Genomic DNA, 57671 nt, shown 5'->3' on the forward strand with positions numbered 1-57671 from the left:
GTTCTAATCAACGTATAAATTATAAAAATAATAACTTTTAATAATTTACATTTAACTACTAATAAAAAATAGTTTTAACAATTTTACAAATTAATATCATTCAACATTTCTCATAAATAGTTTTAAATAAAATATTATTTTTTAAAAAGAATTTCCTAATGATTTCACGAGATGAGCTAAAGAAAATTGCCGTTGATTTTAGAAATGCCTTAGATCAAGTAACAAGCGGATTTATCGTGGGAAATTTTAGTAAATTTCCAAAAGAATGTGGAGCTGATGCCTGTGATCTATTACAACATTATCTTTGGTATAATTATGAGATCAAAACAGAATATCGTACAGGAAAAGTTCAGGTATCTAGTCGCTCTTTAGAGACTTTACATTGCTATCTTGTCGCAAATGGTATCATCATTGATATCACAGCTGATCAATTTAATAAGGAGCAATTCCAAAAAGTAATTGCTTGTGAAAGTAATACCTATCCTCTATTACCTTATTTTAAATATGTGCGCACTAAAGGTGATGAACAATTAGGTCAATTGAACAGTTATCAAGAATCTATATATAAAAAGGTATTAGAATGTTTAAATAAATAAATTTTGGTAATCAAAAGCTTTATATGAGAGTGTGTTTTAGTACAAATCATTGACTGCTCCAATGATATGAGTCAGGTATATAAAGTATCAACCACCCTTTCATAGATAGTTATCAAAGTTAATCGTTTCGCTCTAAAATATATATCTTTTTAAAATAAATAAAAAAGCCTTTAAGTATTAAACTTAAAGGCTTTTCTATGTTTCATCGGATTACTCCGAATCGAATTTTGGTGGAGGTGGCGGGAGTTGAACCCGCGTCCGCCAGCACTACACTCGAGAATACTACATGCTTAGATATCGTCTATTGTTTTAACACCAAGTGACCCGACGAACAGGGTACGAAGTGCGATCCTCTAAGTTTGGTATAAAGCCCCGAGGCTTGACTCTATACGGACTTGTGTGCGTGCGCTTCAGTCGGGTTCCCAGACCACAAGTATTCTAGGAAGCGGACAAGCGGCCCTTAGGCAGCTAGAGCGTAAGTTTCGTCGTTTGCGACTATTTAAATGCAAATTTTATTTACGAGAGAAAATGCGCTCTCGGCATGCATCTATGAGTTTCATCACCAGCGTCGAAGCCAGAGACACCCCCAAAGTACAGCGCAATCATAGCATAGATCTATAGAATTAATATCTTAATTTCTAACCAATCAGCTAAATATGCGCTTATGTTCTTATATAGTTCCTCAACTTATTTTTTCAAGGTCTATATATAAAAAAGCCACCACAACGGCAGCTTTTTTTAAAATATCGGCTATAACGCGCCATTCCCCAAAACAATGCCTTCACGACGTGGATCGACTCCACCTGCATATTTGCTCTGATTATACATATTCACTTTCATAATCGTCGCAATGCCGCTAGTTTGTGCGGTATTAGACACCCCGTGCCCCTTTGCTTTTAAACCTTCAATCAACTGATTTAACTGTAAATTCAACCATGTTGATTTATAAAAGTATATTTCAATCCAATATTTATACGGTTAGTACTTGACCTTCCTATAATGGTAAGGTCTATGCTTTAAGCAATCAAAGAATATTTATAGGTAAATCCCATGGGAACCGACATAAATCAAAGATTAAGCTTACAAATTGAAGGTATGACTTGTGCAAGCTGTGTAAGTCGTGTTGAAAATGCTATTAAAAAAGTTGATAGTGTGCGATCAGCCTCAGTAAATTTAGCCACTGAGCGTGCAGACATTACACTTAATAAGCCTTTAGATCGTCAATTATTAATTCATGCAATTGAACAAGCAGGCTATGATGTTCCCCAAGACAGAATTGAATTATCTATAAAAGGTATGACCTGTGCCTCATGTGTTGGTCGTGTCGAGAAAGCACTCAAAGCCGTCTCTGGTGTCACTGAAGCGAATGTCAATCTTGCAACTGAACGAGCAACAGTAAGTGGTTCGGCAAGTGTAGAGGCATTGATCGCAGCAATAGATAAAGCTGGATATGATGCTGTAGAAATTCAAGCTTCGATTGCCGATCCATCTGAGCAGCTTCAGAAAAAAGATCAAGAACGCGCTGAACTTAAACGGGATTTAATTCTTGCCACGCTTTTTGCTTTGCCTGTGTTTATTCTTGAAATGGGCTCTCATCTAATTCCAAGCTTTCATCATCTGATTGCTCAAACCATTGGGATGCAAAATAGTTGGTACATACAATTCGTACTGACTACCCTTGTTTTAACGATTTCAGGTAGAAGATTTTATTTAAAAGGCATCCCCGCTTTAGTTCGTCTAGCACCAGATATGAATTCTTTGGTAGCCGTTGGAACATTAGCTGCATATCTATTTTCTATAGTGGCTACCTTCTTTCCAAACACACTCCCTTCGGGAACAGTCAATGTTTATTATGAAGCTGCTGCGGTTATTGTTGCTTTAATCTTACTTGGTCGTTTTCTTGAAGCAAAAGCAAAAGGACGTACTTCAGAAGCGATTCAACGTTTAGTCAGTTTACAAGCTAAAACAGCTCATGTTCACCGTGATGGAAAAATGCTTGAGATTGCAATTGATCAAGTTATTGCTGGTGACACGGTGATTGTAAAACCTGGCGAAAGAATACCTGTTGATGGAAAAGTGACTGATGGAAATAGTTTTGTCGATGAATCCATGATTACAGGTGAACCGATACCTGTTGAGAAAGTGATTGGTAGCTATGTGGTAGGTGGTACGATTAATCAAAATGGAACACTCACTTTTACAGCATTAGCCGTTGGTGGTGAAACCATGCTGGCGCAAATAATTCGCTTAGTTGAGCAAGCACAAGGCTCTAAAATGCCGATTCAAGCGGTAGTCGATAAAATTACCTTATGGTTCGTACCAGCAGTAATGTTTTCAGCAGTGCTGACATTCTTAGTTTGGTTAATTTTCGGCCCATCTCCTGCCCTAACTTTTGCCTTAGTAAATGCAGTCGCAGTACTGATTATCGCTTGTCCATGTGCTATGGGTTTGGCAACACCTACATCGATCATGGTGGGTACAGGTCGTGGTGCAGAATTAGGCGTGTTGTTCCGTAAAGGCGAAGCTTTACAGCTATTAAAAGATGCAAAAATTGTAGCTGTTGATAAAACAGGTACTTTAACTGAGGGACATCCAGAATTAACTGATTTTAAAGTCACATCTCAGTTTGAACGAGATCAAGTTTTGGCTGCTGTAGCTGCTGTTGAATCCCGATCAGAACATCCTATCGCAAAAGCGATTGTTGATCAGGCCAAGCTAGAGAACTTGGTTCTTCCTAAAGTTGATCGCTTTGATTCGGTTACGGGTATGGGTGTATCTGCAGTGATCAATGATGATATTCAAATTAATATTGGTGCTGATCGTTATATGCAGCAGCTCGGTATTGAAGTACAACCCTTCGCAACAACTGCTTTACGTTTAGGTGATGAAGGTAAATCACCACTTTATGTTGCGATGAATGGTCAACTAGCAGGAATTATAGCGGTTGCTGATCCAATTAAATCCACGACTCCCGCAGCGATTCAAGCTTTACACCAATTAGGGCTGAAAGTCGCAATGATCACTGGAGATAATGCACGTACTGCTCAGGCAATTGCAAAACAATTAGGAATTGATGAGGTGATCGCTGAAGTCTTACCTGAAGGAAAAGTTAATGCAGTCAAAGAGCTAAAATCCCAATATGGTCATATTGTCTTTGTTGGTGATGGAATTAATGATGCCCCTGCATTAGCTGAAGCCGATGTAGGTGTAGCGATAGGTACAGGTACAGATGTTGCAATTGAATCGGCAGATGTCGTGCTCATGTCTGGCAATATGCAAGGTGTAACAAATGCAATCGCCTTATCCAAAGCCACAATCGGCAACATTCATCAAAACCTATTTTGGGCTTTTGCTTATAACACCATGCTAATTCCTGTTGCCGCTGGAATATTATATCCAAACTATGGAATTTTAATGTCACCCATCTTTGCTGCAGGAGCTATGGCATTATCTAGCGTCTTTGTATTAGGAAATGCACTACGTCTACGTCGTTTTCAACCACCCTCAGTACATCTAGGTTGAGGAGAATAAGATGAATATTGGTAAAGTCTCTCAAGCTTCAGGGGTCTCAACCAAAATGATTCGATACTATGAACAGATTGGTTTGATCCCGACTGCGGGGCGTAATAATGCAGGTTATCGCTCCTACTCAGCGACTGATGTTGAACGTTTAAAGTTTATCAAGCGAAGTCGAGAATTGGGATTTTCAGTTGTGGAAATCTCAGATTTGCTTGATCTGTGGAATGATCGCAATCGACAAAGTGCTGATGTAAAACGCTTAGCACTCGGACATATTGAGAAATTAGAACAACGCATAAACGACTTACAGCAAATGGCGAATACGCTGAAAGATTTAATCAATTGTTGCGCAGGTGATGATCGACCTGAATGTCCGATTCTTGAGGGTCTCAAAGAACCGAGCAATGAAAATAAGGAACAGCATCACCATAATGACCTGCTGTCAATTTCACCATTAGCGAAGAAAAAATAAGGTATTAAAAAGGGCTACGAAAATGTAGCCCTTAAACTTTGTCTAAATGATTTTAGCGCGGTGGGAAACCTGCTTCAGTCAATGCTTCAGCAACCTGCTCTTGTGTTGCTGTTGTTTCAACTGTCACTTTACGACTTGGTGGATCAGCAATCACTTTAGCATTTGCATCCAAAGCTTGAATTGCTCGAGTAACACCGCGAGCACAACCACCACACGTCATATTCTCTACATAGAATTCCATGATATCTCTCCAATAAAATAGATGGTTAATAGAATATATTCCTTCCCATCATTGTAAGGTCAAGCGATTTTTTACTTGATCCTCTTTTAGAGTTAGGTTACACCTTAGCTACAAGAAAAAACTCGGAGAACAACTCCAAGTTTAATTCAATGATTTCCATTTAAGTCATGCGATTAATGTGGTGCAGGGCCACCTACTATCGGCTTAGGTTTAGGACTTAACCAAATCAAAATACTCGCAAATACAAATACCATCGCCAAAATCATAAATACATGATTGGCTGAGATCGTAATTGCTTCTTTATCCACTAAGTTTGCAATCATGTCTAAAGTTGCATCAGAAGAAAATCCATTTTGCATCAGGGTATTTTGAACCTCTTGTGGATGCAGTGAATTGACCATTTCACTACGCGCGACTTTGGCATGATCATCCCAGATCGTGACCGCAATAGAAGCACCGATTGCCCCTGCCATCGTTCTTAAGAAATTCATTAAACCTGCCGCAGATGCCATTTCTTGCGGTAATACCGAACCCATTGCAATATTGGACAATGGAATAAAGAAGAATGGCACAGCAAAGCCCTGTAAAATCTGTGGCCAAGCCAAAGCCATAAAGTCGGCATCTGTGACCCAAAATGCGCGCATCAAAGTCACTACCCCCAGCAACGCCAGACCAAAGCTGGCCAATGCACGTGGATCATATTTGGTTGCTAGTTTTGCCACAATCGGCGACATGGTCAAACTGCCAAAGCCCATGGTTGCAGTCAGATAACCTGCCCATGTGGCGGTATAACCCAAGTTGATTTGCAGCCATTGGGGAATTAACACAATACTGCCAAAAAATGAACCAAAGCCAAAGGCTAAAGCAAGTACTGAAATACTAAAGCCACGATGTCGGAACACGTATAAATTCACAACAGGATGCTTTTCCGTCAACTCCCAAATCATAAACACGATAAAACCGATCACGGCGACTAAAGCGAGAATAATAATACTGCTACTGTTAAACCAATCTCGCTCATGTCCAAGATCAAGCATCAACTGCAATGCTCCGATCCACAGCACCAATAAACCTAAACCTATCGCATCTATCCGTAGTTTTTCAGTCTTGGTTTCAGCCACTTTTAATAAACGACTTGCAGCCAATACACAGAAAATACCAACAGGAATATTAATAAAGAAGATCCAATGCCAGGACAAATTATCGCTAATCAAGCCACCAAGGATAGGCCCCAAAATCGGTCCAACCACGGTGGTCATCGCCCAAAGTCCCATGGCTTGTGAATGTTTTTCTGGTGGGAAAATCCGCATCAACAATGTTTGGCTCAAAGGCATGAGTGGACCACCACACAGTCCCTGTCCGATACGGAAAAACACGAGCATTTCCAGTGAAGTCGCCAAACCGCAGAGGAATGAAAAGAGCGTAAAACCCACCAATCCAAACACAAAGACCCGAACTGTACCAAAACGTCCTGCCAACCAACCTGTTAAAGGCACACAAATCGCTTCAGCAACGGCATAGGACGTGATGACCCATGTTCCTTGTGAACTGGAAACAGCCAAATTCCCTGTAATATGAGGAACGGAAACATTAGCAATCGTGGTATCTAGGACCACCATAAAATTTGAAAGTGCAATGACAAAAGCAGCAAGCAGTAAGCGCCCACCACTCAGTTCAGCAAAAGGATTTTGAGTTTTCATAGCTAATTACTTCGATGCGAGGTCAATATCCGCTTGCATCGACAAACCCACCCGCAATGGATGCTCAGCCAGTTCTTTAGGATCAAGCTTAATTCGCACAGGCAGACGCTGCACCACCTTGATCCAATTACCTGTTGCATTTTGAGCTGGAATCAATGCAAAAGCTGCACCCGTACCCCCAGAAAAACCTTGCACTGTGCCGTGATAAACGACTTCACCCCCATACAGATCTGAGGTTAAAGAAACCTTTTGCCCAGCTTTTACTTTGGCGAGTTGGCTTTCTTTAAAATTGGCATCTACATATAAATCAGAAACTGGAACAACTGACATCATCACGGTGCCCGGCGCAACACGTTGTCCAATCTGAATATTACGGCGCGCGATCACTCCATTAACAGGCGCACGAATCACTGTCCGTTCTAAATCAAGTTGTGCTTGATCAACATGCGCTTTTGCCACAAGAACGTCAGGCGTTGATGCTTCATTTACCCCCTGAATCAATGCTTCATTTGCAGCAAAGGTACTTTCCGCAGCTTTACGACTTGAACTTGCTTGCGCCAATCCTGCTTGTGCTAAATCCAGACTGGCTTTGGCAGTCGAGACTGAGCTTTGTGCTTTACTCAACTCTTCTTTAGAAATTGCTCCCGTCGCAGCCAACTCATTACGGCGCTTCAGTTCTAATACTGCACGATCATAATCAGCTTGAGCTTTGGTCACTTGCGCTTGCGCACTGCTGATTTCATCATTACGCACTACCACTTGCGAATTTAAAGAACGGCTATTGGCTTGGCTTTGTTTATACTGACGCTGTGCTTTGGCTAGTTCAGCTTGAGCTTGCGCCAATTGGATTTTGGCATCACGCTCATCAATACGAACCAATACATCACCCCGTTTGACCTGTTGCGTATCTTTAACCAGCACTTCAGCCACTTGCCCGTTAACCATTGAGGTCACTTGTGCGGTTTCTGCACCAACATACGCATTATCAGTACTGACGGAATGATTAAAAAACAATGCCCAAATCGCATACAAAATGGCAGCGAGGATCAGAATAAGCATAAAAAAACCAAGAAATTTCTTACGCTTTGCTTTCATAGCATCATCTGTTGCAACATCTGCACCTATATTCTGCTGATTTGCTTGGGCATCATTCATACGTTATTCCTGAAAATTAAAACGACTTTTTTTACTGTTGGTTTAATCAGCAGATCAGCTTAATTTTGGAAACTTAACCGAATGTTAAAAATGAACTTAAAAAGGCATAAAAAAGATCTCATTATTCTGAAAAATAAAAATGCGACCTCTAAAAACTCAAACTTTTAGCACTCATATCGATATTTACTTGCGGTACAAATTTTTTAGAAATAAAAAAAGCGTCACAAGACGCTTTAGTATTTAGTTTCCGACCTAGAATGCATAAGAAGCGATGGCCGTTGCAATCGGTTTCTCTTCATCATTGACCATGGTCATACGCATCGTACACCCCTTGCGACCTAGACGTAATGTTTCTGCACGAGCAATGAAATATTTACCCCGACCAGGTGATAAGTAATCCACTCGCATATCTACTGTCGCGAGACGTGAGACCTTTTTAATCGTATCAGGTAAATCTTCAGGTGAAGCTCGGCGATAAAGCTGCTCCATCGCAACCACTCCACCAATACTATCTAACATCGTTGCAGCCACACCACCATGCAAAATTTGGAAAGCCATATTACCGATCAGTTCAGCTTGCATGTCGATATAGCCCTCGATTTGATCATCGACCACTCGCATGACCATGCCACAGTGCTTAAAAAATGGTGAAGAATTAAATGCTTTACAAAGCTGTTTTAAGACCACGCCATGATCGGCTTTAGCACCTAACTGAATATTACCTGTCCAGTTTTTCTTTACATCATTCATACGCTGTCTAAATCCAAAGGAACGATAAACATCCCATTATTTTGTACAAATCTAAAAATATGGGGCTACAATAGCTAAGTTTCTTAATTGACCTAAGCCGCTAAGCTCTCCCTAGCAAGACTTAAATAACTCAATTATTCCTATAGTGTAATACTGAACATCGAGATTGTTATGACTTATACGTTCAATCGTCCTGCTTTTCCTGCGACTCGCATGCGCCGTATCCGTAAAAATGACCAACTTCGTGCAATGGTCAGTGAAACACAACTCACTGCTAATCACTTGATTTATCCAGTATTTGTATTGCCAGGACAACAACAAACACAAGACATTCCGAGCATGCCAAATGTGCAACGCTTATCAGCTGATTTATTGCTCAAAAAAGCTGAAAGTTTATTAGAACTTGGCGTATCAAAACTGGCGCTCTTCCCAGTTACGCCGCAAGAAGATAAAAGTTTGACCGCAGAAGCTGCATGGCATGAAGATGGCTTAGTGCAAACCACTTGCCGTTTATTAAAAAAAGAACTACCAGAAATGGTGCTCATCACCGATGGCGCACTTGATCCTTATACGACCCATGGTCAAGACGGGATTATTGACGAGACAGGTTATGTCTTAAATGATGAAACGGTTGAGTGTCTGATTAAACAAGCGCTGAGCCATGCGGAAGCGGGTGCAGATGTGGTCGCTCCTAGCGACATGATGGATGGTCGAATTGGAGCCATTCGACAAGCACTGGAACAGAATGGTTTTATTTATACCAACATCATGGCCTATTCAGCAAAATATGCATCTAGCTTTTATGGCCCTTTCCGTGATGCAGTCGGTTCTGCAAGCAACCTTAAAGGTGGTAATAAATATAATTACCAAATGGATGTGGGCAACCGTGCAGAAGCGTTACATGAGATTGCTTTAGATATCCAAGAAGGTGCAGACATGGTGATTGTCAAACCTGGTATGCCTTATCTGGATATCGTCCGTGAGGTGAAAGACACCTTCGGCGTGCCGACCTTTATCTATCAGGTGAGCGGTGAATATGCCATGCTTGCAGGCGCGATTCAAAATGGCTGGTTATCTGACAGTGTGATTTTAGAGTCATTGATGTGCTGTCGTCGTGCAGGTGCAGATGGTATCTGGACATATTTTGCTGAAGAAGCAGCACGTAAACTGAAAGAGATGAAATAGAGCTCCAACTATGCATATTGCCATCATTGGTGCAGGCATTAGCGGCTTAATGACTGCACTTGAGCTTGTTGAACAAGGCTGCTCCGTCGATATTTTTGATCAACAACAAGCTGGTCAAGCCGCCTCATGGGCAGGCGGTGGCATCCTCTCTCCAATGTATCCTTGGCGATATGCACCTGAGGTTAACCAACTTGCCAAATATGGCAAATCACTCTATCAATCATGGAATGAAAAACTATACCCAATTACAGGTATAGATTTTCAAATTCACGATACAGGTATGCTGATTTTTGATAAGGGTGACTTCCAAATAGGCTTGGAATATGCTGAAAAATATCATGAGCCGATGCAACGTTGTGAATACTTAACAGGCAATGACATCCAACAGGTAAATCAGCATATCTCTACGGACTTCGAACAAGCAATCTATTTCCCAGAGCTTTCAAATGTCCGCAATCCTCGTTTACTCCAATCACTGATCAGCTATTTAAAACAACACCCATCAGTCCGTTTTTTTGAATACTGCCCGATTGAAAAACTCATTATTAAAAATAAAAAAGTGCATGGCTTACAGGCGGAAGATGGGCAACACTATTTTGCCGATCAAGTGGTACTCGCGTCTGGAGCCTGGAGTCAGCACTGGGTTGAACAAATACAACGAAACATTCCTGTACATCCCGTCCAAGGTCAGATGCTACTGTTTAAAACCCCTGAAAAATGGCTCCCCACCATGTGTATGAATCGTGTGATGTATCTGATTCCACGTCAAGATGGCCATATTGTCTGTGGATCAAGCATGTCTGAATGCGGATTTAACACAGCCGTGGATGCACAAACCCAACAAGATATTTTATCTGCTTGTTTAGAAATGGTACCGGAGTTAGCACAATTCCCGATCGTAAAACGCTGGGCTGGTTTACGTCCAAGTTCGCCACATGGTATTCCCTATATCGGCGCAATGCCTGAGATCAATCATCTTTGGGCAAATTTTGGACATTTCCGCAATGGGTTATGTATGGGTGCAGGATCAGCAAAACTGTTGGCACAACTCATGTTAGATCAGAAAACTTTTGTTGATCCGCACGCCTATTCACCTGACCGATTGGCATATGCTCAATTAGCGATCCATGAAAATCTGACTTAAAGCGTCGTGTAAATTTGGATAATTAAATCTAAAGCCATGTGCCAATAATGCTTTGGGTTGGACATACTGTCCATTCAAGATCAACTGTGACTGCTCGCCTAAAGCGGCTTCAAAAACACATTTTGGCATAAGAATAAATGGTTTACGCTTTAATAGCTTTGCCGCAGTCTGCATGAATTGCTGTTGATTTGTTGACTCAGGTGCAACCACATTATAAATTTTTTGAGCGCTATCTAAATGCATCAAGAATAAAATTGCATCTAATACATCTTGAATATGAACCCAAACGACGGGTTGTCGCCCAGTCCCGATTTTACCCACCATATTTAGTTTAATGGGCAAAAGCATTTGCGGCAAAATGCCCCCACCACGACCAAAAACAATACCTAAGCGGATAATTTTAGTATTTTGTTGTCTAAATTTGAGTGCTGTTTGTTCCCATGCCTGACACAACTCAGACATAAAAATCGCTTGTGCAGGGGTATTTTCATCACAGATTGCGGTCCATTGTTCCTGTGGATCAATCCCGTAATAACCGATCGCTGAACCTGAGATAATGCACTTCGGATAAATATTTTGACGCTCTAACCAATCATACAACCGCTGCGTCATGTTGACCCGACTTTCAATCAATTGCTGTTTACGTTTTTCAGACCAACGCTTCGCACCAATATTTTCACCCGCAAGATTAATCACAAAATCTATTTCTGAGGTGGTTATTTGTTCTAAATCATTGATCCATCTAAGTTGGGGATGTTGAGATAGTTTTTGCTTTTGTCGTGTCAGTGCAATCACATGGTATTGCTGTTCCAACAAAAAAGGTAAAAGATGAGAGCCAATAAACCCACTTGCACCTGTTACCAACACTGTCATTTTTTGCATGGCACGACCTACTCAACATAATACTTATTGCAAATAGCTATAGCAGAATATTGAGGAATTACAAGTCAGCGCAAACTAAGCAAACATTTTAGCCGCCATACGTTGCGCTTGTTTACCATAAAACCAATAGGTGATCAGAAATAATGGGATTGCGAGCATCAACCACATCACTAAAACAGTAAGTAAGAACTTGGGTTGTTGTAAGTACAATAAGAAATTTTGCCACACTTGTGGATCTCTACGGGCAAAGAGAAATAGTCCACCAAGTAGACCAATCAAGTTATATCCCCAAAAAATCAAAGAAAAAACCCATGTAAAACGTTTCTGCTCTTGAGCGGTTGGTGCACGGCGCTGTTGTCTTAAAAACTTGAATAAAACTAAAATGATCGCAATCAAATAAGGCATTGCGGTGAGGATGCCACCTATACTATTTGGTAAAAATGCTGCCAGTACACCAGTGAGCAAAGTCAAAACCAAACAAATTATGAAAAACCATAAATAATACAAACGCAATGAAATCATACAGATAACCTTATAAGGTTGGTTTCGACAAATAATTATAAGTTTTTTTCAATTTTTTTTCATTTTAATGTCAACCAAAGTCAAACTCATATCGTTATATAGGGTATAAGGTCGCAGCAACCGACAAACATTGCACGGCATCCGCAGTTTTTTCGGGGACCTTTCATTATGACTCTCCATCTTTAGCAATGGTTTTGTTAGCAGCCAGAACTTTTGATAAAGATTTTGACCGACGATTTCTCATCACTCGAATCGTCGGTTTTATTTTTTATAATACCCAAAAATAAAACGGATAAAATTATGAATAGCATTATTTATTTTGAAATTCAATCTTCTCATCCACAACGCGATACAGCTTTTTATCAATCTATTTTTGGCTGGCGTTTCGAAAAGGTCGAGGGTTTACCTATTGAATATTATCGCATTGAAACTGAGGGTATTCATGGTGGTTTACTACAACGCCCAGTTGCAACTCCACCAACAGAATGCGGTACCAATGCCTATACTTGCACCGTTGAAGTCGAAAACTTTGATGAAACCTCAGCTAAAATTCTTAGTCTAGGTGGCATTGTCGCCATGGATAAATTTGCAATCCCCAATCGTTGCTGGCAAGGCTATTTTCTCGACCTAGACAATAATGTTTTTGGTATATGTGAAATAGATGAGAATGCAATATAAATCACCTTGCCAAGTCAGCCGCTATTTCATCGCCCTTGAAACTGCGGCAGACGTCTTTCTAACATAGCTCGAACACCTTCTTGAGCATCCTCAGATTCAAATAAGGGTTTGAGGTAATCATCCATTTTCTGAAATGCATCAGTCTGTCCTAAAGTAACCCCATCCGTTGCAGAAGCCAGTAAAGCCTGTACAGCAAGCGGCGCAGCTATACAAATTTCTTTGGCAACTTCGATCGCACGCTCGAGCTGCTTCCCTTTTTCCACAATCTCAGAAACGAGATTCAATTCATTGGCTTTTTGAGTATCAAAAGTTTTGCCTGTAAGCAAATAAGGCATGGCTTTTTGCCACCCAGCGGCCTGCACGAAACGAACCGTTGCACCGCCAAAAGGCATAATCCCGCGCAGTACTTCGAGTTGACCAAATACCGTATCTTCGCTCGCGATTACCACATCTGCATTGAGCATAAGCTCCACACCTGCGGTATAGCAAATACCCTGCACAGCAACCACAACAGGCTTCGTTCTATGTCTTCCTCCCACTCCCCAAGGATTAACGTGGGCTTCCTCAAAGTTAAAAATCCCATGTGGAATTTTTGGTTGTAATTCGACGAGGTCTAAACCTGCAGTGAAATGATCCCCATGCGCGAAAATGACAACACAACGTAATTCAGGATTATTTTCATATTCTGTTAATGCTAAAGATAGATCTTCAATCATATGACTGTCAAAGGCATTGCGTTTTGCAACTCGGTCTAAACCGATCAGCATAATATGATCGATAATTTCACGGCTTACTTTTCCTAAGCTCATTTTCTATTTCCTGTTATTAAATTATTCCGATACCAAACTAGTGGATCATTTTGCAATGATCAAGCGATATCTTGTATGTAGTTTATGCTTGGCTAAGCCCTACATTTTTCTTGAATACGTGCTACCTTATTCGCATTCATTCGATTTTTTTAGATTCACTTATGACTGTGCGTTTTTTTCATACTTCTGACTGGCATCTGGGACAATTTTTTTATAACCACTCCCGCCACTATGAACATGAACAATTTCTTGCATGGTTACTTGAGCAAATCAAAATCAAACAACCGCATGCGTTATTGATTGCAGGCGATATTTTTGATGTGATCAATCCCAGTTCGCAGGCACAAAAACAGCTTTATCAATTCCTTGCTGATGCTCATGATCTTGCACCACAGATGCAAACATTGATGATTGCGGGAAATCACGATTCAGGCTATCGCATTGAACAAGTTGAACCCTTACTTGAAAAATACAATGCCAAAACAGTCGGAGTGATTCGCTGGAATGAAGATAAAAGCTTAGATTTAGATCGTTTAATTTTGCCGATTTATGATAAGCAAAAACAGATTGTCGCATGGTGCATTGCCCTGCCTTTCTTACGTTCAGCTGAAATCACAGGTTTCAATGAAAACACCACTAACAGTCAAAATGCGATTGCCTATCTGCATCAACATTTAATCGCTGAAGCAAAACGCCGTAAAACCGAGGATCAAGCTTTAATCCTGATGTCACATGCACATATGCAAGGTGGTGAAACTTCAGATTCTGAACGTCCAATTATTATTGGTAATGAAGAAGCACTTTCAACCACGTTGTTTGACGATGAGATTGACTATGTAGCTTTAGGACATCTGCATAAACCACAAAAAGTTGGACAAGATCATATTCGTTATAGTGGCTCTCCAATTCCTTTGTCATTTAGTGAAATTAATTATAAACACCAAGTGCTTGAAGTCACGATTGATCCTATTAAAACTGAAAATCAAGTTGAGTTTGAAGCAATTGCCATTCCGCGAGCGATTCAATTACACAAAATTAAAGGTGAACTCAATGACGTCATGCAGCGGCTCAAAAATCTGCCACAGGGCCTCATTGAGTGTATAGATCATCGTGAATATGTTGATATTGAATATCACACAGCAACACCTCCCCAACCAAATCTTAGACAACAATTTGAAGATGCCCTGCCTAAAGATCGTTACCGTTTAGTTCGGATTTCACGACAATATTTATCCAATCAAACCCATGCAGAAATTGAATCAAAAATTAATTTAGAACCACCGACACCCGAAAAACTGTTTCAACAAATTTGGGAGAAAAAAGGCTATAGCGCTGATGATGTGGTCACCAAAGACTTTTTAAGCTTAGTTGCTGAAGCACAGAAAAAACTTGAAGATGATCAAATAGTTTAAGGATTTGCCATGAAAATTTTATCCATTCGACTAAAAAATCTGGCATCTCTTGCAGGTGAGCATTTTATTGATTTTGAAAGTGAACCTTTAGCACATGCTGGATTGATTGCGATTATAGGAAAAACAGGCGCAGGTAAATCCACCATTTTAGATGCGATGTGTCTTGCCCTATTTAATAAAATTCCAAGACTCAAAGACAGTGATGGCAAACTAATCGATGTAGATGGATCAGAATTGCTGACAAACTCTCCTCTCACTGTATTACGTCGTGGTACTGGACACGGTTTTGCCGAGCTGTGTTTTGTCGCACAGGATCAAAAACATTATTTAGCGCGTTGGGAAATTAAACGTGCACGTGAAAATGCCAGTGGCAAACTGCAAAGTGTACAACGCTCATTGAAATGCCTCACCGATGGCGTGGTTGTCGCAGATAAAACCAAAGCCGTCGAAACTTATATTCAACAAATTACACAGCTCAGTTTTGAACAATTCACTCGTGCAGTGTTACTGGCACAATCAGAAGTAACCGCCTTTTTAAAAGCCCGTGATAATGAACGTGGTGAGCTCCTAGAGTACCTCACCAACTCCAGTATTTTTGCCAAGATTGGACAGTTGGCTTTTGAAAAAACCAAAGAAGTTCGCTTACAACGTGAAAAATTAGAAAGTGTTTTAGGACACATTGAAATTCGCTCTGATGAAGAAATCGCTGAGTTACAACAGCAATTCCAACACTTACAGCAACAAGTGCAACAACTTGAAAATGAAAAAAATCAGCTCAAACAGCAACAACAGTGGTTTGAACAACGCGATAAAATCAATAATGAAATTGGATTAAAACAGCAACAGTATGATCTGCAACTTAAAACGCAGGAAAACATTGCCAAAGATCGCCAATTACTGGGTCAATTAGAAACATTTGCTGAGATACGCCCTATCATATTTCAACAGCAACAGATCCAAAAAACGTTACAACTACTCGGTCTGCAAATTCAACAGCAGCACAGTGAATTTAATGTCGTAACGACTCAATTTGAGCAAGAAAAACAACGCTATACCCAAGCGGAACATGCTTTACAAAAATTTCAAAGCTTTGAACTACACTATCAAACTGAACTGACTCAAGTACGCAAGTTTGTGCAAGAGCGCGACTATATAGCTGAAGAATATAAGAAAACCAAAAGTCGACTGACTCAACTTGAAAGTCAGCAGCAACCACTCATCGAGCAACAAAAACAGCTTCAACATAGCATTCAAAACTTGAGTACACAACATACTGCTTGCTTAGAACAGTTAAAACAAAGCGCTCAATACGCTCCTTTGGATAAAGGTTTAAATGCGCATATTCAACAACTTAAACAATTTATTCAGCAATATCAAAAAGTAGAAAATACGCTGGGCTCTATTCAACAAGCACAAGCAAAACTCGCGCAAGATCAAAACATATTCAACAGCTTAATTACGCAATTTGGCACAACCCAACAGATTGAACAACACATTCAGCAACAGCAGAAATTAAAAGAATCCCAGCAAATTCGCATCAATCAATTAGATGCAATCCAACAAAAACTTCAGCAGTATTTTGAATTAAAAAACGAAGTCAGTTCTTTGCAAAGCAAATTTGAAACTGTACAAAAACAATCTCAACAGCTAGAACAACGCAGCAAAAAAACTGAGCAAAATTACCATGCTGCTAAAAATGAACGTGAAAAACTTCAACAGGTTTTGCAACAACAACGTCTATTGCACGCTGAAAATATTGAACATTTACGGGCTGAACTCAAGCACGGCGAAGCTTGTCTTGTCTGTGGTAGTACCGAGCATCCTTATCGTGATGACGAAAATCAAATTTCTAAAGCGTTGTATACGTTACAGCAACAACAAGAACAGCAAGCAATTCAGCAAGAACAACAGTGTTTCCAACTTTGGCAAAAAGCACAACAACACTTCACCCAAAGCCATACTGAACAAGATCAATTACGACAGCACTTACAGCAATTGAATGATAAATTGCAAACACATGATCAAGTGTTACAACAGCATCTATCACAGACCAATATTCAACTCGATTTCAATCTCACTGAGCATGATTCAACTGAAAATAGCATCAGGGCTAAGATGCAGGCATTCGTTTTAGAAGCATCACAGGCTCAACAGCAGCTCGAAAAGGAATTACAAAAACTTAATCAAGCCAATAAAGAGCAGCATGTGCTCAATCAAAATATTCAAAATACATGTCATCAACTTGAGACCATACAGCACTTACAACAACACGTGCAGCATATTGTGGACTGTCTCAATGCTGATGATAAAATTGCTTGGTCTACACAAGGCGTTTCATTCTCACAACACATATTGCAAGTGCTGCAACAGCGTAGCCAGCAACTTGAGCAGGCAGAATACCTAATCAAACAGAAAGATCATCTTGATCAGCAATTAAACGTATTAAAATCGAATTTGGCTAGCCTAACTACTCAATATGCAGAATGTTCACAGCAATTAAACGACATCGAAATCAAAGGCAAGCAAAATACGGATGCTGCTAAGCAGCTGGTTTTCACCATGACAGGCTCAACAGAACTTAAAGCCAATGAATGGTTACAACAGCATGATCAACAACGTCAACAATTACAGAATCAATATCAACAATTAAAACAAAGTTTTGAGCAAGCTCGACATAATTTTGAACAGCAGAAAAATGCGCTTGAACAACTGAAAACACGTCAGCAACAGAATCATGAGTCACTTCTGCAATGTAAAACTGAAATCAGCACATGGTTGGCTCATCATCAGAATTTTACAGAAGATCAACTCTGCGAATTACTTGCGATTTCATCAACTCAAGAACAGCAGATTCGAAATGCGATACAGCAAGCGGATCGTGCTCTAAGTGAAGCAAATTCTGCACTCAGGACCCTTCAGGAACAGTTGAATGCACATCTTCAATTAGAACCGAATATTCAGGTTGAACAACTGACTGAATTAATCAATGTAAATCAAGACATTTTACAACAGACGACAGAGCAACGAGATCAATTTAAACTTCAACTGGAAGTCCATCAGCAGAATTTAGCCAAACAAAAGCAGTTTGCGGATCAGATTCAACAGATCCAACAACAAGAACACCGATGGAATAAAATTTCTAGTCTTATTGGCGATTCAAAAGGTAAAGATTTCCGTGATTTAGCCCAACAATACAATCTCGATATTTTACTTGAATATGCTAACCAACAACTGGTGATGTTGTCTCAGCGCTATACCTTAAAACGTTTGGATAACTCACTCAGTCTTGCGATTATTGATCATGATATGGATGGTGAAACCCGTTCGGTTGCTTCTTTATCTGGTGGAGAATCCTTCCTCACTGCCCTCGCCATTTCACTAGCGATTGCCAATATGGCATCAGGTTCGATGAAAATCGAATCGCTGTTTATTGATGAGGGCTTTGGTACCTTGGATGCATCATCCTTACATATGGTGATGAATGCACTCGATCAGTTGCAGAGCCAAGGACGTAAAGTGATTTTAATCTCACACATTCAAGAAATGCATGAGCGTATTCCTGTGCAGATTCAGGTACAACCGATGGGATCAGGTTCAAGTCGGATTGAAGTGGTGGGGTGAAAATGAATATCCAATTACTACACAATGAAATGTTAAAAAAAGGAATCTGCTTTGAAGTCGGCCTCACAAATTTAGAACTTGAAGCAATAGAACATCTTTTTGCATTCCATTTTCCTCCTGATTTGAAGGATTTTTTAAAGCATGGACTGCCTGTATCGGAAAATGAATGGAAATTTCCTCATTGGAGAGAAGCACTTTATAAAGATAAAGCAAAACATATTCTTATGGAAAAACTAAATTGGCCTCACGAAGGAATTGCATTTGATATTCAAAACGGCTTTTGGTTAGATGGATGGGGAGCAGCACCAGAGGAAATCTCAGACCGTCTGACAAGATTTAAGGATTATTTTAAGACTTATCCGCAGATGATCCCAATTTATGCTCATCGTTATATTCCCACCACACCATTTGAGAGCGGAAATCCTGTATTTTCAATAATGCAAACAGATATTATTTATTATGGAACAAACCTAATAAATTACTTTTGTAATGAATTTAATCTCGATAAAAAGCTCTATGACCAAGCACAGGAAACTCCAAAACATATTAAATTCTGGAGTTATCTCACCGAATTAGATGATAATCAAGACTAAGCTGAATAATCCCTCTTCCCAAACAATGCTGTCCCGACTCTTACCATAGTTGAACCCGCAGCAATTGCTGCATCCAAATCGGCAGACATCCCCATACTCAATGTATCCCAATCTTGAGATTGTGCATGTAATGATTTCACTTGATCAAATAAAGTTTTAGCATCAGCAAACGCCGCAACATTATCAGGTGCCGGAATCACCATCAGACCACGTAGACGTAAATTTGGTAGTCGGCTGATTTGCTCTACCAGATCTGCAACTTCGTTGGGCTGACAACCATCTTTAGAGTCTTGGCCATCAATGTTGACTTGTATACATATATTTAACGGCTTTTGAGTTTCTAGACGTTGATTCGATAAACGCTCAGCAATAATGAGGCGATCTACGCCATGTACCCAGTCAAATTTCTCAGCCAAATGCTTGGTTTTATTCCGTTGAACATGACCGATAAAATGCCATTCAATTTCTAAATCTTGCAGTTCCTCAATTTTCCCCAACGTCTCTTGAAGATAATTTTCACCAAAACTACGTTGCCCAGCTAGATACAGCTCTCGCAAACTTTGACTCGGATGTGTCTTTGATACAGCCAACAATTGCACAGATTTTGGATCACGCTGAACGTGCTGGCAGGCTTGTTCTATTTGCATTAGTACGTGTTGGCGTTGCTGTTGGAGTAAATTCATTGACACAGTTCTCATTCACGACATCTTTTTTTGTATAACCACAATCAGAAGTCTTGGTAAGCTTCGGGGAAAGTCTTATATTATTCTACAAAATAATGAATTACTTTTGATTGTTTCGGGGAAATTATGGATATCACAGAATTACTCGCCTTTTCAGTAAAAAATGGTGCATCGGATTTACACCTTTCGGCGGGAATGCCACCTATGATTCGCGTAGATGGTGAGGTTCGCCGAATTAATCTACCTGCTCTAGAGCACAAAGATGTCCATCGTCTTGTTTATGACATCATGAACGATAAACAACGTCGTGATTTTGAGGAAGATCTTGAAACTGACTTCTCCTTTGAAGTACCCAATATCGCACGTTTCCGTGTCAACGCATTCAACCAAAACCGCGGTGCGGGTGCCGTATTCCGTACCATTCCATCCAAAGTTTTGACCATGGAAGACTTGGGTTTAGGAACAATTTTCAAAGAAATTTGTGATTATCCGCGTGGAATCGTATTGGTTACTGGTCCTACAGGTTCTGGTAAATCGACAACTCTCGCAGCAATGATTGATTACATCAATGAAAATCGTTATGACCACATCCTAACAGTGGAAGATCCAATCGAATTTGTACATCAATCAAAAAAATGTCTAATCAACCAACGTGAAGTCCATCGTGATACGCATGGATTTAACGAAGCATTACGTTCAGCACTTCGTGAAGATCCAGATATTATCTTAGTGGGTGAGATGCGTGACTTAGAAACGATTCGCCTTGCGCTCACCGCAGCGGAAACAGGTCACCTTGTATTTGGTACGCTGCATACCACCTCAGCGGCAAAAACCATTGACCGTGTCATCGACGTATTCCCTGCCGAAGAAAAAGACATGGTTCGTGCCATGCTATCAGAATCACTACAAGCGGTAATTTCTCAAACTTTATTGAAGAAGAATGGCGGTGGTCGTGTGGCAGCACATGAAATCATGATCGGGATTCCAGCGATCCGTAACCTTGTACGTGAAAACAAAGTTGCGCAAATGTATTCTGCGATTCAAACAGGTGCTAACTATGGCATGACCACCTTAGATCAAAGTCTGAAAAGTCTGGTATCTAAAGGTCTTATTAGTCCACAAACTGCACGTACAGTCGCAAAGCAACCTGAATCATTCCTATAAAAAATATAAAACAGATTAGAGAAAACACATGGATTTTAATGATTTACTCAATTTGATGATTCAACAAAACGCATCTGATTTATTTATCACTGCGGATGTCGAACCATCTATGAAAATTAACGGGCAAATTGTACCTGTTTCTAAAACCAAGTTATCTGCTGAAATTGTGGGGCAACTTGTCAATTCAATTATGAGTGACAAGCAACGTAAAGAATTCGCAGATACACGCGAATGTAACTTCGCCATTACTAACCATGAAAAAACAGCGCGTTTCCGTGTCAGTGCATTCCAGCAACGCGATATGCCAGGGATGATTTTACGTAAAATCGAAACCCATATTCCAAGTATGGATGATTTAAAGCTACCTGAAGTGCTTAAAGAACTTGCCATGACTAAGCGTGGCATTATTATCTTTGTGGGTGCAACAGGGACAGGTAAATCAACTTCCCTCGCCTCGATGATTGGTTATCGCAACCATAACTCTAAAGGGCATATTATCACCATCGAAGATCCGATTGAATTTGTGCATCAACATGCGGGGTGTATCGTCACGCAACGTGAAGTCGGGATTGATACTGAATCTTTTGAAGTTGCATTAAAAAATACACTTCGTCAGGCGCCAGATGTTATTTTGATTGGTGAGATTCGTTCACGCGAAACCATGGACTATGCGATCGCCTTTGCTGAAACAGGTCACTTGGTCTTGGCAACGCTTCACGCCAACAATGCCAACCAAGCCCTAGATCGTATTATTCACTTCTTCGAAGCCGATCGTCATAGTCAGTTGTATATGGATCTGTCACTTAACTTAAAGGCATTGGTCGCGCAACAATTGATTCCAACACCAGATGGTAACTCACGTCGTGCGGCGATTGAAATTTTGATCAATACTCCTTTATTGGCTGACTATATTCGTAAAGGCGAAATTCATGAGATTAAAGATCTGATGAAACGCTCTCGTGAATTAGGTATGCAAACCTTTGACCAAGCCCTATTTGACCTCTATAAAGCGGGACAAATCACTTACAAGGATGCATTGAAGCATGCAGACTCACCAAACGACTTGCGTCTCACCATTAAGCTTTCAGAAGAAGGTGCAGATCAACTCTTGAATGCAAGCCGTAACATTACCTTTGATGGTCAATAATTAAACGTAAAAAAGGAAGGTTTTTGTAACCTTCCTTTTTTTATTGTTCATGTTTAGTGAACTCATTCATTTTTAACGAAATTAAGCTTATTTTTTACGATAAGCCTCTTGGCATTCACTATCATTACAGTAGCCATAAAGATTTAAAGAATGTCCAGTGAGCGTAAACCCGTGCTGATCAGCCACCGCATGCTGCTCTCTTTCAATAATATCATTCGTAAATTCAATTACTTTATTGCAGTTCAAGCAAACTAAATGATCATGATGATCTTCTTGCATAATCTCAAAAACGGAATGATTATTTTCAAAATGGTGACGCTGAATGATGCCCGCAGCTTCAAATTGTGTTAACACTCGGTAAACCGTCGCTAAACCTACGTCTTCACCTTGTTCAAGTAAAGTTTTATAAATATCTTCTGCACTTAAATGGTGTTGTTTTGAATTTTCTAATAATTCCAAAATCTTAATACGAGGAAGGGTGACTTTAAGTCCAGCTTTGCGTAAGTCTTGATTGGAAATAGGCATGAAAAAAGGTCTCTCAACAAATCTTAAGTTGGAATAGGAAATAGAGTTTAGATGCAGTATGATCTATCCTTGGATCAAATGCATCATCATTTATCAGGATAGTGTAGCAAAATGCAAAAAATCATGCTGACGTTATTCGTCACTTCAGTACTAAGCGGTTGTTCAGTCTTTGGTGTTTATAAAGTTGACATTCCACAAGGAACGCCCTTAACCAAGGCACAAGCAGCACAAGTACAGGTCGGCATGAGCTTTCAGCAAGTCCGTTTCTTGTTAGGTAGTCCAACTGTTTCAGATCCTCTGAATCCACAGCGTTGGGACTACATCTACAACTATATTCCAGGCACTTATGCCAAAAAAGCAAAAATTCCTGCTGCGCATGGACAACATCTACAAATTTACTTTGATGCAAATGGTAATGTTGAACGTATCGAAGGTTTAGATACCATTCCAGAATCACAACCTGGTCTGCCAGCATCGAAAGAAGCGATTTTAACTGCACCTCCACTATAAACGCTTCGCCATAAAATAAAACCCCTCATCGAATCATTCATGAGGGGTTTTATTTATCAGCTTGATTGCTTGAAACGATTGCCTTTTATAAATCGTCCCACGGGATTTTGCGCTGCTCGTTTACGCCGAATATCCTTGGGATTGATGGTTAATGCTCTATAGATTTCCACTCGATCACCAGCGTGTAACGGTGCAGTTGTTTCAACCTTCACACCAAAGATGCCAAGCTGTAACGGTTCAGGTAAAGCAACCATGTGAGCAATCTCACTTTTGTCAATTGCATCCATAGCAGTCATTCCATCGCTGAAATCCACTGCAATATGAAATTGTTGTTCAGGGGTCGCATATGCAACCCAAACCTGTCTCAACTGTTCCATTATAGATTGTGTCCAATCACTGCAATCATGGCGATAATAATAGAAATCGGCAGTACTAAACGAACTGCAACTCGCCATAAGTTATAAAATAACTCATTACTAAACCCCATTGCTTTACGAAGATGACTGATCTTCATCACCCAACCAGCAAAAACAGCATAAATTAAACAAATCACAAGTCCCCATAGCATGAGTCCGAGATTGAATAATTGTTGCAACTGGGGCACAAACCAAACTGCAATCGCTGCAATAATAACTGCCCATTGAACTACTAATGCTAGTTGGCGCTGTGCCAACTGTTCCTTAGCGAGTTGTATCAACAACGCAGAAGAAACGATTGCAGCCAATACCCAGACTAAAGCAGGAATCTGTGCTTGAACTGAGAAAAAGCCAAATGCAATGACTGCTAATAATTGTGCAATCCAAATGGGCAACACTGCTGTCGTCGCAGCAGACTGTTTCTTCACCTCAGATAAACTGTTTTGCCAATACAAACCTAATCCCAGACCACTTGCGACTAAAGCAAGAACCGTGGCACTGCCCCATTCGTTGAACTCAACATTGGTCCAATACCATGCTGGAAGCTCAGTCCCCAACACATTTGCCAAGACAAATGTTGCGACCACGCTGAGCGCTGTCAATACGATCAATAATTGACGAGGAACAAAAGAAAGCGCTAATGCAATTACAGCCAGAATAGCAAAAATGATTTGACTAGAAAGCTCCATCGCAACGTGTTGATTGACCACACCAGTTGCTGTCGTTAAAACACTCCCAGCAAAGAATGGAACAAAAACAACTGCTAACCATCCGACAACGCGCCATCGTGGTGAAGCATCAGCATCACGTGTTAATGCTGAGAGTGCCTGCAATGCGGTAGTTTGCGAACGCTTTGCTAAGGCAATTTCCAGATAACCAATTGGCAAGGCTAATAAAAACATTGTCCCTAACCATAACAGCCAAAAATCCAGTTGACGATCAATCTGGATACCCACTGTTGGAGCTAATGTGGTAATCATGACAAAAGATAAGCAAAACGCCATCACTGGCGCAAACCAGCGTGACAGAGTTGTGTCCTGCATAATGCAATCCTTGAAAAATCTTTGAACTCATTGCAGTTCTTTATGGAGCTTACAATGAAATATTCAATCTATTTTGCCTTCCTCAGGCTTGAAAATCAAAACAAAAGATATCGAAAGAAAAAAGCAAATCACCCTTAAGATGATTTGCTGCGCATGATTTATTATTAGATTTAATTGGCCCCCTTATTTTCACTCATATTGGCCTTATTATTTTTCTTTCATTAAGGGGGCCTTTATTATTATCTTATTGTTATGAGAAAAACCGAGCAAACCAGTTTTTGCCTTTTTTCTTTTCATTTTCCTTAATGATTCCAAGCATATTCTCCTTTACGGCCCCAACATAATCCGCGTCATCATGGCGAATATGATTGATCAACCATTTAGACAAAGCTTCATGTAACTCAGCTTCGATCTCATGCCCCAATTCAAAACGCTCGCGATATATCTCTATCTTTTTGATAAACAAATCATGCACACGTTTATGTGGAACACGATATTTATAGTTCGCTTCTTCTTGTAAGCTTTCCTCAAAAGTAAAATGAGACTGCGTATAATCAATAATATTATTGAGAACTTCTTTAATTTTCATGCGATCATTACAATGTTTTAACTCATCGATTTGATTAATATAATCAAGGATACGACGATGTTGCTCATCAATAACTTCTATACCTGTATTATAATCAACAGACCATTTCATCCCCATAATCCCCCAAAATCAATGTTATTGATTGAATAAGAACATAATATCGGCAAAGATATAAAATAAAAACAAAGTGTTTTCGTCAGATTTCATATATTTTTCAATTAAATAAATTAACCCTTTGTTTTATATTTATTTTAATTTTTTCACCAATTAAAACACTCAAGTATTTTTTAACCAGTTGTGTTACATATCTATATAATTTTATTAAAAAAACTAACTAAATTGCTCGGTTATAACCGAGCAAAAAGTTTTATATCAGTCAAATAAATTATTTTTAATATAGATCAGCTTTGGTTATTCGTTTTAATGCTGGGTTTTTAGCTTCACGGATTAAACGTTCGACCTGCGTTAAAGCATGTCTAGTGGGCTTGCCATGCTGAAATAAAATCATTTCACCTGGCTGATAGGCGGTCCAAATTTCGTTATGGGTTAATGGTTCAGTGGTAATCACAGCGACATGATCTTCAGGCGTCGTCACCTCACTAAAGTCCACCTCAACATCTAAATCAATCAGATGTGCATTTTGAAAAGGATATTCACGCACTAACCAATGCAATTTAGTTGTTGCATAACTAAATAGTGCTTGTCCATTGGACAAACAAAAATTAAAGGTTCCATGCTCAGCAATTTGCGGGGAAATCTGTTCCAAGAGCGTAAATAAATCATCTAAACTTGGTTCGATATATCCAAATGTCTCAACCATTTGATCTAATAAATAGCAAAAAGCAAGTTCACTATCTGTATTTCCCACAGGTTCAAATCGACCACTCAACTGTGGTTTAAAGTCATGCAAATCCCCATTATGTGCAAAAATCCAATGTCTTCCCCATAGCTCGCGCAAAAAAGGATGTGAATTTTCTAATGTGATTTTGCCTTGTGTGGCTTTACGAATATGTGCAATCACATTGCGTGATTTTATTGGATAATTTCGAACCAAGTCAGCAATTGGTGACTCAACTGCCGACTGGTTGTCCACGAACAAACGACATGCTTTATCTTCAAAAAAAGCGATACCGAAACCATCACTATGATCAGACGTCACCCCAGCTCGTTGGGAAAATCCACGAAATGAAAAAGTGATATCTGTGGGTGTCGCGCAATTCATTCCTAACAGTTGGCACATATCTTTTGAACTTTATAAGGTCTACACCTATTGTGCATGAGGTAGAGATCGCTTGTAAATCTCAATATGTGCTTAATATTCGCAAAACCTGATTAACGCTGCACCATTTTATTCATCACAAAAGATGTTGCGATCTTATTTACTTCCAAAAACACAAAATAGTCGAGACATTTAAAGTCCTCGTCATAGAATGCTTGCTTTGAAAGTTTTGATTGCATCCCTAAATATGTCTGGAATAACTTTGGCATGCGTTCATCTTGCGGAAAACTAAAATCTGGACGTTCAGGCTCAAATGCTCGTTTGGAACGAATATCTATCGTTTGATGCTCTGCCAGCTGTTGAATTTGACGATGTGTATAATATGCGCGCGCGGTATTGTCTTCGAGATGAATACTTACGCAGCCCATTAAATATTTTGCACGCATCGACCAAAGCACCTTTGGCACTAAGTTTAACCACAACGTCGATAATGCTTTACCTGAACGAAACTTTGGATGGACACACGTTCGCCCAATTTCCAAGACACTTGGTAAATGTGATAAATGAGGAATAATTTCAAATTCTTGAGCACTGTAACTTTGCCCAATTTCATAGCCTTGGAATAGTTTTAATCGCGTATAGGCAACTATTTCACCCGTCCATTTTTCACGCAATACTGCATGTTCACAACCGAAATCATAAAGGTCTTGATCCAACCCATCTTCAAATGTCATTCCAAATTGATGACTAAATTGTGTTGCTCTGAATCGTTGTACTTCTTGTAATTCTTTTAAATTATCCACCCATTCAAATCGAAATTGATTTTGAGCTGGTTTTTGGCGCAATGGTAAGGTCAGTGTATGACGATATTGATTTAATTTTTCTAGCATAATGAAAGCTCCTTATGACTAGAATTACCTTAAATCGTATTAATGACATTTTAGTGAATGAAAAATGAATAGATGATGACGATCATCTCCCTGCCCCCTCGTTCAAAAGAGGGGGATGAGAAGCAAAGCTTCACAAGGGATTTGCTATCTAGTTTTTTGTAGACTCTTCTCTTAGGAAAAGGGAAGTTGTGAAGGATTCTAAAAATTAATGCTTCACGCGGTTGGTAATTAATGTTCCAACACCATGATCCGTAAAGATTTCCAAAAGGGTTGCATGCGGCACACGCCCATCAACAATATGCGCACTAACCACGCCACCTTTGACTGCATCTAATGCACAACCGACTTTAGGAATCATGCCACCATAAATCACACCTGTTTCAATCAGGCGATCAACTTCTTGTGTGGTCAGTCCCGTCAACAAGTTTTTATTTTCATCCAATACCCCTGTGATATTGGTTAATAAAATCAGCTTTTCTGCACCTAGGGCTTCTGCCACTTTACCCGCAACCAGATCTGCATTGATATTGTAGGTATTCCCCTCTTCATCCACCCCTAAAGGTGCAATCACAGGAATAAAATCACCTTGCGTAAACATCTCTAACACATCTGTTTTTACGCCAGTAACTTCCCCTACCATCCCTAAATCAATTTGAGAAGTTGAACCATCAGCTTCTTGTTTTTCCATCAATAGCTTACGGGCACGCAATAAATTACCATCTTTACCTGTTAAACCAATCGCACGACCGCCATGCTGATTAATCAAGTTCACAATCGATTTATTTACACTGCCACCTAATACCATTTCAACGACTTCCATCGTTGCTTGGTCGGTCACACGCATTCCATCAATACGATCAGATTCTTGTCCAAGACGTTTTAACAGCGAGTCAACTTGAGGTCCACCACCATGTACAACAATTGGATTTAATCCCACTGTTTTTAACAACACGATGTCACGAGCAAATGAACTTTCCAACTCAGGATCGGTCATGGCATTGCCACCATACTTAACAACCAACGTTTTACCAGAAAAGCGTTGGATATACGGCAAAGCTTCAATCAAAATTTTTGCTTTATCAATGCCGATATGCTCGTGTGGCATGAATCTCTCCTTCTTAAGACTGTGCGAGTTCTTGTGCAATTTGTGGATATTGATCCTGCAACATAGAAATAAATTTTTGGCGAATTTCGACTAACCGATCTGGATGATCTGCATCAAAACGGACGGTAAAATATTCACCTGTATTAGATGCTCGAATAATGCCAAAACCATCGTCAAAATCAAGTCTTACCCCATCAATTTTACTTAATCGTGCCGCCAAACGATGACTGATAATCTCAATATTATTTAAAACTTGCTGTGGTGAAGCATTGTGGGTGCTGATATATATATCTTCTGTACAATAACGTTCAGGGAAGGCAGCAAATAACTCAGATAAATTCGTTGCTCCAGATTGAGCAAAATATTCCATCACTCGCAAAGCTGCATATAAACCATCGTCATAGCCAAAACCACGCCCATCATTAAATACATAATGACCTGCGTATTCGCCACCAAATACCGCGTTGCCATTTGATTGTGACAAATACGAGCGCAGGAAACTGCTTCCCGTACGAATCATTTTAGCTTGTCCATTAAGCTGCTCCACGGTATCGGCTACCATCCGCGAACACTTTACATCAAAGACAATTTCTTTGTGTGGATGTTGTTGCAAACACATCTGGGCAAATAACGATAATAAGCGATCGGGACTAATAATGCGTGCTTGTTCATCGAGTAACACCACACGATCCCCATCACCATCCAACGCGATTCCCATATCTGCTTTTTCAGAGAGAATTGCCTGTTGTAATTGCTGTAAATGTTCAGCATGTGAAGGATCTGGCGCATGGTCAGGAAAGTGTCCATTTGCCTCGCAACGTAATGCAATGACATCACACCCTAACTTCTCTAACACAGACTTTGCACAACGACCAGCAGAGCCATGTAGACCATCCAGAACGATTTTCAACGGCTGGGATAGGTGAATATCACCCAGTAAGGCTTGTTGATATTGTAAGCAATATTGAGGAATGATTTTATGGAGTTGATCCAAACTTTGGATTTCGATCATCTCATCCGAAAAACCTTCAGCGTATAAACCAACTTGCTGTATCGCTTCTGGGCTTGGCGGCTCGCCTTTTAAAATCCATTTAATTCCATTATCAGATTTAGGATTGTGGCTCGCTGTCACCATAATGCCATTGCCAGCGTAATCCCGTGCAATATAGTACATCATCGGCGTTGAACAGCAGCCGATGTTAATTACTTCTAACCCATGACGCTCCAATGTCTGTTGAATGATATTGGCATAAGTTGGACTGGTTAAGCGTGCATCGTACCCTATTACGATTTGTTTTTGGCCTGCCTCGGTATACTGTGCTGCCAAAGCTACAGCAATTGAATGAATAATCGTAGGTGTGAGATTCGTCAATTTTCCACGGATATCATAAGCACGAAAAATATTCAGAGGAAATCTATGTTTTATGTTCACAGTAAGTCCCTATTTTTATATATCAAAATTATTACAGAAACAAAATACTATTAAGAAATTCGCTAACCCTTGTTGAGAAAAATTAAAATAGTTGGTCAGCTGCTTTGTAATACAAATCAAAAGAACAATCAATATAAGAAATGCAACGTCCCATCACAGAACATTGCATTCAAAAGTTGAACAAATATTCAAATTATTGTTGGCCAGTATGCCCAAAACCACCTGCGCCTCGTTCGGTCGCAACAAATTCATTCACTTGTTCAAATTCTGCTTGAACAACAGGCACCAGTACGTATTGTGCTAAACGTTCACCTGGTTCTAAACGGAAGCTATTTTGGCCACGATTCCAGACAGATATCATCAGTTCCCCTTGATAATCCGAGTCAATTAAACCCACCAAGTTCCCCAAAACGATACCATGCTTATGACCTAAGCCTGAACGCGGTAAAATCAAACCTGCAAAGTTCGGATCTTCAATGTAAATTGCCAATCCTGTTTTAACTAAAACCGTTTCTCCCGCAGCAATCTCAATCGCTTCATCCAAACATGCACGCAAATCTAAACCCGCTGAACCATGGGTTGCATATGCTGGCATTGCCCACTCTTGACCTAAACGCGCATCTAATACTTTAACCTGAACTTTCATTCCAACTTCCTACTTACAATTTTCTAACGTTTCAATAAAGCTTTTAAATTGGCGAGATATTGCTGTGCCTGCTCTTTTGGATCGACATTCGGAGCAAGTTTCTTTTTGCGCCCATGCCATTCCAAATCATCTTGTGGTAATTCATCCAGGAAACGACTTGGTGTCATTTGACGCATTTGACCACCATTCTTACGTTGCTCAGCCAAAGTCAAGGTTAAGCCTTGGCGAGCACGAGTAATCCCCACATACATCAAACGACGTTCTTCCTCGATGGTTTCTGATGCAATCGAGTTCTTATGCGGTAAAAGCTCTTCTTCTAAACCGATCATATAAACATACGGAAATTCCAAACCTTTTGCTGCATGGAGCGTCAATAAGTTGACCTTATCCGTATCTTCCTCTTCCTGCTGTTGCTCCAACATATCGAGCAGCACCAGTTTACGAATCACACTCTCAATGTTCTTCTCATCTACATCATCAGTACGATTAATCAAATTTTGAATACTGGTATAGAGACTTTCAATATTGTCGATTTTGGTTTTTTCTTGTGCAGGGGTTGCCGCCTGCTCACGAACATAATCAATATAGCCCGCTTCATTGATCATCTGACGAACTTTAGGAACAGGCTCATCATCATCGAGAAGTTCACGGGTGAAAGTTGCAATAAAATCAGCAAACTCGTGTAATTGTGTTGCCGCTTTCTTTGGTAAGACCATCGATAAACGCTGATCTGATGAAGCCGTTAACAACGATAAAGTATTTTCTTGCGCAAATAATCCCAGCTTTTCTAAAGTGACAGGACCAATTGCACGTTTTGGTGTATTAATGATACGTAAAAATGCACTATCGTCCTCAGGGTTAATGATTAAGCGTAAATAGCTCATCACATCTTTAATTTCAGCTCGAGCAAAGAATGACTGACCACCAGACAATTTATATGGGATCTGCATTTGACGTAGTTGTGTTTCTAATACACGTGCTTGGAAATTACCACGATACAAAATTGCGTAGTCTTTCCAGTTTTTGCCATTCATCAACTTATGCGTGATCAAATCTTTCACAACGCGTTCAGCTTCATCATCATCATTTAAACAAGTGATGACACGAATATTTTCGCCATGCCCTTTGTCACTCCATAACTTTTTATCAAAGATATGAGGGTTGTTTTCGATTACAGCATTCGCCGCTTTTAAAATTCGACTGGTAGAACGATAGTTTTGTTCAAGCTTAATCACTTTTAAATTATGGAAGTCATCTTTCAATAACGCCATATTTTCAGGTTTTGCGCCACGCCATGCATAAATAGATTGGTCATCATCACCCACCGCCGTGAACTGCCCCATGACACCGACTAAAAGTTTCACTAAGGTATATTGGGCAGTATTGGTATCTTGATACTCATCGACCAGTAAGTAACGAACACGATTCTGCCATTTATCACGAACTTCGGCATTTTCCTGAAGCAAGCGCGTTGGCATCACGATCAAATCATCGAAATCAACAGCATTGTATGCACGTAGATTACGTTCATATAATTGATACAGATGCGCAAGCTGTACATCTTCTACAGTTTCACAAGTTGAATGTGCTTGCTCTGGCAAGATCAGATCATTTTTCCAATCTGAAATTTTCTTCATGGCCTTCGCAATCAATTCTTTACTTTCTGCACCAGACATATTGTCTCGTTGCATCAAGTCCATCAAAATACGTTTACAGTCATCTGCATCTAAAATAGAAAAATTAGCTTTAAGTGGTAAGTTTTTTAATTCTAAACGTAATAAATTCAAGCCAAAGGTATGAAAGGTTGAAACTGATAATCCTTTGGCTTCTTCACGCGACAGTAGTTTACCCACACGTTCTTTCATTTCACGTGCAGCTTTATTGGTAAAGGTCATCGCTGTAATTCGATAAGCAGGGATTCCACACTGTTGCACTAAAAAAGCAATTTTGCGTGTAATCACTGAAGTTTTACCCGAACCTGCACCTGCAAGCACCAACAATGGCCCCTGAACATACTTCATGGCTTCAAGTTGTTTGTCATTCAATTGACTGGCAGATGACATCTTGTAATTCCTCTCTCGTTTCCGAGCCTGATTTTCCGAGCACAATTATAGACATCTCTTTTTTATAATCCCAATAATAAATCTTGGGATATGTATAAATTATGATGATTCATCCAATTGAAGCGCCGCAGCTTGTCGTCGGTATTTTTTCACATAAAAAAACCACCCGAAGGTGGTTTTAAATTAGTCAAAACTAATTATTGTTTTGCATAGATGCTGATTTCAACACGACGGTTTTGTTCACGACCAGCAGCAGTACTGTTGTCTGCGATTGGGTTTGATGAACCATAACCTTGTGCATCAATACGATTTGAAGCAATACCTTTACCAGCTAAGTAGTTCTTAACTGATTGAGCACGTGCTTGTGACAAAGGAATGTTAATTGAGTCATTACCTGTATTGTCTGTATAACCAGTCACCAAAATCGCGCTTTGGTTATCTTCACCTAAAACTTGAGCGACTTTGTTTAAAGTTGCATAGAAGTTAGGCTTGATGTTTGATTTATTTGTATCAAATGTAATGCTACCAGGCATAATCAATTGAACAGAACCATCTGGATTACGGCCAACATCTACACCAGTACCTTGCATTTGTTGACGAAGTTTTTTCTCTTTATTGTCAAGATATAAACCGCCAGCACCACCAAGCACCGCACCAATTGCCGCAGCACGGTTATTTTGCTTACTTGTGTTTGCATTTCCTTTAGAAACGCCATAACCTGCACCAGCACCAATCAATGCGCCTAAAGCAGCTTTATCATATTCTACGCCGCCAATATTATTACCTGTAGTTTGGCAACCAGAAAGAACCAATCCAGCCCCTACGAGTGTTGAAATCATTAATGCACGCATTGCGTAGCTCCTGTCTATGTATTTTGTTGTCTCGGTGAATTATGAATGAAAAAATTACAGCGCACCATTGATATTTTGTTAATAATAAACGGTTTATTTATATTTTTGTAATACTTTGATGCATTTTACTTGCATAAAGCACCACATTTTCTCCATTGTTATTCTCTTGTGCTTATTTATAAATGCTATCAAATCGCTTCGATGTAATTGTATAACTTATGATGTATTCATATTTCAGTCTTATCCCCCTGATGGATACTTGCCTAACCCAACTAAACCAAAGAAAGATATAAAAATTGTCACTTCGTCAAATATACGGTTGTATTTCAATTTCTGTTGTTTATAGTTGGAACATCTTCTTTTCAAAAACAGCTGCACTCAAGGTTCGATTTATGTCTACCGCAAATAACAAAGCATCCTTATTGCAAAAAATCGGTAAGGGATTAACTGTTAGTTCTGTCATCACCGGAAGTACGTTTTTGCATGGCCCACCCGTGCTTGCTCTAGGTTTGACTAAATTATTTAAAAAATCAGCAAAAGTAGATGAAACCAATATCCAACTTGCCAATAGCTGGATTGGTATAAACAATCAACTCATTGAGCGTGTACTACCCAACCTAAAGTGGGACATCAGCATCGATGAAAAGCTTGATCTTAACCTACAAGGTCGTTATTTGATGATGTGTAATCATCAAAGTTGGGTAGATACCACTGTAAATCAGTATTTTGGTTTAAATCGTATGCCACTTACACGTTTTTTTACCAAGTGGGAGCTGATTTTTATCCCTTTCGTCGGTCAGGCCTTTAAAATTCTAGGCTTCCCGATGATGAAACGTCACACCAAAGAACAAATCGCAAAAAATCCTGAACTTAAATCAAGAGATATGCTTGAGGCGCGTAAGGCGTGTGAACAACTGTTAAGTCAACCATTTACTTTGCTCAACTATTTAGAAGGTACACGTTTTACACCTGAAAAACATGCTCAACAGCAGTCACCTTATAAAAATCTTCTGAAACCTAAAGCAGGTGGTTTAGCGTTAGCGTTAAATATTTTAGGTGATAAAATTGATGCCTTTGTTGATATGACCATTGTTTATCCTGATGGCGCACCAGAATATAGTGATTTTTGGTTAGGTGGTGTTTCCCAAATTGTGGTAGATATCCGAAAAATTGAGATCCCAGACTGGGTGCTTGGTGGGGATTATGAAGATGATCTTCAATACCGTGAACGCTTCCAAAAATGGGTTGATCAAATCTGGACTGAAAAAGATCAACTAATTAGTGAAATAAAAGCAAAATACGCCACAGCTCCACAGGTAGAGTAACAAGATGGTTCAGCAGAATACGAAACCCAAGTCTAAATACCACCGTGTCGATCAAAATAGTTGGGCTTTTCGTCTTTTTTTGATCTATGACATCTTTATGGTGTTTATTATTGTGTTCAACTTATTCTGCTTAGGTATGAACCTGTTTCTGATGAGTTCATTGGGAGAGTGGTTATTTCAACAAATCCACCTTCCCAATGTTCTTGAATTCTACCGAAGCTATCTGCACCCTTGGGTAATTACCACCGAAGCATGGTTTATTATTTTCCTCATCGCTGAATTAGTGGTTCGCTGGATTGTTGCTATTATCTATAAACATCATGCACGCTGGTGGTGGTTTCCATTCATACATTTTTATGAAATCTTGGCGATTATTCCATTTCTACGTTTTTTACGATTATTTCGTGCAGGAATTATTGCCTATCGTTTATATGAAATGGGTTATCAAGTCATTCCAGAAAAAATACAGCGTACACTTTTATTTTACTATCGTGTCGTCATGGAGGAGCTATCTGATCGAGTGGTACTGACCGTTCTTGATGGTGTAAAACATGAGTTAAAAACCAATAACAATCATCAAAACACCATTCACAACCTCGTCGATCATCACCGACAGCTCTTTGTCACCACCCTTTCTTCTTTACTACAAGAGTCACTTGCAACAGCATTGCAACAGCAGCAACCTGTGATTACGAAGAAAGTAGGCAAAATTGTCAATCAAGCCATTGAAGATACGCCAGAGTTGACTCAGTTGTTAAGGCTCATCCCAATCGTTGGCGGTCGTATAGAGCAACAAATCCAAAGTATAGGTCAACGTTTAGGTGAGAACATCACTGAGGGTTTAATTGAACCTTTCACTGCTGGTTCCATACAAAAACCTAATGAAAACTTCCAATTGATTGCTAAAAAGGTCAGCGAGATTAATATTGATAACCAACATTTAGAAGCATTGGTAAAGTCGGTAGTTTTTGAAAGTATCGATGCAATACAAAAACAAGTTCAAGTAAAGCAATGGCAAGAAATGCTCTCTGAAAATGATCAATTGCACAAAAAAGCGGAATGATTACAAGAAAATTTACTAATCACGCTAGAGAATTGATGTAATTTGTTCTAGCATTTGCTTTTATTTATAACACACTAGAGTGCTTAAAAGCCCTGAAGGATACATTATGGCTGATATACGGATTACGGGCAGAATGGTGAATTTTAGTCGATTGGTATTCGACACAAATGACCACAATGCAATCCGACAGCAATTAACAAGCACATTAAATGAAGGTTCCTATTTAGGAACTTTAGTCATTATAGACAGTACTGTTGAACAAGAGCTGATTGCACTGATTCAACTGCTGATCGATCTTGGCTTACAACCTATGGCGGTCATTGATGGGATTTTAGGTGACGAAGCACGCGCCATCCAATTCCCAGTTCTACCTGCTGACCAGCCTTTACAGCGTATCAAAGCATCAAAAGAGCAAGTCATTGCTCACCAAGCCAAAGATGCATCGGATAACGCTGCAATACAAACACCACAAAAAAATACAGCTAGCGCGCAAATCACCTCTTATCATGATGAAATTTTACGTACTGGACAATGTTTGGTACAAGATCAAGGCGATATTATCTTAAATGCAGGTATGAACAGTGGCTCAGAAGTGATTGCATCTGGAAATATTCACATTTATGGTAATGCTCGTGGTAGAGTCATTGCTGGTGCAGGTGGACATACGTCAGCACGCATTTTTTGCAATTCGCTTGAAGCAGAATTGGTTTCTATTGCAGGGACCTATTGTGTGGCAGATGATATTCCTAAAGATATGATTCGAAAGCCAGTACATATTTATTTAAATAACAAGCAAGAACTTGAATTCGAAGCCTTGCAGTTTTAATTTATAAACACCAAAAAAGCCCTTTCAGGGGTGTATGACCATAAATAGGAGTGGATTCGGTGGCCAAAATTGTTGTCGTAACGTCAGGCAAAGGTGGTGTAGGTAAAACTACAACAAGCGCATCTTTTGCAACAGGTTTAGCCCTACGTGGTCATAAAACTGTTGTGATTGATTTCGATGTAGGTCTACGTAATCTTGATTTGATCATGGGCTGCGAACGCCGCGTAGTTTATGATTTTGTAAATGTCATTAATAATGAAGCTCGCTTGCAACAAGCGCTCATCCGTGACAAAGAAATTGAAAATTTATATATTCTGCCTGCTTCACAAACACGTGATAAAGATGCTTTAAGTGATGAAGGTGTTGCGCGTGTGATCGATGAGTTGTCACAAGAGTTTGATTACATTATCTGTGACTCACCTGCTGGTATTGAGCGTGGTGCAATTTTAGCGATGTATCATGCGGATGAAGCAATCATCGTAACCAATCCTGAGATTTCATCGGTTCGTGACTCGGATCGTATTATTGGTATGCTGGATAGCAAAACCAAAAAAGTTGAACAAAACGAAGGGCGAATCCGTAAGCATTTGTGTATTACCCGCTTTAACCCTGAACGTGCCGATAGACAAGAAATGTTGACAATTGATGACATTTCCAAAGATATCCTACGTGTACCAACATTAGGTGTCATTCCAGAATGCCCAAGCGTACTTCAAGCATCAAATGAAGGTAAACCTGTTATTCTTTATTCAGAAGAAAAAGCGGGACAAGCGTATGATGATTTAGTGGCACGTTTCCTAGGTGAGGAACGCCCTTATCGACACATTGAAGTACAGCCAAAAGGTTGGTTAGCTAGACTATTTGGAGCGTAATGATGGCAGGATTCTGGAGTAAATTATTTAGTAGTGATGAAAAACCATCAAGTGCGCAAACTGCTAAAGACCGTTTAAAGGTAATCGTTGCATCTGAACAAGGTTTAGGTCGTCGTTTAAGCCAAGACAAAATCGACCAAATGAAAAAAGAAATCATGCAAGTCGTAAGTCGCTATGTGCGTGGTGTTGACGAACAGCATATTCAAATGCAAGTTCGTTCAGAAGCAAACATCGAAATGTTAGAAATGAATATCAATTTACCTGAAGATCGATAGAAGTTTTTTCATTAGCGATTTTTTTCAAATAAAGGCAAAATACACTTCGTTTTTGCCTTTATTATTTTAAAACTGAGGAGATTGATATGGCATTATCACAGCCAGCAACTTTCAATGAAGAATGGTCAGATGAGCGTGTTTTTGCCTACCTTAACCAACTTCCTCCAACGGGTGTAAATGCTGACTTTCATGTGCTTTATCATGCATTCAAACATATGCGTCCAAATGATTATGAGCGTTTGATTATCAAGTTTCTAGCTGATGGTCGTGATCTGAATGCTACTAATCCTGAAGGACAACGCATTCATGATGTGATTGCTCAATTTCCTCGCCAAAAAGATGGATTTCTTGAAGTTTTAGCAAAATTTGCTTAAAAAAAATGCCTGCATCATGCAGGCATTTTTTTATTGGAACTATCGACTTCCAATCAAGTAGACACCCAACAGAGTGAAAATTCCACCTGACACTCCATCAATCCATTTGGCAAAGTTTTGATAAGCGGTACGAAATGCAGGTAATGAAAAAACAAAAGCAACCAACATAAACCACAATACTGTCTCAACTGAAACGATGATAAAAAGCAGCGAATGATGTTGATCAAAGAGTGGATTAGTTAAGAATAAAGAAAATACACTACCAAAATAAATAATGGCTTTCGGATTTGAGAGGTTGGTCAACAAACCTTTCATAAAAAATAGATAAGGTGATTGCGGTAAGGTAATTGGATTTATTGTTTGATTATTTTTAGAGAAAGCAGAACGCAGCATCTGATAGCCAAGCCAACATAAATATAGACCACCTGCGATCAAGAGACCTTGTTTCAACCAAGCCATTTTTTCAAAGATGATATTCAGCCCCATCAGTGCGAGAAGAGACCATAACATTGCGCCGATACAAATGCCCAATACCACCAACACCGCCTCTTTGCGAGAACGGCTAATTGCGGTTTGTGAAACCAAAAAGAAATCGGGTCCAGGGGTAATTAATGCACAAAAATGAATAAAAATTAGTGTACTTAATGCAACTAACACGGCTCACCTCAAAGTTGAGATTTTAAAGACCAAGCTTAAATAAAAAATGTGATTTTTACCATATAAAAATAAAGAAATATAAAAAAGAAAGCCTCAAAATTGAGGCTTTCTTAGTGGATTATTATCGTTAATATTAAATCACACTAAAATATCTCGCTTACCATTTGCACCCATTGCACTGACAATACCATTCTCTTCCATTTGGTCGATAATACGCGCAGCACGGTTATATCCTAAGCTAAATTTACGTTGTAACGATGAAGTCGAAGCTTTACGCGTTTCGAGGACAAACGAAACACACTGATCATACAATGCATCTCGATTTGGATCTCCATCACCATCTTCAAAACCACGAGAACTTGGTTCTTCATCAAATGGTGTTAAGATTTCATCGACATAGTCTGGCTCACCACGCTCACGCCATGCATCGCAAATACGGTTCACTTCATCATCACTGATAAATGCCCCATGGACACGTTCTGGTTCGATTTTACCAGGTCCTAAGAACAGCATATCACCATGACCTAGTAAGTCTTCTGCCCCACCCGCATCTAAGATCGTACGTGAGTCAATTTTACTGTTTACACGTAAAGCGACACGGGTTGGAATATTCGCCTTAATTAAACCTGTAATGACATCTACTGAAGGTCGTTGAGTTGCAAGAAGTAAGTGGATACCAGCAGCACGAGATTTTTGTGCGAGGCGGGTAATCATTTCTTCTGCCTTTTTACCCACCTGCATGATCATATCCGCAAATTCATCGGCAACAATCACAATTGATGGTAATGGTGTTAAACGTGGAGCACGCTCTTGGGTAGCCGAGTCACTTGGCTTCCATGTCGGATCAATCAAATCTTCACCATTGGCAATCGCTTCTTCAACCTTACGGTTATAGTCACTCAATTTACGAATTTTCAAGAACGACATCAATTTATAACGACGTTCCATTTCATTTACACACCAGTTTAATGCACTAACCGCATCTTTCATATCGGTTACCACAGGAGTTAATAAGTGTGGAATGTCGTTGTAGTTGGCTAATTCAAGCTGTTTTGGGTCGATAAGAATCAAGCGCAGTTGGTCTGGTGTATATTTCAATAACATCGACAGAATCATCGAGTTTACTGCAACCGATTTACCTGAACCTGTGGTACCCGCGACCAACATATGCGGTGCTTTGGCTAAATCAGTTAGTACAGGATTGCCTGAAATATCCTTACCCATGGCCATACTAATCAAAGCATTTGGATCACGATAAATCGGCGTTTCCAAAAGTTCAATCAAACGAACCATCTCACGTGTACTATTTGGCACCTCGATACCAATATAAGGTTTACCTGGGATAACCTCAACCACACGTACAGATGCCATCGACATTGAACGAGCCAAATCACGCGAAATATTGGTAACCTTAGAAGCTTTAACACCAGGTGCCAGATCAAGCTCAAAACGAGTTACGACTGGACCAGGTTGTGCCTCAACTACCTGAGCCTTAACATTAAATTCTTGTAATTTAATTTCTAAAAGCTCGGACAGTCGAGCCAATTGCTCGGCAGTAAAGTTTACTTTTTTGTTTGGGTCAATCTCATCCAGTAACTCTAATCCCGGTAGCGTAGGAAGATCACGTCGTTTTTGCGCCACTTGCATAGCACGCGACATTGGACGACCAAAAGCATCTGTTAATGGCGCATCAAGATCAAAATCATCATCTATATCGACGTCTATATCAGGCTCAGTTTTACCTGCAGTTTCCTGCCAAGCTTCGATGAATGCCTCTTTAGATAATGCTTCTTTGGGTTTATTTACGTCGATCGGTGCTTTTACAAAAGCGGATGATTGTGCATAACTTGTTGCTTGAGAGGCTGATTTTTCACTTTCATCATCCACAAGGAGATCATTAAAATCATCGAAATCCTCTCCTGCTACGACATGCATCTCATCTTGAATTGTTTTTTGCACGGCAGAGTTATGCGGCGTTGTGACTGTTGCCTTTTCAGATTCCGTAATCAACGCATTGATTTCATGATCAAACTCAACTTCATTCATAACAGAAGTTGTATTTGAGGAGATATCTGGTTGTTGTGTAAATGGTGTATGCACATCTGTTGCTGTCTTACTATTCGGCACAGCAGCGAGTAACTCATCAAAAATTTGATCATCATTCCAGTCTAAACCCTGATCGTGACTTTGCTGAACGACTGGTCTTGTTTGTAAAGGCGAGGTCATTTCAGCAGCAGGATTCATATCATCTTCAGCGGCTCTTAAAAGCGCATCAATTTCTTGCTTGTGATTGGCATCATCACTTTGTAATGCACGCCATACTTCACCGGTTTGAATTAAACGCTGACTTTCTGTTTCAAGCTGATGTGCCCGTTGTAGCGTTTGCTCGAAATCTTCACTTTGGGGTTCTTGTCGAGGTTGGACATTTTGTCCTAATTCTTTTGCAGCAACATCTGCAAATAATTTTTCAGCAAGTTGTTGATGTTGGCTATCTTCCATTTTTACTGATCTAGCATTAGCCATGTTTTCAGCATGATTGACAGTGCTTTGATCAGCGTCTAATTCGCCTAATCCTGTAGGATTATTGGTCACCACTTGCTTATTTTTTTCAGTTTTGTCAGCTGCAACCAATTGCTCAGTTCGGTCATAAGCAGATTCATTTTGGGGAACATTTCGGTAAAACAAATCCTGTAAATACATAGGTGTTTTTTTCAACACACTCCAGGTTTTGTCCCATTGAATTCCAAAAGCTAAAGTTAACAATACGGCACTAAAAACCAATAAGAATAAAGTTGCCCCATAGATGGTCAAAATTTGCGACAAACTTTGTCCCAACTCGTAACCAATAATTCCTCCAGCAGCATTTTCCAAGGTGTCAGCAGGTGTATTCCAATGTAAATACAAAAGGCTAGAGATAGACAGGATTAAGAAAAACTGCGCTGCATAACGAAATGGGCGATTTAAAAAGCTTCTCGGCCACCAAACTTGAATTGCTTCGATAAATAGAAATAATGGAAGCAACAAACTTGCCCAGCCTAAAAAACCAAAGAGCAAATCTGCGATCCAAGCCCCTGCCACACCACTCGCATTTGAAACCTGTTGGGTATCACTTGAGATATGCATCCACCCTGGATCAAATGGTGTATAGGTTACTGTGGCAAGAAACAAATAAATGCCAAAAGAAATTAAAAATAATGTCATTAAAAAGCGTTGTGCATAAACACTTGACACCGCAGTCATATACAGTCCTGTAACCCAATTCGTTATTTGTTGGTATATTACTTAAAGCCTTAGCAGCTCTAATCAATAAGTCTAATATTATGCACTCGTTCTTACAAAAAAGATGCACGATTGTTTACTGTTGTTGTTAACATCGGGACCTATTCAGATTTCCGACACGTATTTTTTGCAATAATCTGTTCGTCAGAAATGATATAGCCCAATTCGATTAAGTTAATCAATATTATCCTGATGGATTTAACCCACTCGTCATTGGTTTCACGTATAATTTTAGCAGTTTCAATATAAAAAGGATGTTCTTTAATGAGCGCTCGTCACTCACGGTTAATTATTTTGGGTTCTGGTCCTGCAGGTTATAGTGCGGCTGTCTATGCAGCGCGTGCGAATCTCAAGCCAACACTCATTGCTGGTTTACAGCTTGGTGGTCAGCTTACAACGACCACTGAAGTTGATAACTGGCCAGGAGACCCAGAAGGATTAACAGGCCCTGTATTAATGGAACGTATGCAAGCCCATGCTGAACGTTTCGGTACAGAAATTGTCTATGACCATATCAATGAAGTAGACCTTAAAACTCGTCCATTTGTTTTAAAAGGTGATATGGAAGAGTACACATGTGATGCGCTCATTATTGCAACAGGTGCGACTGCACAATATTTAGGTCTTGAATCTGAAGCTGCCTTTATGGGACAAGGTGTAAGTGCTTGTGCGACTTGTGATGGATTCTTCTATAAAAACCAAAATGTAATGGTCGTGGGTGGTGGTAATACTGCTGTTGAAGAAGCATTGTATCTTTCGAATATCGCAGCACATGTCACTTTAGTACACCGCCGTGATACTTTACGTTCTGAAAAGATCTTGCAAGACCATTTATTTGCCAAAGAAAAAGAAGGCAAAATCAGTATTATCTGGAATCATCAAGTCGACGAAGTACTTGGCGACAATACAGGTGTAACTTCAGTTCGCATTAAGTCGACTCAAGATGCAACCACTCAAGACATCCAAGTTCAAGGTCTATTTGTAGCGATCGGCCATAAACCGAATACAGATATGTTTGCAGGCCAACTCAACTTACGTGATGGTTATATCCAGGTACAGAGTGGTACGGCAGGCAATGCTACAGCAGCTTCTGTAGAAGGTGTTTTTGCTGCAGGTGATGTGGCTGATAGTATCTATCGTCAAGCGATCACTTCAGCGGGTTCAGGCTGTATGGCTGCATTAGATGCAGAAAAATATTTAGACAATTTGAACTAATCACATCGTTCAATCCACGTTGACAATCGAATCGATTGTCAACGTGACTTCATTCAGATAGTTTAAGCATGTCATTAGTTGCTTACTTCGATCATGCAAACACTCCCTCCCTCCGAGTTTATTTTTCCAAACCCCATTGAAGCTGATCCTGAAGGTCATGGCTTAATCTGTATCGGTGCTGATCTCTCCCCTGCAACCTTATTTGAAGCTTATACCCATAGCTTATTTCCTTGGTTCAATGAAGATGAACCAATTTGTTGGTGGAGTCCAGAACCTCGTTGCATCATCGAGCCACATGCGTATAAACCGAGTAAATCACTCCTTCGCAATATGAAAAAGCATGATTATCAGATTACGATTAATCGAGCTTTCGAAGATGTCATTCGTTCCTGCTCATTACCACGAAGTTATGCAGACGAAACATGGATTAGTGAAGATATCATTCAAGGTTACTGTGCTTTGTTCACCGCCGGTTATGCTTATAGTGTTGAAGTTTGGCAGCAAGAGAAAATGGTTGGTGGCTTATATGGTGTGAGCATTGGCAAAGGCTGTTTTGGCGAATCCATGTTTAGCACTCAAACTGATGTTTCTAAAATGGCTTTTTACACCCTGATGCTCATTGGTCAAGAAAATCACATGCCATGGATAGACTGTCAACTGGTCAATGACCACCTTTTAAGCCTAGGCGCGAGTACAATTTCTCGCCAAGATTATTTAAAATCGTTACAAGATGTAATTATTGCCCCCCCTATCAATTGGAAAAGTTATCAAGAACGTGTATTTTCAAGTAAAACAATAGCAGTTTTTAAAAAATTAGACGGTTAACGGATGAACACCTTGGAGGGACAGATGCATGAAATCATATCAACCCAAGTCCCTTTTAAATGACTTACAGTATTACATTACACCACCACACGACTGTAGTTATCTCGATAACAAGTCAGCTCGCATGGTATTTTTAGACCCAATTCATCGTATTGATGTGGTGACATTGTCGGAACTCTCTCGTGTCGGTTTTCGTCGCAGTGGAGATTTTATTTATCGTCCCGAATGTCATTTATGTCGCCAATGTTTATCTTGTCGCGTACCAGTCCAAGAATTCAAAATGAATAGCAGCCAAAAAAAGGCATGGAAGCGCAACCAAGATTTACAGATGAGTATTTTACCCACGTCACAAGCGACCCAACAACATTACGATTTGTATGAACGCTATATCAATGAACGCCACGCTGATGGCGATATGTATCCCGCAACACTAGATCAATTTGAGAAATTTCTAGTACATAGCTGTACCGAAAGCTTTTTTATCGAATTATGGAAAGATCAAAAATTAATTGGTGTTTCAACTTGTGATTTAATGGATGATGGTCTTTCTGCAGTTTATACCTTCTTTGATCCAGATGAACAACGTCGTTCCTTAGGGGTATTTGCGATTCTTAAGCAAATTGAATATGTCAAAACTTTAAATCTTGATTATCTCTATTTGGGTTATTGGGTACCGCACTCATCCAAGATGAATTATAAATCGCAATATACACCACTTGAATTATTACTCGATGGGCAGTGGCGCAGACTCAACCGCCCACTTGCAGACAATGAAATCCAACAACTTGGCAATTCGTTGATGAGTACACTACCCTCAGAGTGGAATAATTTAATCATTAAATAAGGCTGCAAAATCATCAGTGCATGTTTTGACCATAATCACAGCATGCTCTCTTGAACCATCGACATTTGGATAATAGCTTTTACGTAAATCAATTTGATGAAATCCCGACTTTTCATATAAACGAATCGCCGCGGCGTTACTTTCGCGCACTTCTAAAAAAATCTGAATCGGATCATTTTTTAATTGTTGAATAGAATAATCGAGCAACTCGTATCCAAGACCTCTACCCTGCTGACTTGGATGAATCGCCATAAGCAGTAAATTTGCTTCATCTAATACAGGTTGTAAAATACAAAAACCCACCACCTGATTGGCTCGCTCATATACCGTACATTGATACGAGGCTAAAGATTCTTGAAACTGTTGCTTGCTCCATGGATGTGTTTGTACCAAGCTTTCAATGGCGGCTACACTTTCCAGATCACTCTCCTGCATCAATCGAATCACAATCTATTACTCTATAAAATCTTGATAGAGATTATCAGTAATTTAAGACAGAATTTGAATAAAAAAATGGGCAGTTTTTACTGCCCAATAGAGTTAACTCAGATTAAAACCTAATTCTGCACGCCATTTATTTAAAAGTTCAGTCGTATCATCATCATTTGGATGAAAATTCGGTCGTAAGAACGCAAGTAACGTTGGAATCTGACGCGTCATAAAACCTTTATAGCCATACATAAACTTCAGCATGTATTTTGTGTCACGCCATGTGAGCTTACCATCTTTTTTAAGCAATGTTGCGGTGAAGTAAGATTGAGTGATAAAAATCAATCCCATTGCTATAACTAGAGCTAAGGAACGCATAAAATAAGCTTTAATACCTTGACCGTACATTGCCTCATAGACATCAAAAGCAACAGCTTTATGTTCATTTTCCTCAACCGCATGCCACATCCAAAGGTGATACATCGTCTCATCTTGGAACATTGCCTGAATATCAGGATTGCTTAATAGCTCTTCCGCAATTGTAGAAGTAAAGTGCTCTAAAGCACATGTCCCTGTCAAACCAATCATTTCTTTGGTAAAACCAAACGGTTTCATTACAGTTGAAATAACACTAGCTGCGGTATCAATAACTTTACCTGTCTGGGTTTCTAATTTTCGTACATCATACCCATAAGCTTGTGCTGAGGCATTAAAAGCCAAATGCTCTTTGGAATGCATCGCCTCTTGACCAATAAACGCACTAATTTCCTTCTGTAACTTTGGATCTGCTAATTTTGGATCATTTCGTACTGCTCGAGTACTATTCACAAAAAATTGCTCCCCCTCAGGAAATAATGCGGAAAGCGCAGTCATAAAATGAGTCAATGCAGCATCACCGTTTGCCCAATAACGCGGCACTTCACCAAACTCAAAATCCATGCGGCGCACAGGAAAGCTAGCACCAGCTCTATTTGAAATATTGACTTTAGCATTCATATTACGCTCTCCCATATCATGAAGATCTATTTATTAATCAATTATTATTCTTTAGTTATACGCTGTTTTTGACGACTTAAATAAGTGCAGATAAGGTCACAAAAGCATCATCTTAGGACATTTCATAAAGATATTTTTAAAGAATAGAAAAAGAAAAAGGACAATAAATTGTCCTTTTTCTTTGTTTGTTTTAAAGCTTCGCAAAAAGTATTACAGGCCCAGTTTAGCTTTCCAATCTTTCAATAATTGTACCGTATCTAAATCATTTGGATGGAATCGTGGTTTAAAATAGGCCAACATTTCACCCGCCATACCTGCAATAATTCCTTTTGAAGGGCTATAACCATATTTATAAATCATTCCCAACTCTTTAAAATTTAGCTTTTTATCTTGCTTAAGCAAACGTAAAGTGAAGTATGACTGAAGAATAAAAATTAAAGTCATGGCAAATACGAGCGCTGTTGTACGTAAGCTGTATGCTTTAATTCCTGTGCCAAAAACAGACTCATACACATCATAAGCAACTGCTTTATGTTCATTTTCTTCAACAGCATGCCAGAACCACATATAAGACATGGTGTCATCTGTCATCAAATCTTGAATATGCTGATTACGTAATAATTCAGAAGCAATTGTGGCAGTAAAATGTTCCAAAGCTGTGGTTGCAGTTAAGTCAACCATTTCTCTAGTCATTCCAAATGGCTTAACAACTTTAGAAAAGTTTTTAAGTGCAAATTGAATATAACGCCCAGTGATCTGTTCTAATGATCGAACATCATGACCATATTTCTGAGCTGAAGCATTAAAATTTACATGTTCCTGAGTATGCATTGCTTCTTGGCCAATAAACGCACTAATTTCTTTCTGTAATTCCGCATTATCTTTAATTGTTGGGTGATAACGTACAGCACGTACAGCATCGATAAATAATTTTTCACCATCTGGAAACAATGCAGATAACGCTGTCATAAAATGTGTAAGACCAGCTGAACCATTCATCCAATATTCAGGGACTTGATCAAAATCAAAATTCATACGACGTACTGGAAAGCTTGCGCCGGCACGATTTGAAACATTTAATTTAGCATTCATGCTGCCTACTCCTGTTAAGTGAAGCACTCCACTTAATTCTATTGTTCATTTTCTTGAGTTTTATATTACGTTTTTATAAGAATCAATTAAGTGCAGTTTAGGACAGCAAAATATCAGTTTGGGACACTATTCAATAAAATTGTCAAACAATTGATATAAAAAAACACCCCAAAGGGGTGTTTTTTTATTACTCTAGGGCAATTATGCAGTTACTTTAGCAACAACACCAGCACCTACAGTACGACCACCTTCACGGATCGCAAAACGTAGACCTGGGTCCATTGCGATTGGGTGGATTAACTCTACTGACATTTCTACGTTGTCACCAGGCATTACCATTTCTACGCCATCTTGTAATTTGATCGCGCCAGTTACGTCAGTTGTACGGAAGTAGAACTGTGGACGGTAACCGTTAAGGAATGGAGTATGACGACCACCTTCTTCTTTAGAAAGTACGTATACTTCTGCATCGAATTTAGTGTGTGGCTTGATTGAACCTGGTTTAGCAAGTACTTGACCACGTTGTACGTCTTCACGCTTAGTACCACGTAAAAGAACACCACAGTTCTCGCCCGCACGACCTTCGTCAAGAAGCTTACGGAACATTTCTACGCCAGTTACAGTTGTTTTAACTGTATCTTTAATACCAACGATTTCAACTTCTTCGCCTACTTTAACGATACCAGACTCAACACGGCCTGTTACTACTGTACCACGACCAGAGATTGAGAATACGTCTTCGATTGGCATCAAGAATGCTTTATCGATTGCACGCTCTGGCTCAGGAATGTAAGAGTCAAGCGCTTCAACAAGAGCAAGAACTGCAGACTCACCGTATTGACCTGCATCACCTTCTAACGCTTTAAGCGCAGAACCACGGATTACTGGAGTGTCATCACCTGGGAAGTCATAAGTAGAAAGAAGTTCACGAACTTCCATTTCTACTAATTCAAGTAATTCTTCATCATCAACAAGGTCACACTTGTTTAAGAATACGATGATGTAAGGTACACCAACCTGACGTGAAAGAAGGATGTGTTCACGAGTTTGTGGCATTGGACCATCAGTCGCAGCACACACAAGGATCGCGCCGTCCATCTGAGCAGCACCAGTAATCATGTTTTTAACATAATCGGCGTGGCCCGGGCAGTCTACGTGAGCGTAGTGACGGATTGGAGAATCGTATTCTACGTGTGAAGTATTAATTGTAATACCACGTGCTTTTTCTTCAGGAGCTGAGTCGATTTGTGAGTAATCTTTCGCTTCACCGCCGTAAGTTTTTGCACAGATTGTTGCAATCGCAGCAGTTAAAGTTGTTTTACCATGGTCAACGTGACCAATTGTACCCACGTTTACGTGTGGTTTATTACGTTCAAACTTGGCTTTAGCCATGATGATCTTCCTTTATAAACTGCTCATGAGGGTCACCCATGAGCACTTGGTTTTTAACTAAATTTTAGTTGGGTAATATAGTAATCGAAAGATTACTCGTCGTCACCTTTTTTACCGCCAGCTTGGAACTTAGCGATGATGCCTTCAGCCACGTTACGTGGAGTTTCAGCGTATTTAGCGAATTCCATAGAATACGTTGCACGACCTTGAGACATAGAACGCATTTGAGTCGCGTAACCAAACATCTCAGCAAGTGGTACTTCAGCTTTAATTGCTTTAGTTCCACCAGGAAGATCGTCCATACCTTGAACCATACCACGACGACGGTTTAAGTCACCCATGATATCGCCCATGTAGTCTTCTGGAGTTTCAACTTCAACTTTCATGATCGGCTCAAGAAGGATAGGATCAGCTTTCATGAAACCGTCACGGAAAGCATATGAACCCGCCATTTTGAACGACAATTCATCAGAGTCGACATCGTGGTAAGAACCATCATAAAGAACAGCTTTAACGCCTACAACTGGGTAACCAGCCAAGACACCATTTTTCATACGCTCTTGAATACCTTTATCAACTGCACCGAAGAATTCTTTAGGTACTACACCACCTACAACTTCTTCAGCGAATTCGTATTCTTTACCAGCAGCTTCAACATCAAGTGGCTCTAAACGAACATATACATGACCGAATTTACCTTTACCACCTGTTTGACGAACGAATTTACCTTCTTGCTCAATCGTTTTCTTAATCGTTTCACGATAAGCAACCATTGGTTTACCGATATTCGCTTCAACACCAAATTCACGCTTCATACGGTCAACAATGATGTCAAGGTGAAGCTCACCCATACCAGCAATAATTGTTTGACCAGATTCTTCATCTGTACGAACGCGGAACGATGGATCTTCTTTCGCCAAACGACCTAAAGCAATCGACATTTTTTCTTGGTCAGCTTTAGTTTTTGGTTCAACAGCCAATGAAATTACTGGCTCAGGGAATTCCATACGCTCAAGTGTAATGATGTTTTTCTCATCACATAATGTATCACCAGTAGTTACGTCTTTAAGACCTACACACGCTGCGATATCACCTGCACGGATTTCATCAAGATCTTGACGTTCGTTCGCGTGCATTTGCACGATACGACCGATACGTTCACGCTTAGACTTAACTGGGTTATAAACTGGATCACCTTGTTTAAGAACACCAGAATAAACACGTACGAATGTTAAGTTACCTACGAACTTATCGTTCATAATTTTGAACGCAAGTGCAGAGAACGGTGCTTCGTCAGATGCTTCACGAGATGCTTTAGTTTCAGCTTTATCGTCAAGAATACCTTCGATTGCTTTAACTTCAGTCGGTGATGGTAAGAATTCAATCACAGCATCCAACATACGTTGAACACCTTTGTTTTTGAACGCAGAACCACAAAGCATCACTTGAATCTCAGATGCTAATGTACGAGCACGTAAACCAGCGATGATGTCTTCTTTAGAAAGATCACCTTCTTCTAGGTACTTGTCCATTAACTCTTCTGAAGCTTCAGCAGCCGCTTCAACCATGTTAGTACGCCATTCGTTAGCAGTATCAACGAGGTCAGCTGGAATCTCACCGTATTCAAACTTCATACCTTGAGATGCTTCATCCCAGATAATCGCTTTCATCTCGATAAGGTCAACAACACCTTGGAATGTGTCTTCAGCACCGATTGGCACAACGATTGGAACAGGGTTACCGCCCAAACGAGTTTTAACTTGTTCAACAGCACGGAAGAAGTTTGCACCAGTACGGTCCATCTTGTTCACGAATGCTAAACGAGGCACTTTATATTTGTTTGCTTGACGCCATACAGTTTCAGACTGAGGCTGTACACCACCAACTGCACAGTACACCATGCACGCACCATCAAGTACACGCATAGAACGTTCAACTTCAATCGTGAAGTCTACGTGTCCCGGTGTATCAATTACGTTGATACGGTGTTGGTCGAATTGGTTAGCCATACCAGACCAGAAACAAGTCGTAGCAGCAGAAGTAATGGTAATACCACGTTCTTGCTCTTGTTCCATCCAGTCCATTGTTGCTGCACCGTCGTGTACTTCACCAATTTTGTGAGATACACCTGTGTAGAACAAAATACGTTCAGTTGTAGTTGTTTTACCTGCGTCAATATGCGCAGAAATACCGATGTTACGGTAACGAGTAATAGGGGTTTGGCGAGCCATGATGTCTACATTCCTAAATGTTATATTTAAAACAGGACGCACCAATTAGATTGATGCGCACGAATATCCAAGCAGACAACTTAAATACCCGCAAAGCCCCCACTTTGGTAAAGAGCAATGTTGAATCGAGCAGCGGTACGCATGAATATTCTCCTGATTAGGGACTGTTTTATCCGCTTAGAAACGGTAGTGAGAGAAGGCTTTGTTGGCTTCAGCCATACGATGCACGTCTTCACGTTTTTTGATTGCTGCACCTTTACCTTCAGCTGCATCAAGCAACTCACCAGCAAGACGTAAAGCCATCGTTTTTTCAGAACGCTTAGCAGCAGCATCTACTAACCAACGCATAGCTAAGGCAGTACGACGGGATGGGCGTACTTCCATAGGTACTTGGTAAGTAGCACCACCAACACGGCGTGCTTTTACTTCAACCATAGGACGAACTTTTTCAAGAGTAGTCTCGAAAAATTCAACTGGGTCTACTTTATTTTTTTCTTGAACACGTTCTAAAGCACCGTAAACGATACCTTCAGCAACAGATTTTTTACCATCTTGCATTACGTGGTTCATGAATTTAGCGATTGTTTGGCTGCTAAATTTTGGATCTGGAAGGATCTCACGAGCAGCGACTACGCGACGTCTTGGCATTTTAATACACCTAATAATATGACACTTCAGGATAATCCAGCAGTTTGCACAAGTGTCATGCACATTACGCTGGCCTTACTATACGTCGCTTGAATTACAAATCTATGAAGAATTCAAACAAGCGAAACGCTAAAGGGTTGCTTGGGCAAGTTGCCTAGAATTACTTCTTAGGACGTTTCGCACCGTATTTAGAACGTGACTGGTTACGATCTTTAACACCAGCACAGTCCAAAGAACCACGAACGGTATGGTAACGTACACCTGGTAAGTCTTTAACACGACCACCACGGATAAGAACAACACTGTGCTCTTGTAAGTTATGACCTTCACCACCGATGTAGCTAGATACTTCAAAACCAGAAGTTAAGCGAACACGGCAAACCTTACGCATTGCTGAGTTAGGTTTTTTAGGAGTAGTCGTATATACACGTGTACATACACCACGACGTTGTGGACAAGCCTTCAACGCAGGAACTTTTGATTTTTCAATCAAAGTTGTACGACCCTTACGGATCAACTGATTTGTTGTTGCCATTTGGCAATTCTCCCGTTATTAAACAACCTCGAAAAAAAGAAAAAACACCTCTTTTCAAGGGCACATAATTGTAAGCCAAGATGCAAGAATGGTCAACATTGCAATAACCCGCAATGTTGACCATTCTTTATATAAAACGTTACTTCGATGTAAACAAAAAATCAGATATAAATTAGCTATGTTTAGGTGAAGCTGGCTCAATATCTATCATTTTTTGTTCAGTGCTTGATTTCTGCGCTTCAGCCGCTAGCTCATCTATTGTTTCAGACTTTAACGCAGGTTTTTGCTCAGTGTGTTCATGTTCTTCCACATGCTGCTCTGCAAGTTGTTGAATTCCTTGCTCTACTTTTTCATCAACTGGGGTTTTGGCAACATCTGTATCTTTTGTCTGAATTGAAACCTTGGCAATTACATCATTTTTTGGCGTGTCTGAATTCGAACCCTGAGTTGCGGTAGGATTTACATCATTTGATTTCTGTTTAGTCGCAACTTCAGATTCATTCTCATCAAAAGTCTCATCTTGTTCTGCCTTCAATGCAGGTTGCTGTTCAGTATGTTCATGCTCAACCACATGTTGTTCTGCAAGTTGTTGAATTCCTTCCTCTACTTTTTCATCAACTGGGGTTTTAGCATTATCTGTATCTTTTGCTTGGATTGAGACACTGGTAATGACATCATTGTTTGGGACATCTGAAATCAAACCTTGCTTAGCATCCTCCCCAGTTGCATTTAAAAAGCGTGGCGATGCCTTTTTTAATAAAGTCTCAGCTTTATAGTAAGCATCCAGCGGAGAAATATTTTCATTCGGGTGTTCATTTAAATAGAAACGAGCTGCACCAAAAATAGATTGTGATTTATGGCCCACATCTTCTAGCAGCCTCCAGCTATAGAAACCACTCAAAGCAGCTCCAGCAATAGGTGTTAGCTTACCCACGACTGAAACCTGAGGAATACGGTTTAACCAGCCAAATTTAAACTGTCCTTGTTCATCTACCAGCCATTTCTTGACCAAATCAAAATCATTATTTGATCCAAGTAATTGCTGAAATTGTTGTAAATCATGTGTTTCTAGCATTGATTTCAAGGCTTTTAATGCAACCAATAAGGTTTGCTTTTCTGCCACCAGACTCAGATCAATTTCTTTGAAGATGAAAGCAACAATCTCTTGATCAGTCTCTTCTGACAAATCAAAACCATGTGAACGCCCTGTTTGGTAAATAGTTCGCAAAGTCAAAACAATGGATGCAGGAATATCAATGGCCGCGCCCCATACGCCTGTCGCCCCTGTGATTGCACCCTGTACTGCTGCTAATAATTTATTCTGTTCAATCAAGGCCTGACTTAGACGTTGCGAACGCCCTGTATCTTTGGTGAGTTCGATAATGTCTTTCACACCTGCTTCTTCAAGAATTTTTTCAGTCAGGGAGCTATTCGAACTAAACTCATTCAGCCACTGGAATAAATAGTCAGATGCTTTTTCACCTAGATCAGGAGATACAAAAGACGCGATACTATTCACACGAGTATAATGACGACCCAAAAACTGATGTGAAAGTTTAGGAAATTGCTGACGCAACATTTGTTGTGGACTTTCATACTTTTCCACCTCAAATGGACTTTTTATGTGTGCAGTTCCCTCTATTGCATTGGCTGCATGAGCGTGCTCAGTATCCAATCTGGTGGGAGCAACTTGAAGTTTTTGTAATTCCGAACTGAGCTTTTTAGCCACTCCAAAGGCTTGTGCAAATAAACCTGAAGTTGGTTTGTTTTTAGATTTTGTCATCAAGTACCTCTGTTATATATTGTGTGCATCTCTAGATAAATACTAGGTGGAATACAGTTTTATCTCAACTTTTATATGTATACTTTCATCAACTTTTGTCAACAGATAGTGGATCTTTACCAAAATTTACACAACTGAAAATAGACATAATATTTGCCATAAGAAATAAAAAACCTTTCTGTTATCATGATGTCATTCACACATAAGCCGTTTTAATCATTATCTTCTCCTCGTTATTTCGCATAGCGATGATATACAAGGCTTAGTATTACCATAAAAGGGATCTGTAAATGAAACGTGTTGTAATCACTGGTATGGGCATTAACTCATGCATCGGTAACTCTTTAGAAGAGGTCACTCATTCTTTAAAAAATGGAATCTCTGGGACACGTTTTAACCCAACTTATGCCGAACTTAATTTTAAAAGCCATGTCAGTGCCGCTGCTGAGCAAGATTTTGATGGTATCGATCGTAAATTGAAACGCTTCATGGGCGTATGTGCAATGTATGCCTACAATGCAGCCATTGCTGCTGTAGAAAATGCAGGTTTAAAACAAGAAGATTTAGCCAACAATCCACGTTACGGTATCGCGGGTGGTAGTGGCGGTAACTCAACTGCTTCCGTTGCTGAAATGGTAAAACTTCTCGAAGAAAAAGGCGCACGTAAAATTGGACCATTCTTCGTCCCACGTAATATGAGTAACACGATTACTGCTAACGTCGGTGTCGCGTTAAAACTACAAGGGATCGCTCACTCGATTACCAGTGCTTGCGCAACCTCTGCCGATGCTATCGGATATGCTTATAACCTGATTCAACTTGGCAAACAAGATTTAATGCTTGCAGGTGGCGGTGAAGAAGACCATTGGTCACAAAGCTTATTATTTGATGCAATGGGTGCGTTATGTTCTAAATACAATGACACGCCTGAAACAGCATCACGCCCCTACTCAAAAGACCGTGATGGTTTTGTCATCGCAGGTGGTGGCGGTTTCGTGATCCTTGAGTCTCTTGAACATGCCCAAGCGCGCGGTGCGAACATCTTGGCAGAAGTTGTCGCTTACGCAGCTAATAGCGATGGCGCTGACATGGTTGCACCGTCAGGTGAGGGTGCTACGCGCTGTATCCTCATGGCACTTGACGAAGCTAAACAACATGGTGTGGAAAAAGTTGATTATGTCAACACACATGGTACTTCTACACCAGCAGGCGACATTACCGAACTTAAAGCAATGGAACGTGCATTTGGCGAAGGCCAAGTTCCTGCATTTAGTTCAACTAAGTCAATGACAGGACATAGCTTAGGTGCAGCAGGCGTTCAAGAAGCGATTTACTCTGTATTGATGATGCAAAATGACTTTATTGCTCCAAATATTAACGTGACAGAGTTAGATGAAGGCGCACAAGGTTTCGATATTGTACTTGAAAAACGTGATACAAAACTGAATACTGTAATGAGTAACAGTTTTGGCTTTGGCGGTGTAAACGCCTGCCTTATTTTCAAGAAGTGGGATGCATAATCCCGCGTAGGATTATCGATGGATGCACCTTCTGATGCTTTCTTGTGGGTAAAAGCATTACATATTATTGCTGTGGTTTGTTGGTTCGCTGCATTGTTCTACCTACCACGGCTTTATGTCTACCATGCCATGAGTGAAGATGCTGTCAGTCATCAACGCTTTGAAGTAATGGAACGCAAACTTTATCGTGGCATTATGTGGCCCTCTATGATTGCCACTTTAGTCACTGCCCACTTTCTAGTGGAATGGGGAGATGCAACAAGACATTACCATGATGCATTATGGTTCTATCTTAAAGTCGGTCTAGTTGGTGTATTGGTGATCTACCATCTTATTTGTGGCTATTACCGTAAAAAACTGATGGGAAATGCACATTATAAATCGCATAAGTTTTGGCGTTTCTTCAATGAAATGCCGACGCTTCTCCTTTTTGCGATCATCATTCTTGTTGTTGTAAAGCCTCAGTTCTAACTGGGGCTTTTCTGTTCTAGAATGAGAGAAATACTAAATATTGTCATCTTTTTAAAATGATAAAGTTATTGCGACGAATAAAACAAAAACTACAAGCAAGATTCATTTCTAGCTTAATTATCCTTCTCAAAATGGATCAGTTTGAGTGCCGACACTTGACGCCAAGTGAAGTAGAAATAGCGCAATCAGTATTTGGGGATCTCATTGATTATTCAGCGGTAAAAATTTTTAATATTCCTTATTTACCATGGCAACCCGCCAATATTTTCATTGCTCCCAATGGCAATCTATTTGTTCACCAACAACATTTTTATCCAGATTATTCAAAATGCTCAAGAGCTTTACAAGGTATTTTTATCCACGAACTTGCCCACATCCTGCAGCATCAACACCATACCAATGTCATTTTAAAAGGTGCAGTTTTACAATTGGGTTATTATTTAAGCTTTAAAAAATACAATCCTTATCGCTACGAATTTATATCAACCAAAGCTTTTAATGATTACAACATTGAACAACAAGGTGATATTGCCAGAGATATTTTCTTCAACAAAATTCCGAACATAATTCTAAAAAAATAAAAAAGCCCTGTCATTTTATTTACAGGGCTTTCAATTCAGTAAATCACAATTTACTTTACGCAACTGAACCTTTGCCAGTTTCAGATTTGAGCTCATGACTATCATCCATTTCAGTCGTAAAATCTACACGCATTGCATCTTTAACAATTGTACCAACACGTCCTATACCAATTGCCAATCCAAACGCAACGACAGGAAATAAAATTACTGGAACCATGATTTGTTACCTCTCTAATTTAATTTATAGGTGACGGTTAAAATCGTATTAATTCGATTCGTCTTGCTGTTGCAATATAATTGTGCCTACGCGACCAACTACGATTGCTAAAGCAGATGCTACAACTGGGAATAATATAATTGACATGTTTAACTCCTAGATATGATCAAAATCTTAGATATGATCAAACTCTGCTTTTTGAAATAAAACTGTACCTACACGACCCACAACAATTGCCAATATAGATGCAATCACAAGAAAAAATAAAACTGACATATTTGTTACCTCTCTTCATGTTGAGTGTTATTCGATAAGTACGCTTAACAGTGTACACTCGTTCACATTAATTAGGATAATAGCAGTGCACAAATGTGCACTCAAGTGTCGCAAATAGATTCCCGACGAACGGTATGAAAAATAATCGCAAACCAATAAAGTATTGAATGAATTAAATTAATAATTTTAAATAGTTATATTAGGATCAAGTATTTTGTGTTTTTTTTAAACAACTCTTATTATGTATGACCAATTTCAATACAATACTGGTCACTGGAATGTCATTTAACTTTGAAAAAATAAAATGAAAAAGCGTTGAAGCACAGAATTTATTCACAATCAGGCTTCATCACAACATAAACACTTAGAAACGCTAAAATCCA

The 57671-nt window shown here is 39.7% G+C and carries 54 protein-coding genes, 1 other RNA gene and 1 pseudogene; 24 read left to right on the plus strand and 32 right to left on the minus strand.

Annotation, left to right across the window (positions count from 1 at the left end; translation table 11 throughout):
• Positions 1-158 precede the first annotated feature (158 nt).
• A complete protein-coding gene (locus DK207_RS04425) occupies positions 159-596 on the plus strand; it encodes a hypothetical protein (RefSeq protein WP_109440145.1) in 438 nt (145 codons plus the stop codon).
• Between the two features lie 228 nt (positions 597-824).
• Here the strand turns inward: DK207_RS04425 and ssrA are convergent.
• Together ssrA and DK207_RS16010 are read right to left on the minus strand one after the other, a co-directional pair.
• Positions 825-1184: a transfer-messenger RNA gene (ssrA, locus tag DK207_RS04430) on the minus strand.
• 162 nt (positions 1185-1346) lie between these two features.
• Positions 1347-1475 (minus strand): hypothetical protein, encoded by a 129-nt coding sequence (locus DK207_RS16010; protein ID WP_265735794.1) that lies wholly within the window; start codon positions 1473-1475, stop codon positions 1347-1349.
• 171 nt (positions 1476-1646) lie between these two features.
• Between DK207_RS16010 and DK207_RS04440 the strand changes: the two genes are divergently transcribed.
• Together DK207_RS04440 and cueR are read left to right on the plus strand one after the other, a co-directional pair.
• The gene (locus tag DK207_RS04440; protein WP_109440147.1) at positions 1647-4118 is read left to right on the plus strand and encodes a heavy metal translocating P-type ATPase; all 2472 of its coding nucleotides are present in this window, start codon (positions 1647-1649) and stop codon (positions 4116-4118) included.
• Between the two features lie 10 nt (positions 4119-4128).
• Complete coding sequence (gene cueR / locus DK207_RS04445; RefSeq protein ID WP_042891310.1) at positions 4129-4587, plus strand: Cu(I)-responsive transcriptional regulator; 459 nt, start codon at positions 4129-4131, stop codon at positions 4585-4587.
• Positions 4588-4639: 52 nt separating this feature from the next.
• Here cueR and DK207_RS04450 read toward each other — a convergent pair whose 3' ends face one another.
• From DK207_RS04450 to DK207_RS04465, 4 genes are all read right to left on the minus strand, one after another.
• Positions 4640-4828 carry a heavy-metal-associated domain-containing protein gene (locus DK207_RS04450; RefSeq protein WP_109440148.1) on the minus strand — a complete coding sequence of 63 codons (189 nt, stop codon included), beginning with the start codon at positions 4826-4828 and terminating at the stop codon, positions 4640-4642.
• 173 nt (positions 4829-5001) lie between these two features.
• Positions 5002-6528: a DHA2 family efflux MFS transporter permease subunit gene (locus tag DK207_RS04455; protein WP_109440149.1), complete on the minus strand. Its 1527-nt coding sequence runs from the start codon at positions 6526-6528 to the stop codon at positions 5002-5004.
• Positions 6529-6534: 6 nt separating this feature from the next.
• Positions 6535-7683: an HlyD family efflux transporter periplasmic adaptor subunit gene (locus DK207_RS04460; protein WP_109440150.1), complete on the minus strand. Its 1149-nt coding sequence runs from the start codon at positions 7681-7683 to the stop codon at positions 6535-6537.
• A 252-nt stretch (positions 7684-7935) separates the two neighbouring features.
• Complete coding sequence (locus DK207_RS04465; RefSeq protein ID WP_017395690.1) at positions 7936-8433, minus strand: thioesterase family protein; 498 nt, start codon at positions 8431-8433, stop codon at positions 7936-7938.
• A 171-nt stretch (positions 8434-8604) separates the two neighbouring features.
• On the opposite strand from DK207_RS04465, the gene hemB reads away from it, so the two are divergent.
• Both hemB and thiO read left to right on the plus strand, forming a co-directional pair.
• Positions 8605-9618, plus strand: a complete 1014-nt coding sequence (gene hemB / locus DK207_RS04470; protein ID WP_109440151.1) for a porphobilinogen synthase — start codon at positions 8605-8607, stop codon at positions 9616-9618.
• 10 nt (positions 9619-9628) lie between these two features.
• Positions 9629-10762, plus strand: a complete 1134-nt coding sequence (gene thiO, locus DK207_RS04475) for a glycine oxidase ThiO (protein ID WP_109440152.1) — start codon at positions 9629-9631, stop codon at positions 10760-10762.
• Here thiO and DK207_RS04480 read toward each other — a convergent pair.
• A complete protein-coding gene (locus DK207_RS04480) occupies positions 10736-11644 on the minus strand; it encodes a TIGR01777 family oxidoreductase (protein WP_109440153.1) in 909 nt (302 codons plus the stop codon). The genes thiO and DK207_RS04480 overlap by 27 nt on opposite strands.
• Positions 11645-11719: 75 nt before the next feature.
• Positions 11720-12166, minus strand: a complete 447-nt coding sequence (locus DK207_RS04485) for an ABZJ_00895 family protein (RefSeq protein WP_109440154.1) — start codon at positions 12164-12166, stop codon at positions 11720-11722.
• Between the two features lie 300 nt (positions 12167-12466).
• Here DK207_RS04485 and DK207_RS04490 point away from each other — a divergent pair, with 300 nt between their 5' ends.
• The gene (locus DK207_RS04490; RefSeq protein WP_109440155.1) at positions 12467-12844 is read left to right on the plus strand and encodes a VOC family protein; all 378 of its coding nucleotides are present in this window, start codon (positions 12467-12469) and stop codon (positions 12842-12844) included.
• A gap of 26 nt (positions 12845-12870) precedes the next feature.
• Here the strand turns inward: DK207_RS04490 and DK207_RS04495 are convergent, their stop codons facing one another.
• Complete coding sequence (locus DK207_RS04495; protein ID WP_109440156.1) at positions 12871-13653, minus strand: crotonase/enoyl-CoA hydratase family protein; 783 nt, start codon at positions 13651-13653, stop codon at positions 12871-12873.
• A 161-nt stretch (positions 13654-13814) separates the two neighbouring features.
• Here DK207_RS04495 and DK207_RS04500 point away from each other — a divergent pair, with 161 nt between their 5' ends.
• Genes DK207_RS04500 through DK207_RS04510 form a run of 3 tightly spaced genes read left to right on the plus strand, consistent with a single transcriptional unit; the run spans position 13815 to position 19279 of the window.
• A complete protein-coding gene (locus DK207_RS04500) occupies positions 13815-15065 on the plus strand; it encodes an exonuclease SbcCD subunit D (RefSeq protein WP_109440157.1) in 1251 nt (416 codons plus the stop codon).
• 9 nt (positions 15066-15074) lie between these two features.
• Positions 15075-18686 (plus strand): AAA family ATPase, encoded by a 3612-nt coding sequence (locus DK207_RS04505; RefSeq protein ID WP_109440158.1) that lies wholly within the window; start codon positions 15075-15077, stop codon positions 18684-18686.
• A gap of 2 nt (positions 18687-18688) precedes the next feature.
• On the plus strand, positions 18689-19279 hold the full coding sequence (locus DK207_RS04510; RefSeq protein WP_109440159.1) for a hypothetical protein: 591 nt from the start codon (positions 18689-18691) through the stop codon (positions 19277-19279).
• Here DK207_RS04510 and DK207_RS04515 read toward each other — a convergent pair.
• Positions 19276-19962, minus strand: a complete 687-nt coding sequence (locus tag DK207_RS04515) for a YggS family pyridoxal phosphate-dependent enzyme (protein WP_109440160.1) — start codon at positions 19960-19962, stop codon at positions 19276-19278. The two genes, DK207_RS04510 and DK207_RS04515, sit on opposite strands and share 4 nt — an antisense overlap.
• Positions 19963-20088: 126 nt before the next feature.
• On the opposite strand from DK207_RS04515, the gene DK207_RS04520 reads away from it, so the two are divergent.
• On the plus strand, positions 20089-21126 hold the full coding sequence (locus tag DK207_RS04520) for a type IV pilus twitching motility protein PilT (protein WP_004638216.1): 1038 nt from the start codon (positions 20089-20091) through the stop codon (positions 21124-21126).
• Between the two features lie 28 nt (positions 21127-21154).
• Positions 21155-22273 (plus strand): PilT/PilU family type 4a pilus ATPase, encoded by a 1119-nt coding sequence (locus tag DK207_RS04525; protein ID WP_109440161.1) that lies wholly within the window; start codon positions 21155-21157, stop codon positions 22271-22273.
• A gap of 87 nt (positions 22274-22360) precedes the next feature.
• Here the strand turns inward: DK207_RS04525 and fur are convergent, their stop codons facing one another.
• Positions 22361-22798 (minus strand): ferric iron uptake transcriptional regulator, encoded by a 438-nt coding sequence (gene fur / locus DK207_RS04530; protein WP_004638213.1) that lies wholly within the window; start codon positions 22796-22798, stop codon positions 22361-22363.
• A gap of 111 nt (positions 22799-22909) precedes the next feature.
• Here fur and DK207_RS04535 point away from each other — a divergent pair, with 111 nt between their 5' ends.
• Positions 22910-23308, plus strand: coding sequence for an outer membrane protein assembly factor BamE (locus DK207_RS04535; RefSeq protein ID WP_075316015.1), 399 nt, complete (start codon positions 22910-22912; stop codon positions 23306-23308).
• 56 nt (positions 23309-23364) lie between these two features.
• Here DK207_RS04535 and DK207_RS04540 read toward each other — a convergent pair whose 3' ends face one another.
• The 10 genes from DK207_RS04540 to DK207_RS04585 all read right to left on the minus strand — a co-directional run bounded on the left by DK207_RS04540 (position 23365) and on the right by DK207_RS04585 (position 33562).
• Positions 23365-23685, minus strand: a complete 321-nt coding sequence (locus tag DK207_RS04540) for an RnfH family protein (RefSeq protein WP_109440162.1) — start codon at positions 23683-23685, stop codon at positions 23365-23367.
• Entirely contained in the window at positions 23685-24767 is a 1083-nt protein-coding gene (locus DK207_RS04545; RefSeq protein ID WP_109440163.1) for a hypothetical protein, read from the minus strand. Before DK207_RS04545 ends, DK207_RS04540 begins: the two co-directional genes overlap by 1 nt.
• Positions 24768-25017: 250 nt before the next feature.
• Complete coding sequence (locus DK207_RS04550) at positions 25018-25473, minus strand: bacteriohemerythrin (protein ID WP_109440164.1); 456 nt, start codon at positions 25471-25473, stop codon at positions 25018-25020.
• Positions 25474-25747: 274 nt separating this feature from the next.
• Positions 25748-26596, minus strand: coding sequence for a class II glutamine amidotransferase (locus DK207_RS04555; RefSeq protein WP_109440165.1), 849 nt, complete (start codon positions 26594-26596; stop codon positions 25748-25750).
• 92 nt (positions 26597-26688) lie between these two features.
• A complete protein-coding gene (locus tag DK207_RS04560) occupies positions 26689-27465 on the minus strand; it encodes a GNAT family N-acetyltransferase (RefSeq protein ID WP_109440166.1) in 777 nt (258 codons plus the stop codon).
• A gap of 205 nt (positions 27466-27670) precedes the next feature.
• The gene (argB, locus tag DK207_RS04565; RefSeq protein ID WP_109440167.1) at positions 27671-28570 is read right to left on the minus strand and encodes an acetylglutamate kinase; all 900 of its coding nucleotides are present in this window, start codon (positions 28568-28570) and stop codon (positions 27671-27673) included.
• A 13-nt stretch (positions 28571-28583) separates the two neighbouring features.
• A complete protein-coding gene (locus DK207_RS04570) occupies positions 28584-30002 on the minus strand; it encodes a phosphomannomutase/phosphoglucomutase (RefSeq protein WP_109440168.1) in 1419 nt (472 codons plus the stop codon).
• A gap of 193 nt (positions 30003-30195) precedes the next feature.
• Positions 30196-30648, minus strand: a complete 453-nt coding sequence (gene dut, locus DK207_RS04575; protein WP_109440169.1) for a dUTP diphosphatase — start codon at positions 30646-30648, stop codon at positions 30196-30198.
• Positions 30649-30671: 23 nt separating this feature from the next.
• Positions 30672-32711, minus strand: coding sequence for a DNA helicase Rep (gene rep / locus DK207_RS04580; protein ID WP_004638202.1), 2040 nt, complete (start codon positions 32709-32711; stop codon positions 30672-30674).
• 197 nt (positions 32712-32908) lie between these two features.
• Complete coding sequence (locus DK207_RS04585) at positions 32909-33562, minus strand: OmpA family protein (RefSeq protein ID WP_005091362.1); 654 nt, start codon at positions 33560-33562, stop codon at positions 32909-32911.
• A 392-nt stretch (positions 33563-33954) separates the two neighbouring features.
• Between DK207_RS04585 and DK207_RS04590 the strand changes: the two genes are divergently transcribed.
• The 6 genes from DK207_RS04590 (at position 33955) to DK207_RS04615 (ending at position 38297) form a co-directional block, all read left to right on the plus strand.
• Positions 33955-34887, plus strand: a complete 933-nt coding sequence (locus DK207_RS04590; RefSeq protein WP_005091364.1) for an acyltransferase — start codon at positions 33955-33957, stop codon at positions 34885-34887.
• A gap of 4 nt (positions 34888-34891) precedes the next feature.
• Positions 34892-35950 carry a preprotein translocase subunit SecA gene (locus tag DK207_RS04595; RefSeq protein WP_109440170.1) on the plus strand — a complete coding sequence of 353 codons (1059 nt, stop codon included), beginning with the start codon at positions 34892-34894 and terminating at the stop codon, positions 35948-35950.
• A 106-nt stretch (positions 35951-36056) separates the two neighbouring features.
• Positions 36057-36776, plus strand: a complete 720-nt coding sequence (gene minC, locus DK207_RS04600) for a septum site-determining protein MinC (RefSeq protein WP_109440171.1) — start codon at positions 36057-36059, stop codon at positions 36774-36776.
• Positions 36777-36835: 59 nt separating this feature from the next.
• Positions 36836-37648: a septum site-determining protein MinD gene (minD, locus tag DK207_RS04605; RefSeq protein ID WP_005081560.1), complete on the plus strand. Its 813-nt coding sequence runs from the start codon at positions 36836-36838 to the stop codon at positions 37646-37648.
• Between the two features lie 2 nt (positions 37649-37650).
• Positions 37651-37923, plus strand: coding sequence for a cell division topological specificity factor MinE (minE, locus tag DK207_RS04610; RefSeq protein ID WP_004663449.1), 273 nt, complete (start codon positions 37651-37653; stop codon positions 37921-37923).
• An 86-nt stretch (positions 37924-38009) separates the two neighbouring features.
• A complete protein-coding gene (locus tag DK207_RS04615; RefSeq protein ID WP_109440172.1) occupies positions 38010-38297 on the plus strand; it encodes a PA4642 family protein in 288 nt (95 codons plus the stop codon).
• A gap of 39 nt (positions 38298-38336) precedes the next feature.
• Here DK207_RS04615 and rhtC read toward each other — a convergent pair whose 3' ends face one another.
• Both rhtC and DK207_RS04625 read right to left on the minus strand, forming a co-directional pair.
• Positions 38337-38954 (minus strand): threonine export protein RhtC, encoded by a 618-nt coding sequence (gene rhtC, locus DK207_RS04620; protein ID WP_109440173.1) that lies wholly within the window; start codon positions 38952-38954, stop codon positions 38337-38339.
• A gap of 138 nt (positions 38955-39092) precedes the next feature.
• The gene (locus tag DK207_RS04625; RefSeq protein ID WP_109440174.1) at positions 39093-42194 is read right to left on the minus strand and encodes a DNA translocase FtsK; all 3102 of its coding nucleotides are present in this window, start codon (positions 42192-42194) and stop codon (positions 39093-39095) included.
• A 303-nt stretch (positions 42195-42497) separates the two neighbouring features.
• Between DK207_RS04625 and trxB the strand changes: the two genes are divergently transcribed.
• The 3 genes from trxB to DK207_RS04640 all read left to right on the plus strand — a co-directional run bounded on the left by trxB (position 42498) and on the right by DK207_RS04640 (position 45117).
• A complete protein-coding gene (trxB, locus tag DK207_RS04630; protein WP_109440175.1) occupies positions 42498-43448 on the plus strand; it encodes a thioredoxin-disulfide reductase in 951 nt (316 codons plus the stop codon).
• Between the two features lie 93 nt (positions 43449-43541).
• Complete coding sequence (aat, locus tag DK207_RS04635; RefSeq protein ID WP_109440176.1) at positions 43542-44273, plus strand: leucyl/phenylalanyl-tRNA--protein transferase; 732 nt, start codon at positions 43542-43544, stop codon at positions 44271-44273.
• A gap of 28 nt (positions 44274-44301) precedes the next feature.
• Positions 44302-45117, plus strand: a complete 816-nt coding sequence (locus DK207_RS04640; protein WP_109440177.1) for an arginyltransferase — start codon at positions 44302-44304, stop codon at positions 45115-45117.
• Here the strand turns inward: DK207_RS04640 and rimI are convergent.
• The 8 genes and pseudogenes from rimI to DK207_RS04680 form a co-directional block, all read right to left on the minus strand.
• Positions 45103-45564 carry a ribosomal protein S18-alanine N-acetyltransferase gene (gene rimI, locus DK207_RS04645; RefSeq protein WP_213066231.1) on the minus strand — a complete coding sequence of 154 codons (462 nt, stop codon included), beginning with the start codon at positions 45562-45564 and terminating at the stop codon, positions 45103-45105. The two genes, DK207_RS04640 and rimI, sit on opposite strands and share 15 nt — an antisense overlap.
• A gap of 93 nt (positions 45565-45657) precedes the next feature.
• Complete coding sequence (locus tag DK207_RS04650; protein ID WP_109440179.1) at positions 45658-46542, minus strand: metal-dependent hydrolase; 885 nt, start codon at positions 46540-46542, stop codon at positions 45658-45660.
• 210 nt (positions 46543-46752) lie between these two features.
• The gene (locus DK207_RS04655) at positions 46753-47634 is read right to left on the minus strand and encodes a metal-dependent hydrolase (RefSeq protein ID WP_109440180.1); all 882 of its coding nucleotides are present in this window, start codon (positions 47632-47634) and stop codon (positions 46753-46755) included.
• Positions 47635-47835: 201 nt separating this feature from the next.
• On the minus strand, positions 47836-49026 hold the full coding sequence (gene tuf, locus DK207_RS04660; protein ID WP_109440181.1) for an elongation factor Tu: 1191 nt from the start codon (positions 49024-49026) through the stop codon (positions 47836-47838).
• Between the two features lie 92 nt (positions 49027-49118).
• Entirely contained in the window at positions 49119-51257 is a 2139-nt protein-coding gene (fusA, locus tag DK207_RS04665) for an elongation factor G (protein WP_004638187.1), read from the minus strand.
• Between the two features lie 177 nt (positions 51258-51434).
• Positions 51435-51905: a 30S ribosomal protein S7 gene (gene rpsG / locus DK207_RS04670; protein ID WP_004638185.1), complete on the minus strand. Its 471-nt coding sequence runs from the start codon at positions 51903-51905 to the stop codon at positions 51435-51437.
• 160 nt (positions 51906-52065) lie between these two features.
• On the minus strand, positions 52066-52440 hold the full coding sequence (gene rpsL, locus DK207_RS04675; protein WP_004638184.1) for a 30S ribosomal protein S12: 375 nt from the start codon (positions 52438-52440) through the stop codon (positions 52066-52068).
• 436 nt (positions 52441-52876) lie between these two features.
• Positions 52877-54223: pseudogene (locus DK207_RS04680) on the minus strand (EcsC family protein); the annotation flags it as partial.
• 290 nt (positions 54224-54513) lie between these two features.
• Here DK207_RS04680 and DK207_RS04685 point away from each other — a divergent pair.
• Genes DK207_RS04685 through DK207_RS04695 form a run of 3 tightly spaced genes read left to right on the plus strand, consistent with a single transcriptional unit; the run spans position 54514 to position 56795 of the window.
• Positions 54514-55743, plus strand: coding sequence for a beta-ketoacyl synthase N-terminal-like domain-containing protein (locus DK207_RS04685; protein ID WP_109440183.1), 1230 nt, complete (start codon positions 54514-54516; stop codon positions 55741-55743).
• An 18-nt stretch (positions 55744-55761) separates the two neighbouring features.
• Positions 55762-56214 (plus strand): CopD family protein, encoded by a 453-nt coding sequence (locus tag DK207_RS04690; RefSeq protein WP_109440184.1) that lies wholly within the window; start codon positions 55762-55764, stop codon positions 56212-56214.
• Positions 56215-56270: 56 nt separating this feature from the next.
• On the plus strand, positions 56271-56795 hold the full coding sequence (locus DK207_RS04695; RefSeq protein ID WP_109440185.1) for a hypothetical protein: 525 nt from the start codon (positions 56271-56273) through the stop codon (positions 56793-56795).
• A gap of 55 nt (positions 56796-56850) precedes the next feature.
• On the opposite strand, the gene DK207_RS15810 is transcribed toward DK207_RS04695, so the two are convergent.
• The gene (locus DK207_RS15810; protein WP_171293622.1) at positions 56851-57012 is read right to left on the minus strand and encodes a hypothetical protein; all 162 of its coding nucleotides are present in this window, start codon (positions 57010-57012) and stop codon (positions 56851-56853) included.
• Between the last annotated feature and the right edge of the window lie 659 nt (positions 57013-57671).

Source organism: Acinetobacter haemolyticus (assembly GCF_900406815.1).
GTDB classification, from domain to species: domain Bacteria; phylum Pseudomonadota; class Gammaproteobacteria; order Pseudomonadales; family Moraxellaceae; genus Acinetobacter; species Acinetobacter haemolyticus_A.

Excerpts from the sequence above, each read along its gene's own strand:
- DK207_RS04485 (WP_109440154.1), bottom strand. The coding sequence starts at position 12,166 with ATGATTTCATTGCGTTTGTATTATTTATGGTTTTTCATAATTTGTTTG.
- DK207_RS04450 (WP_109440148.1), bottom strand. The coding sequence starts at position 4,828 with ATGGAATTCTATGTAGAGAATATGACGTGTGGTGGTTGTGCTCGCGGT.
- aat (WP_109440176.1), top strand. The coding sequence starts at position 43,542 with ATGCAAACACTCCCTCCCTCCGAGTTTATTTTTCCAAACCCCATTGAA.
- DK207_RS04685 (WP_109440183.1), top strand. The coding sequence starts at position 54,514 with ATGAAACGTGTTGTAATCACTGGTATGGGCATTAACTCATGCATCGGT.
- DK207_RS04505 (WP_109440158.1), top strand. The coding sequence starts at position 15,075 with ATGAAAATTTTATCCATTCGACTAAAAAATCTGGCATCTCTTGCAGGT.
- tuf (WP_109440181.1), bottom strand. The coding sequence starts at position 49,026 with ATGGCTAAAGCCAAGTTTGAACGTAATAAACCACACGTAAACGTGGGT.
- cueR (WP_042891310.1), top strand. The coding sequence starts at position 4,129 with ATGAATATTGGTAAAGTCTCTCAAGCTTCAGGGGTCTCAACCAAAATG.
- DK207_RS15810 (WP_171293622.1), bottom strand. The coding sequence starts at position 57,012 with ATGGTTCCAGTAATTTTATTTCCTGTCGTTGCGTTTGGATTGGCAATT.
- DK207_RS04625 (WP_109440174.1), bottom strand. The coding sequence starts at position 42,194 with ATGACTGCGGTGTCAAGTGTTTATGCACAACGCTTTTTAATGACATTA.
- DK207_RS04460 (WP_109440150.1), bottom strand. The coding sequence starts at position 7,683 with ATGAATGATGCCCAAGCAAATCAGCAGAATATAGGTGCAGATGTTGCA.
- DK207_RS04515 (WP_109440160.1), bottom strand. The coding sequence starts at position 19,962 with ATGAATTTACTCCAACAGCAACGCCAACACGTACTAATGCAAATAGAA.
- DK207_RS04510 (WP_109440159.1), top strand. The coding sequence starts at position 18,689 with ATGAATATCCAATTACTACACAATGAAATGTTAAAAAAAGGAATCTGC.
- DK207_RS04500 (WP_109440157.1), top strand. The coding sequence starts at position 13,815 with ATGACTGTGCGTTTTTTTCATACTTCTGACTGGCATCTGGGACAATTT.
- minC (WP_109440171.1), top strand. The coding sequence starts at position 36,057 with ATGGCTGATATACGGATTACGGGCAGAATGGTGAATTTTAGTCGATTG.
- DK207_RS04465 (WP_017395690.1), bottom strand. The coding sequence starts at position 8,433 with ATGAATGATGTAAAGAAAAACTGGACAGGTAATATTCAGTTAGGTGCT.
- DK207_RS04595 (WP_109440170.1), top strand. The coding sequence starts at position 34,892 with ATGGTTCAGCAGAATACGAAACCCAAGTCTAAATACCACCGTGTCGAT.
- DK207_RS04655 (WP_109440180.1), bottom strand. The coding sequence starts at position 47,634 with ATGAATGCTAAATTAAATGTTTCAAATCGTGCCGGCGCAAGCTTTCCA.
- DK207_RS04455 (WP_109440149.1), bottom strand. The coding sequence starts at position 6,528 with ATGAAAACTCAAAATCCTTTTGCTGAACTGAGTGGTGGGCGCTTACTG.
- DK207_RS04585 (WP_005091362.1), bottom strand. The coding sequence starts at position 33,562 with ATGCGTGCATTAATGATTTCAACACTCGTAGGGGCTGGATTGGTTCTT.
- DK207_RS04425 (WP_109440145.1), top strand. The coding sequence starts at position 159 with ATGATTTCACGAGATGAGCTAAAGAAAATTGCCGTTGATTTTAGAAAT.
- rep (WP_004638202.1), bottom strand. The coding sequence starts at position 32,711 with ATGTCATCTGCCAGTCAATTGAATGACAAACAACTTGAAGCCATGAAG.
- DK207_RS04440 (WP_109440147.1), top strand. The coding sequence starts at position 1,647 with ATGGGAACCGACATAAATCAAAGATTAAGCTTACAAATTGAAGGTATG.
- DK207_RS04650 (WP_109440179.1), bottom strand. The coding sequence starts at position 46,542 with ATGAATGCTAAAGTCAATATTTCAAATAGAGCTGGTGCTAGCTTTCCT.
- DK207_RS04550 (WP_109440164.1), bottom strand. The coding sequence starts at position 25,473 with ATGGGGATGAAATGGTCTGTTGATTATAATACAGGTATAGAAGTTATT.
- DK207_RS04525 (WP_109440161.1), top strand. The coding sequence starts at position 21,155 with ATGGATTTTAATGATTTACTCAATTTGATGATTCAACAAAACGCATCT.
- DK207_RS04495 (WP_109440156.1), bottom strand. The coding sequence starts at position 13,653 with ATGAGCTTAGGAAAAGTAAGCCGTGAAATTATCGATCATATTATGCTG.
- DK207_RS04555 (WP_109440165.1), bottom strand. The coding sequence starts at position 26,596 with ATGTGCCAACTGTTAGGAATGAATTGCGCGACACCCACAGATATCACT.
- DK207_RS04490 (WP_109440155.1), top strand. The coding sequence starts at position 12,467 with ATGAATAGCATTATTTATTTTGAAATTCAATCTTCTCATCCACAACGC.
- rpsL (WP_004638184.1), bottom strand. The coding sequence starts at position 52,440 with ATGGCAACAACAAATCAGTTGATCCGTAAGGGTCGTACAACTTTGATT.
- rpsG (WP_004638185.1), bottom strand. The coding sequence starts at position 51,905 with ATGCCAAGACGTCGCGTAGTCGCTGCTCGTGAGATCCTTCCAGATCCA.
- fur (WP_004638213.1), bottom strand. The coding sequence starts at position 22,798 with ATGCCTATTTCCAATCAAGACTTACGCAAAGCTGGACTTAAAGTCACC.
- thiO (WP_109440152.1), top strand. The coding sequence starts at position 9,629 with ATGCATATTGCCATCATTGGTGCAGGCATTAGCGGCTTAATGACTGCA.
- fusA (WP_004638187.1), bottom strand. The coding sequence starts at position 51,257 with ATGGCTCGCCAAACCCCTATTACTCGTTACCGTAACATCGGTATTTCT.
- DK207_RS04560 (WP_109440166.1), bottom strand. The coding sequence starts at position 27,465 with ATGCTAGAAAAATTAAATCAATATCGTCATACACTGACCTTACCATTG.
- DK207_RS04540 (WP_109440162.1), bottom strand. The coding sequence starts at position 23,685 with ATGGAACAGTTGAGACAGGTTTGGGTTGCATATGCGACCCCTGAACAA.
- DK207_RS04480 (WP_109440153.1), bottom strand. The coding sequence starts at position 11,644 with ATGCAAAAAATGACAGTGTTGGTAACAGGTGCAAGTGGGTTTATTGGC.
- trxB (WP_109440175.1), top strand. The coding sequence starts at position 42,498 with ATGAGCGCTCGTCACTCACGGTTAATTATTTTGGGTTCTGGTCCTGCA.
- DK207_RS04545 (WP_109440163.1), bottom strand. The coding sequence starts at position 24,767 with ATGCAGGACACAACTCTGTCACGCTGGTTTGCGCCAGTGATGGCGTTT.
- argB (WP_109440167.1), bottom strand. The coding sequence starts at position 28,570 with ATGCCACACGAGCATATCGGCATTGATAAAGCAAAAATTTTGATTGAA.
- DK207_RS04695 (WP_109440185.1), top strand. The coding sequence starts at position 56,271 with ATGATAAAGTTATTGCGACGAATAAAACAAAAACTACAAGCAAGATTC.
- minE (WP_004663449.1), top strand. The coding sequence starts at position 37,651 with ATGGCAGGATTCTGGAGTAAATTATTTAGTAGTGATGAAAAACCATCA.
- DK207_RS04590 (WP_005091364.1), top strand. The coding sequence starts at position 33,955 with ATGTCTACCGCAAATAACAAAGCATCCTTATTGCAAAAAATCGGTAAG.
- hemB (WP_109440151.1), top strand. The coding sequence starts at position 8,605 with ATGACTTATACGTTCAATCGTCCTGCTTTTCCTGCGACTCGCATGCGC.
- DK207_RS04520 (WP_004638216.1), top strand. The coding sequence starts at position 20,089 with ATGGATATCACAGAATTACTCGCCTTTTCAGTAAAAAATGGTGCATCG.
- DK207_RS04535 (WP_075316015.1), top strand. The coding sequence starts at position 22,910 with ATGCAAAAAATCATGCTGACGTTATTCGTCACTTCAGTACTAAGCGGT.
- DK207_RS04690 (WP_109440184.1), top strand. The coding sequence starts at position 55,762 with ATGGATGCACCTTCTGATGCTTTCTTGTGGGTAAAAGCATTACATATT.
- DK207_RS04615 (WP_109440172.1), top strand. The coding sequence starts at position 38,010 with ATGGCATTATCACAGCCAGCAACTTTCAATGAAGAATGGTCAGATGAG.
- DK207_RS04640 (WP_109440177.1), top strand. The coding sequence starts at position 44,302 with ATGAAATCATATCAACCCAAGTCCCTTTTAAATGACTTACAGTATTAC.
- dut (WP_109440169.1), bottom strand. The coding sequence starts at position 30,648 with ATGAAAGTTCAGGTTAAAGTATTAGATGCGCGTTTAGGTCAAGAGTGG.